Origin of the sequence: Prevotella bivia DSM 20514 (assembly GCF_000262545.1) — a bacterium.
GTDB lineage: Bacteria > Bacteroidota > Bacteroidia > Bacteroidales > Bacteroidaceae > Prevotella > Prevotella bivia.
Genome location: NZ_JH660660.1, coordinates 1319715 through 1377385, shown reverse-complemented (window position 1 = coordinate 1377385; position 57671 = coordinate 1319715). Strand labels below are relative to the sequence as shown.

Sequence of the window (57671 nt, the reverse complement as noted above, 5' to 3'; positions counted from 1 at the left end):
TTGCCTTTTTCATCGTTCGTGCCAGTACTATGCTGCACGGCTTTCCAGCCCAAGGAGATACTTCGGCACGCCTTCCAAATGTAGGTGTTTGTACCGTCTGTCAGTTCCGCCTGCATCCTCTCCTCCTCTGAATCGGGAGAAAAGGCTTCGATGAAACGATGGACTACCATTTGGTAGATGGTCGTTTCATCTGTCGATAGTCCCGATGTTGTTTCACCCGTAGGGATAATGGCGTGGTGATCAGTTACCTTGCCGTTGTCCACCGAGTGGCGGTTAAGTGGTGTCGGAAGTGCAGTGCCTATCTTGCCAAGTAAAGTGGGTACTTCCTCGAAAACGTCTTCACTGATGTATCGACTGCCGGTGCGGGGATAGGTCGTGATTTTCTTCTCATAGAGGCTTTGTGCGATTGAGAGGGTCTTATCTGCTGAAAAGCCGTGCTTTCGGTTGGCTTCCTTCTGTAGGGAGGTAAGGTCGAACAAGAGGGGTGGCGACGTATGTCCCACCTTTTTTGCGACCGAAGTCACGGTAAGCCGGCTCTGTTCGCGAAGCATGGCGAGAGCGGACTGTGCATCGGCTTCATTGTCAAATGCACTACTGCTCACAGCTTTCAGCGATACGCCCTCTTTCTCTGCTGCTACGGAGAGTTTCCAATAGGGGACGGAAGAAAAATCACGATTTTCTATGTACCGACGGCAGACCATAGCAAGAGCTGGGGTTTGTACCCGTCCCAAGGAATAGCCGCCTTTGCGGACGATGGACAATGCACGGCTGGCATTGATACCCACCAACCAGTCGGCTTCGCTTCTTGCTTTGGCGGAATAATAGAGATTGTCGTAACTGCTTCCTGGTTTGAGGTTGGAAAGTCCCTCACGGATGGCTTTATCGGTGAGGGAGGAAATCCACAAGCGGTCGAAAGGCTTATGGCAATTGAGATAGGAATAGATGTATCTGAAGATGAGTTCACCTTCACGTCCTGCATCGGTAGCAACGATGATGCGGTCTGCTTTGTCAAAGCTGGAGCGTATCACCTTGAGCTGTTTTAGTGCTGCTGGGTCTGATACATACTCCTTATCCTTACGTACTTGTCGTACCACTAACTGAAATGGATTGGGACGAATGGGCAGGTCTTCAGCTTTATAGGCAGAAAAACCGTAGGCTTCGGGCATGGCAAGGGCAATGAGGTGTCCCATTGCCCAAGTAACCATATAGCCGTTACCTTCTAAATATCCGTCTTGTCTGGTATTAGCCCCTACGATACGGGCTATATCTCTGGCTACCGAGGGTTTCTCGGCAATAATACAAGTAATCATAGTTGATAATAGAATTAAAGGTTACATCTTACGTCCACGGGACTTCTTCTGTTTGTTCTCGTCCTGCTTTTGCTTCTGCTCAGCAGTAGGCTGTGTCTGTCCCGTTTTGAGTGGTTCTTTCACATTTTTGGTGGCTTCGTTGGTCTTGCCGTGGTTATTGACCGCAACCTGTGTCTTGTGTTCCTCTGCTACGGCAACCACCTTTTCTTTGCCGGTTTCTTGCTTTTTGTCAGGATTCCACTTGTAAAAACGTGGGCGATTCTGTTCCTTGTCCATGCGAACATAGGCATTGAATGATTGTCCCTGTTTGTCCACCATATTCTTTAGATATAGTGTACGACCGCTATCCAATGCTTCACGCTGTTTATCTGATAACTCTAAACCGCAAAGCTTATGTGGGACACCTTGCTGCTGTGTCTGCTGCTGGCGTTCCTTAAAACCACGGTTATTGTCAAAGATGAACTCAATGCCTTTTCGCTCGGCATTAACCTGCAGGGTGGCGTTGAAAGACTTGCCGCTCTTGGCGGTCATACCCTCCACTTTCACGGCTTTGCCTTCCACAAGATCTTTGTACTGGACATCAGAGAGCGTTACACCCTTGATCTCCTTGGGAATGTTCACACGGTCGGCACGTAAGGCAACAATTTCGTTGGTCTGTGGATCGATGGAGACATAGGCAGAAAAAGGATTGCCGTTCTTGGGCGTTACTTCGATTGTCTTGCCAAGGTTGCCCGTAGCAAGGAGTTGCTCCTTTTCTTCGGGAGAGAACTTGTAACCCATATAGGGGAAGTCGAGCTGTGGCTCCTTGCGTAACGGGTGGATAGCCAAGCCGACATTGCCATTATCATCCGTGCGGAATGCAAGACGTGCTTCGGTGTAGATGGTCGTGTCACCAATAGGTACGGCAATAGTAATAAGGTTACTCTTCTGCCAAGAAAGCATCTTTTCTAACTCTCCACTTTGTTCCAGTCGTTCACGGGTAAGACCGAGGTCACCAAGTTGCTTCCAATCAATCTTCGACTCATCAATGGCTGTGGCGTTCTTCTTTTTCGGCAGATAATCGTCAAAGGATACTCCAATCTCTGTCAGTTGCTGTTTGCTTTCTGGCTTTTCACGACTTTGCAACATGGTGCGAAGATTGTCCACACCTTGTTCTACATTGTTTGCCAAAACCTTGTACAGTCCGAAACGAGTCGGGTTATTGAACTGTTTGAGGAAATTGGACATGAAGTTCTTTAGAAGTCCGTCCTTGTTGTTGAATTTCAAGAACGCAGCCTGATTGGCAGCGGCAGCCTCTGTGGTCTTGAGGTTGCCCTTGTCGTCGATACCCGATACTACGGAGATTTTTCCCGCTTCTTGCTCATTCTTCACTTCCGTGCGGTCTTCCAAGACCAGCACATAGTTGTCATTGTTGTTTGGTTCCATAAATATTACATTTTGATGAATATATAATGTTATATATTGGCAAAATTAAACGGATAAAACCAAACGTTCACACTGTGAGGAAATAGTGGGAAAAAGTGGGAAACAAAATGAGAGGAAGATTTGATGTACCAACAAAAAAAAACTTCCCCTACAAGAGAAAGTCTATGGATGAGAAAGCACATCAACGATAAGTTTTTTGGTTTGCAGCTCGAATGTCAGCTACCAATAACCGTGACCGACGTCGGTCAGCGTCGTGAGTGACGACATCTGGAAGAATATTGGATGAAACACACAGGGGGGGAGTTTTTTCTGAAAAGAAAAACTCCTCCCCCCTTGATGCCTCACGGCTGTCTGTGATTGCTGTCCTGTTTATAAAAGTTATCCTGATGATAGGTAGTATTTTATAAAGTTTATCGACGTCGGTCACGATCGTTACGATAGCAGGTGTCGCATGGCTCTTTCCTCTTGACGGATGCGAACTATTAGCAGGTAGCCGTAGAGGGGCAGACCTACGCATAACGTTGTCCAAGCATGGCAGAGTAGCGCCACACCTATCAGTTCTGGTATGATGTTGAGGAAATAGTTTGGGTGTCGCACCGTACGAAACAAGAAACTACGATTGATGCGATGGTTGGGTACGATGTAGAGTTTCACTGTCCAAACGTCACTCAGCTTGTAGATGACGTAAAACAGCATGATGTAGGCGAATGCCATGACTGCCACGCCGATGACAGAGGTCCTGTCAAACTCCATATTGCTGGTATATCCCTCATAGAGGGCACCAAAGTAGTAGGCTATATGGGCAAGCGTCAGCAGTAGGGAGTTGCGTTTTCCGTACTGTGTAGCTCCACATTTGATGAGACGTTTCTCGTTCCTTATTGAGAAAGCGAGGGAGAACAAGCGTAATACAAAGAAACTTGCGAAGATGATAATTGCATATAGCATGACTGTAATATGTTTTATGATGTTTAATAATCCGCTATGAAGCCGTGCCGACACGCGGGGGGGGGATTACGCACGGCTCGGCTGGTGTGTTGACTTGCCCCAACTTGTTACCACTGCTTGAGCGGCGGTGTGGCAGTATCGTTGAATTTGATGGCGATGTTGGTGAGTCCGTTGTCCCACCAGCCTGCAAAGTTGAAAAGCAGTATACCCGTTGTACGCAACTGATGGTCTCCCTTAAGAATATTTATCACATGCGGATCAACGTATCCTGTGACGGCATTGGGTGTGCCTATGCCGTTTGGACCCGTGTACGAGCAGAAGGTGATGAACCAGTCGGGTGCCGCACCACCGTACGCCTCACTGGCTTTTAGCAGGTTCTGGCGCACGAGATTCACCTTGTCGCCAGCAGCGCATCTGTAAGTGTCCTCCACATTCAGCGTGGTACGACTGTGATTGGTGGAGTAGATATTGGTAGAGAATTGTTTGTTATCATACCAGCGGTCTATCCACCCCGAGTTGGTGGAGTACCAGCCCTCACGGCTCAAGATGAGCATCTTGCCTCGTAGTTCTCCCATTGTAAGTGTCGGACTGAACGATCCTGCAATGTATGGTGTAACGTAGGGATCAGCCCTTAACACGTTACCCACTGCCGTACGGTACTTGTTACCTCCATCTTTGTCGTAGTCGTGGTCACGCTTGATGGTCATGATAACCGTTTCCGATGGGTGCTCCCGCAGAAAATCGGCGGTGGCACGCAATACATCCTTGTGGAACGTGCGGTCGAATACATTACTGGCGTGGCATAGCTTTAGCACACCATCTGCAAGCACCAAGCGTATGTCGAAGAAGCGTATGCCGCTCTCGAGCTGCCCCTTGATGTCCTTGTCTTGCGTCTTCACCCACCAGTTGCCTGACCATGCTCCTGTATCGTGTGTTCCGGGTATGGACATCTTGCACACCAGTCGGTCGTCCTCCATATCCTGCATCCAGTTGGCATAGGTAGTGGAGATTAGTTGCCGCAGTTTCAGTGAGAGCGTGTAGGTTCGACCTGCCACGGGGCCTTGCGCATTGCTTTTTCCTTCCAGTGGAGTGTGGTACAGCCACCATGGCGATCGATGTATCTTGGCTTCTTCTGCAGGTACGACGAAGTAATTGCCCGAATACCCTACGGATTTACCTATGGGCATACTCCAGAAGCCATACCAGGCTGATGTCTCGCCCGGTTTTAATGTGAGTGGTTGTGCGAGTGGACATTCGAAATCCTCTCCGCTTTTCTGCAAAACTGGAGAAACGACAGGCGCATCCCCTCGTTCATCAGTCTGCCACATTGCCTCCCACACGAATGGTGCTGCCTGCATGGAATCGTCAGTGGGGCGCATGCGCAGTGATGCCACGCTCATGTCATGTTTAGTATCATTTGTCAATCTCATGCGTATGAACGCTCCTTGCGGTTTGAAACTCACATGTGGCGAACGCAGGTGTAAACCGTCGCTCGTTTTCAAGGGCAACCAAGCTGACAGGTAAGGCATGTTCCATAGTTGCTCCTCATTTTGGCTTATGGGGCGTGCCAAACGCTCTACGCCCATTTTTATTTTGTGCGTCTTCTCATCGTAGGTTCCATGACCAAGTAGAAAACACGCCTGCCAATTACCAATTTTTTCATCGTGAGGAGCCTCCACGTCAGCATTGAGAGTGTCGCACCACAAGACACCATCATGCGTTTTCCATTTCACCTGTACTAATTTTATTGGTATCTTGGGGTTTTCGTTTCTGATAACACAAAGTCCCTCAGTTGTTTCGCCTTCTTTTAGCCGCATCTTCGGTGGGACCATATCTCCCTCAAAACCATAGGTGAAGGATCTTGTTGCTACCATCTTGGTGTTATCTACACCACCATTAGGGACTTCTATTGTAAGCCGTATCGTGGTTGATTGATGAGACGAACTTTCGCTATTCACTGTAGTGTCACCGTCGCATCCGTATAGAAGCATGGTGGATAACAGCGCATATATCACCGTCAAATTATAGATTGTTCTTTTACCCCATTGAAGGGCGATTTGTCCTGAAATCATAGTAAATCCTATGTATTTTTATTTTTTAAGGTGCAAAGATAGTGAATAATAGGCAACTTCCAAAACCTAACTATTGGCATTTATCGTACGCTTTGGAAAGAAATGGAATGATGTAACTTTGAGTTGCAGCGGTCTTCTTTTCAAAAGTCTATGTACACGCAAAATGCATCTCGTAGTCATCTATGGACTTCGAGATGCACAGCCTCGCAAAATTACATACCCAATCCGGGTTGTTAAATATTGTAAATAACGGGGGTAAGGAAGCTAAAAATATAAGTAGGGAAGCATAGAAGCCTACCACACACAGTGTTATGGATAAATTCACCAATAGGAACCAACATGTATTTGTTATTTTTAGCCATTCCTTAACATAAAATTATATACTATAGTGAGGGACACGCATTGTCCCTCACCTTAGATACTATTTGCGACGTATGAGTCGTTGCTCGTCCTTGTCTTTCTGCAACTGGCGTGGGGCGCGCTTGCCGAACTCGTCCACGTCTCTGTTTACCATGAGGCGAACGCCGTAGTGCAGGGTGGCATTATCGTTATGTCCACGGTCGAAGCCGTCTTTGGATAGCACACGGTAGCAGAATGTCTTGTTGCTGTGCTCGTTGTCCTTGTCGTAGGTGTCGTATTTCCAGCGTGTTCTTGACCAGTATGCCATGCGCCATGTAGCTCCGCCTTTTGGGAAGGGGTAGCCTACGCAGGGCAAAACACGATAACAGTCGGTACGATAGAGCGGGTTGCTGTCCGAACATTCTCCCCACCACTTGTCGTCCATGATGTCGCGCACGGTTACGTTGGCGTTGCCTATCCAACGGCTCTGTACCACGAGGCGCATGCCCTGTCCGTCGTTGGTGGCATCGGGACCGCCAGCGTCCATGAACCTCCAGCGATAGGCACAGCGATAGCGGTTGCCGTAGGGACGGCGGTCTTTGTGCGACTGTGCCTCCTTATTGTTGCCGTAGAAACGAATGGCGTAGAGTTCGAGCCGGCTCTTATCTTGCATAAAGTAGGAGTAGAAGATAGGTTTATTGTTCCAAAACCGCTCTTCTTGAATATCTGCCTTGTTGCTGTTGTGTGTTTCGCCAGCTGTGATGATGGGGCGCATGTCGTCTTCCTCTGGGTCGAACATTTCGAAGTAAGGGTTGGGAGCAGACTTGATGTTATTCCAGCCTGTAAGACCTATAGGCAAAGTACCATTATAGATGCTTGTAAGGATATTAGGCAAGGCGATTCCCCATTCTTCGCCAGTGGGAAGATGGTAATCTTGTGGCTTCATGGTGCCATTGTTAAGCGCAAAGCGCATTTTCATATCGGCACTTTTGAGCGACCAGTTGTTCACCCATCCGTAATCAGCCTCGTTGGGGTGTGGTGCGTTGGTGTCGTGGAAGCCCATCTCATCGGTCTTGCTGTTTGTTACCGCCAAGCGTTCCAAAGGGTTTGCCCACGGATAGGCAGGCTTACCGTCTCTCATCTCACTAAAACGTGGACGACACACACCTACTTCCGTGGAGAAGCCACAGCCTTTAACTTTTTTGCTTTTGAAATCGAGAACTTTGAACTCGCCCGACCATTCCTGAGGTTTTGACTGCCCAACCAACCATTCATCAGCGTACGGATAACGTGGGTTGCCTTTCTGTTTCCTACCCAGCATAAATCCTCCACGCTCGGCGGTAAGCATGGTTTGCCCGATGTAGTTGAGCTTAGGTATGGGCATACCCCACACGTAGAACTCGTCGTACTCGGCTTTCTCCTTTCCCTTGCGCATGGCAGAGGCATCGAAGGTGTAGCGATACTCGTAGAGTGGCGAACCGTAGTCTGCGCTCTCGTCGAGTGGGTTCACGTTGCCAGGATTGTTGAAATGTATCTGCCTGTCATTTTCGTACATCCAGTAGAAGTTGCTTTCAATGCTGTTCGTCCAAGGGCGCAACTCGCAATCGAGACCGAAAGAATGATCCATAGCAAGATCGGCATTGGAGCGGAACAGGCTGGGAGGCATCATCAGGAAACCGCCTCGGGCAGTGATTTGCGAGCTGGCAAAGGCATATTTATGTCCCTCTGGTTTTACCAAGTCGGTATTGCGCTTCACCTTGAAGCGTATCATTGTTCCCAATAACCTAAACTTCCATTTGTCAAAATTGATTTTTCCATCTTTCATCTGTAATTTCATCCAGCCTGTGGCATAAGGTACGGTAACTCGAATGTTTCCATTAGCATCAAGTTGGTTGTGGTATGGAGAGTGATTAGGGTCGAAGTCTACATAGAAATGATATAGCTTTTCTGCACGTCTCCTTGTCTTGTCGTCAAGACTCATATTTTTGCGTTCTCTGTCAAAGTCTGGGTTATATTCGCCTCCGATGATGCCACACACATACCATTCCTCATTTTGCTTTGGTGTAAATGCCTTGTCGTTGAGCCAATGAAACTCAACCATGTCGTTAGTTTTTACGTCAATAGAGCCATCGCTATTGTAGCTTACTTTGTCAAATTTTACCTCTCCAGCTCCAAGCACCACCTTGTTGCCGTCCATCGCCTCTTTGCCGTCAATCATCGTCTTGGCGTTTTTGTCTACACGTACGATAAAGATTCGTGCTTTGAGTTCGGTGCCTTCTATCACTGGAAGATACTTTGAATTTACAGAAACGGCACGTGTGGTTGTAGTATTTCCATCCAATGAGGAGGATACATCAGCCAGCTCTACACAGGCATTACCCGAAATGCCAATTCTTGAAGTTTCACCAATGTTTTTCTCTGTAGTCTGCTTAACATCTGTGCTATTAAGCATTGTTTCATCAGCGCATGAAACAAGAAATGAGAGCACTATCACGCAGGATAAGAGCCATTTCATCTTACTCGTTTTTGGTGTAAAGAATGTATTCATTGCTATTGATAATATATTGTAGGTTAGTCTTCTATTAAATTATCCCCGTCGCCAGCGTCACCTGCACCAATATTTATATTTTGGCCGCTTGCAGCCAGCAGCGTACACTCTGCCTGCATGGGTATCATCGTGATTTCTGGACGAACGTACTGTTTTTTCTCTCTCGTTGTTTCTTGAGTGTCAATTATCTCTGTCATAATTCTTAAAATTTATGTTATTAATACTAATTGGTTAAAATCTCGTGTATTGTTGCCTGCCCAAGTTTGTTTGTGAGTGACGTCGGTCAGTGTTGTGAGTGACCTTTTATTGCACTTCGTTTTGGAACTTGCAGACCTTTTCGCTCTTTTCCTCCATAAGCGTGTTCGTTTTTCGGTTACATAGTCTTTTATTGTCTTAATCTCTATCAGTGCTACACGACTATAGGTTGTTTTCATAGTTTTTTGTTGTAGCGTTTCCTGCTTTTGCTATTTCGTACATACGAGTACTGTGCGCAAGTCACACGACACTCATGGGTATGGCGATACTCCTCTCATACCTTTTCTTGCGATGTATTTATAACCATAGAACAACCAAAACTAATCAGAAATATCCGAGTGTAAATCTTTAATTACCAGCATATTCTAAAATTTAACACTTTTCGGTTGCCATTTGTCGCTTCCCAAATTTCCACATATTTTTGAGACGTATTTCTGACGTGGAGAATTTGCGGGGCTTGTTTTTTGTCACACCGTGCAGACAGTTGACAAGGGTTTACAACCGTTTACGACAAGCGACAATAACCGCCCCGATATGCGGAAACAGTCACACTGTGTAGAAAAGCGACAATGGTTGACTTCCGTTCACATCCGTTTACCATTTCAGAGATATAGGATTGAAGAAATGAACCATTAAACGATAAAACGGTATGAAAGCAACCAGAAAATGCAGTTTTTGCGGCAAGTCCTTTGTAACCCGAAGCGGTATGCAAAGATATTGCAGTGAGGCTTGTCAGGCAGAAGCCAAACGAGCCAGAGTGATGCAGAAGAACAACCTCTTCAAAGTCGCCCAACCCTTGATGGAGATACAGCATCAGGAGTATCTCACCTTTTCCAAAGCAGCCATCCTCATGGGCTGTTCCCGACAGTACATTTACAAACTTGTAGCCATCGGCAAGCTGAAAGCCTCACGCATCAGCAACCGCATGGCATTCATCCGCAGAGCCGACATCGAGCAGATGTTGGAGGGCAATCCCTATCACCGCATCCTGCCCGGCAACACCTCCACACCAAGGAAATCATCTTCATCTTCCTTACCTGCCAAAAGAGAAAAAAGGGAAAAGGAAAGCGAAGAAGTGTTGGACTTCTATTCGGGCGAGGAGGTGATGTCCCTTTTTAAGGTAAAGCAGTCATGGCTTTACACTTCCGCCAAGCGTAACCATATCCCCATCTGCCGTATCGCAGGAAAGAACTATTACAGCAAGAAGCATATTGACGAGTTTTTCGGTGTGGCAGTTGATATTAGCGAAATTACCGACTGGCTACTGACCGAGGAGGTGGAGGAACTGTTCGGCATGAAGCCGACCGCACTCCGTGCCTACACCTATCGCCATAAGATACCCACTAAAAGAGAGTACGGGCGTACCTATTACTCCAAATCACATTTGAACGAACTCCGCAGAACTGACCTTGTGAACGATGAACGCTACTATACCGTTGAGCAGGTGCAGCAAATCTATGGTCTTTCGTCAGCCAACATCTGCCATATCGTCAAGGTGAAGCACATCGAAAAGATAAAGGTGGGTGTGAAAAACCTGCTTTTGCGCTCAGATGTGGAGCGTGTCATGGCTGAAAGGAACAAATAACCGTGAAAAATCGGGATTATCGAAAATTATTTCAAAATGATGTATCGTGGAGGTATTCACGGATATTTCACGTTGTTCCTTTGCCATCGGAAACATGGATACAACTCCAAAATGTATACAACCAATTAAAACATAATTATTATGAGTAAATGCAAAACAGTTACCTTGCGTAAGCGCAAGATTAAGAACGGGACACAGTATTCACTATGCCTTGACTACTATCCCGGCTACCGTGACAATGTCACCATGAGAGTGATTACACGTGAAGCCTTAGGAATTTACATCTTCGCCAAACCTGCAAACCAGCAGGAACGGGACTTCAACGCACGCATGATGAAGAAAGCGGTCATCCTGCGCAACCAGCGCTACGAAGCCATTTTCAATGAAAACAACGGCTTTTTTGACAAGACCAAGATGAAGGGCGATTTCCTTGCCTATTTCAAAGGACTGGCTGACCGCAAGAATATCAAGTGGCAGCACGTATACAAGCATTTCCAGCGGTTCGTGAACGGCAAATGCACCTTTGAGGAGGTGGATGTGGATTTGTGCCGCAAGTTCATGGAATACCTGCTTGATGCACCCCAATCCATCCACACCAACCAAAAGCTGCACATCAACTCCGCAGCAGGCTATTGGTCAACTTTCCGTGCCGTGCTGCACACCGCCTACCGTGACAGGAAGATAAAGGAGAACCCAAACGGCTTCTTAGACCGCATCGAGTGCATTCCCACCATCAGGGAGCATTTGAGCCAAGAGGAACTGATACGGCTTGCCGAAACACCCTGTGAGGAGGAGGTCTTGAAAAAAGCTTTTCTTTTCGCCTGTCTTACGGGACTGAGAAAGAGCGACATCAGACAGCTCACGTGGCAGCAGATACAACCATACACCAACGGCAGGATGTTCGTTACCACCCGTATGCAGAAAACCAAAGAAATAGTGCATAACCCCATCAGTGATGAAGCCTATGGACTGCTGGGAGAACGGGGCGAGGGACTTATCTTTGAGGATTTCAAGGACAAGATGCTGCAAGGACCACTCCAACGGTGGCTCACGGCAGCAGGGATAACCAAGAAAATCACCTTTCACTGTACCCGCCACAGCTTCGGAAGCCTGCACGTGGAAATGGGAACGGACATGGCTGTCATCCAAGCCTATCTCGGACATAAGAACATTACCACCACACAAATCTATTCCAAGATAGCAGCGCAGCAGATGTGTCAGGTGGTGGACAAGATAACCTTGAAGCGCAAGGAGGCATAAATGTCTCACATTGACAGGTATTCAGAGGGGCGGTTATGGCTACAAGGCTATAATCGCCCCTCTATGTTTTTGGCTTGATGCCACCATTTATAAGCCCCTCAGAGTATGAAACAGAGTATGATATGATGACATTTCGTGAAATACATTGAAAAAGACCGTTCTAACCGCAAATAACGGGCAGTAATTGGGAAAAATAGCATTAACTTTGCACAAAATAATACAGGAACATTCAATCTCTCAACGAAATATGGAATCATCAATCAAGGACAAATACATCATCTTGGGCTTTGTCGGCTTCGCCATCGTCCTAATATCTTCCATTGCCACGCTGGTAATAGCGGACAGCTTCAACCAAGACAACTTTGTCAGGTGGATAGTATTCGTATGCTGTAACCTGTTGGGATGGTTGCTCTATCTCTCCTTTCAGACACTTATCTTTGATACATACGAAATCTACAAAATCAAGTTCGGCAAGAAAGAAACGATTGCCGAAGCCATAGAGGTGCAGGAAGAACTGTCACAAAATACACTTGAAGAAGCCACATCTGTGCCTGGACCTACATCAGTCCCTGAGCCTGTACCCGAATCATCCCCGACAAAAGAAGAGACACTTATCCAAACACAACCGATAGAGCTTACTATCGCCCCGGATCTTCACGAAAAGAACCGTGCCAATTACGCAAGCAGAGAGCAACGGGAAAAGGAAGAGCGCATCCGCATGGTCATGGAGTATTGCCATTATTACCTGCCTCGCATTGCCGACCAAGAAACCGTGAACCACATCTGTACTGAGGTGGACAAATGGATGAATCTTAACACTTATACCCCGAAGCCCATACAAAGACCGTTTACCAAAGACATCAACAACATTCCACTCCGTCACTTCGTATGGAATATCTCTGAGCGTTTCCTGTACAAGAGATACTACAATGGGGATAACCGTGCCAAGTTCATCAAAGCCCTTTTCCCGAAATCGTTTGCTGATACAGACTTATCAACCATCAAGAATTTCAAGGTAGAGCCGTTAAAGACGGAAATTCCCATTGATGAACCCGAAAACGGCAAACTTGATTTCCACTATCCCGAGGATTATGTGCGGAATTAGGATAATCACGACACCAACGACAACCATCCGGTAACTCATAACCGCCTGTTTTACATCGTTTCCCGAGTAATTTTACCCGTCATTTATGGCTGGGCTTAATTATTCGGGAATTATTTTGCAATGACGTGTCGTGGAGATATTCACGGATATATCATTTCAGTCCTTTGCGCCAAGTCTTACAAAAGAGACGAGTACGCGAATGGAAAAATCAATTCTTACCTTCAACGACCTCCCCGAGGTTGTCGCTCAGCTTCGAGACGAAGTGATGAGCCTGAAAAGCCTGCTCGCCGAGCAGCGCAGTGTGAACAATGCCAAAACGGTGGACACCCACGTGCCCATGTCTGTGGACGAGGCAGCAGAGTATTTAGGTATCCCTAAGGGTACGCTCTACATGAAACTGTCAGAAGGGACAATCCCTGCCACCAAGCCCGGCAAACGCTATTGCCTTTACCGTGACGAACTGGACAAGTGGCTGGAAACCGCCCGAAAGAATCCCATACCGTTGTCAGACGAGGAACTGAACAAGTCCTTATCCTCTTCCCACCGTCGCAAGCCCAACCCACGTAACTGGTGAATGATATGGAAGAGGATAAGAACTATATCAACCTGATACGTGGCGACCTCACAAAAGCATCCCAAGCGCATAACGGTATGCCCGACAGTGTAGGCATGATGAATATCAAGACGGCAAACCAAACCATTCTTGAAGCATCGTTATTGCCTACGCCCCGTGCGCTGTGGGACAGCTTTTGGTACGAGGGGGAACTCTCCTGCTTGTTTGCCGATTCCAACGTGGGCAAGTCCATCCTTGCCGTGCAGATAGCCGACCGCATCGCCCGAACCGACAATGTGCTGTATCTGGACTTTGAACTGTCCGAAAAGCAGTTCCAGCTCCGCTATACCAACGAGCATGGAGAGCTCTACACCTTTCCCGACAAAATCTATCGGGTGTCTATTGACTGCAACCAGCTTTTGGATGCCAACTTTGAGGAAGCTATCATAGGCGGCATTGAACAGATGGCTGTGCAGACCGACTGCAAGATTTTCATCATTGACAATCTTACCTACCTGTGTTGCGCCATGGAGAAAGGCGATGCCGCAGGACGGCTGATGATTCAGCTGAACAATCTCAAAAAGAGATATGCGCTCTCTATCCTTGTCCTGGCACATACGCCCAAACGCTCTTTGGATTGTCCCATCACATCCAACGACCTTGCCGGAAGCAAACGGCTCTACAATTTCTTTGACAGCGTGTTCACCATTGGAAAAAGTGCCCAAGACGGAGGGCTTCGCTATGTGAAGCAGCTTAAAGTGCGCTATGGCACGTTCTCTCATGATGCGGATAATGTAATCGTTTACGAGATTGACAAGGTGGATGCTTTCTTGCAGTTCGTGTTCAGGGGCTATTCCACGGAAAAGGAACACTTGAAAAAATTGGGCGACAATGAATCAAGCCAAAGGGATTGCCAAATTCTGCAACTCTCCCAATCGGGCAAGTCCGTCAGGGAGATAGCCTCACAGGTGAATTGTGGCAAGTCCACCGTAAACCGTATCATCCAGCGCAGCAAAGAGAGTAAAAACGCAGGTGTCCCAAGTGTCCCACTGTCCCAACCCTTAGAGTGTGGGACAATGGGACAGGATGGGACAGCCGACAATCAACCATCAAAAACGGACTAAGCTATGGGCAATTATTCATTACAGAAGTATAAAGGAACGGCAACACGGCATACCTGCCCCAAATGCGGAGACAGGCATTCTTTCGTCTATTACGTGGACGAAAATAATGTGCCGTTGCATCCATCGGTCGGCAGATGTAACCACGAAAGCGGTTGTGGGTATCACTACACTCCGAAAGAGTATTTTCAAGAGCATCCTGAACACAGAACTACCAATGATTTCTCTTTTGACAGGCAAAGAGCAGAGCAGAAGAAAGTGAAGCAGCAAAGTAAGCCGACAGCCATCGGCTATATTCCCCCTCACTATGTGGAGAAGTCGCAAAGCGAGCGTAGCAATTTCTTCCGTTTCCTCTTCACACTCCTTACTTCCTACTATGGCGACAAGGCGAAAGAGGTGTTGAAGCGGTTGTTGGAGGAATACCGTTTGGGGGCTACCCGTGACGGCTCTGTTATCTTTTGGCAGATAGACAGGACGGGCAAGGTACGCACGGGAAAGGTGATGCAGTACAATCCCGAAGACGGACACCGTATCAAGGGAGGACAGACATCGGCAGTGAACTGGATACACAGCATATTGAAAAAGCAGCGTGTGTTGGCAGAGGATTGGCAACTATCCCAATGCCTTTTCGGGGAACACTTGTTGAAAACGCATCCCGACAAGGTGGTGGTCTTGGTGGAATCCGAGAAGAGTGCCGTTATCGGTTCTGCTATCTTCCCCGATTATGTATGGCTGGCTACGGGTGGTAAGAGTCAGATGAGAGAAGAGAAACTCCGTGTACTGTCAGGGCGAACCGTGCTTCTCTTTCCCGATGCCGATGCTTATGCCGAGTGGAAACAGCGAGCCGAGAGCATGTACTTTTGTAAGGTGGTGGTTTCGGACATCATCGAAAGGAATGCCACCCCGAAACAAAAAGAAGCCCATATCGACATAGCCGATTGGATTATCTTTCAGATACGGGAGGGCAAGGTGATGAGTACAGCCAACCACTTGGTCGAGGCTGAGAGAATCCTCCAGCGGATGATAGAGAAGAATCCCGTCCTGCAAAAACTGATAGACGATTTAGACCTTGTGCTGGTCGGTGCATCTCCAATCGGCAACGATGATGAAAAACCTCCCTGACGGAGGAGAGCGGAAGCCGTAGGCTGGAGTTTGCAGACAATGGCTTGCCATTGATATAGCCCACTATAACTACACGCTCCGCTTACGTAGTTGTGGGCTCTCCCGAGGGGATTAGGGTTTTACCCTAATGACCCACTCAGGGCGTTTCTCCCCTGAGAACCCAGAGCAAAGAGTGACCCTCTCTTTGCAATCTCCGCTTATGGGTTGCACCCCTAAGAACCCCATGCGTTTACGGACAGCGGAAAAGCAAACAATAAAGTACAAACCCAAAAAACAAGTATCTATGGCAACAAAATCAAGCATACATATCAAGCCCTGCAATATCGCATCGAGTGAGGCTCACAACAGGAGGACTGCCGAATACATGCGCCACATCGGAGAGTCCAGAACCTATGTGGTTCCAGAACTCTCCACCGATAATGAGCAGTGGATAAATCCCGACTTCGGCAGTCCGGATTTGCGGATGCATTATGACAATATCAGACAGATGGTAAAGGAAAAGACCGGACGTGCCATGCAGGAAAAGGAGCGTGAACGCAAAGGCAAGAACGGTAAAATAGTCAAGATTGCGGGATGCTCCCCCATACGTGAAGGAGTGCTGCTTGTCAGGTCGGACACCACACTGGCAGACGTGCGTAAATTCGGTGAGGAGTGTCAAAGACGCTGGGGAATCACACCGCTGCAAATCTTCCTGCACAAGGATGAAGGGCATTGGCTGAACGGTCAGCCGGAAGCGGAAGACAGGGAAAGCTTCAAAGTCGGGGACAGATGGTTCAAGCCGAACTATCATGCCCATATCGTTTTCGACTGGATGAACCACGAAACAGGAAAGAGCCGAAAGCTCAATGACGATGACATGATGCAGATGCAGACCCTTGCATCCGACATCCTGCTGATGGAACGCGGGCAGTCAAAGGCTGTCACTGGTAAGGAGCATCTGGAACGGAACGACTTTATCATTGAGAAGCAGAAAGCTGAACTGCAACGCATGGATGCAGCCAAACGGCACAAAGAAGAACAGATAAATCTTGCCGAGCAGGAACTGAAACAGGTGAAATCAGAAATACGCACTGACAAGTTAAAGAAGACAGCCACCACGGCAGCGACAGCCATAACTAGTGGAGTTGCTTCTCTTTTCGGGAGTGGAAAACTGAAAGAACTGGAACGTGCCAACGAAAAACTGCAAGACGAGGTTTCAAAACGGAACACCAATATTGAAAAATTGCAGAGCCAAGTACAGCAGATGCAGAAACAGCATGATACGCAAATCCACAATCTCAGAGAAATGCACAGGCAGGAACTTGACATGAAAGAAAAAGAACTGTCACGGCTCGCCAGAATCATAGACAAGGCTTTCAGGTGGTTTCCGATGTTCAGGGAAATGCTGCGCATGGAAAAGTTTTGTGCCATGCTGGGATTCTCTAAAGAAATGACTGAAAGTCTTATAGTCAAAAAAGAAGCCCTGAAATGTAGCGGTAAAATCTATTCCGAGCAACACAGGCGGAACTTTGATATAAAGGATGATATTTTAAGGGTGGAAAATGACCCTGACGATGAAAGCAGGCTGAACCTGACAATAAACAGGAAGCCGATTGCCGACTGGTTCAGGGAGCAATGGCACAGGCTTAGATATGGAGCAAGAGTGCCGCAACAGGAAGAAAGAAAAAGTAGAGGATTCAAATTATAATAGAAGCAATTTGATTAGTAATCTAAAAGCACTCCGATAACGATTAGAGTGCTTTTAGATTGTTTATCATTAATTATCAAAGCAAGTGCAGTTTAAGATTTTACTGAAGTTTGCATTAATAAAGAATATACTACAGCTGATATATGCGCAACATATTGTGACGCTTGTGATTCATTTCCCTTGAAATCCTTAACAAATACCGCTAAGGTATAACTGATATTATTAGGCAGACATATATAGGCAACATCATTGTGAGCTGCAAGAACACCATTTTCATTAACATAACCTGAACCTGTCTTATGCGCTATAACAACCCCTTCTTTATCAAGAAGTGGAGCTGCTATCCTATCTACACCTGTTTTGCATTCTTTTAACGTATTCTTAATGAAACTTTGTTTCTCATCATCGATAAGACCTTCAGTAAACAAACGATTCATCAACATTGCAGCACCAAGAGGAGATGTATAGTTAGAGTAAGCCTTGTTATGGTCAGCCGACATTTCCTCTTCCGTATAAGCTATCTGAAAACTTGAACGAGGAATGAGTGTGGCTATAAAACTATCTGTTTGAGCGACATTAACCATATCCTTAAACATAAGGTTGCTTGCATTGTTGTCACTCTGAGTAAGAGTATAACGCAGCAAATCTCTCACTGTCAATGATATGACTGGCCCTGAATAATCTTTCAGCATAGGACTCCAAGTCTTTGGGTCAAGTTTATCCCTATTTATATTTACTAAGGTATCAAGTGAAATTCCTTTATTGTCAAAGTCATTACAAAGAGCTAATGCCTGATGAACCTTAAACACACTCATCATAGGATAAACACTCTTATTATTGACCTTAACCGTATCTCTGTTATTAACAATAACCGCCACACCAATTTCGCCAGGACAAGCTGAGACAATTTGAGAAATGCTATCAGTCAAAACATTTGTTAAAGGAGGATTTGCGCTATCTTTTGTCGCTGATTTATGGAACAATGAAAATACCAAGATGAAAATGCAAACTAAAGCTATACTCAAAACTACGATTTGTTTTTTTCTGTTTTTTTCCATGTTTATATTATTTATATTTGTTTGACGAGAATATCTTTATTTGCCGACAAAGGTACATAACTTTACGGAAAAATATGTTTCCTATTTTGAAAATATGATGCAAATTTAAGTATTTTTCCCCAAAATTACAAGCAATTTCCGGAAAAATAATGAAAAATACAGAATGCAAACGTTTGCTCATATTTATACGGCAGTATTAGAATAAGGCTGCTAATCTTTTACTAAATGGGCAAGGCTTGGCGTGTGCTTTATCCGTTGAATTTCTGAATCGACAAGCGATCGAATTTCTTGCTTCACTTTACGATAGTTGGCTTCAATGGTTTCTTTGAGCGTGTCGCAGCTTTCTTTGTCAGTAAAATCAGTTATATTGGGGATGGGTTTATAGGTTTTCATATCCGCAGATACCTTGGCACTATCTACCACTATCTCCGCATGGAAAATTTTCTGGTCGATACGCTCGTCAAAGTTGTCGGACACAGCACCGACAAACATTCCCTGTGTGAGATTACTGATTTTGCTTGCAGGGATAAGGCTATCCATTTGTGTGGAGATAGAGGTGGATTTGTCATTACGGTTAATGGTCATAGACTGTCGCTGTTGAAGCACCTTGCCAAAGCGTTCCGAGAGTGTTTTGGCAGTTTCTCCAACCACCTGCCCTGAGAACACATTACCCACCGTATTCTGGATTACCTTGCTCTCCTTGTCGCCATAATCACGGGTGAGTTGCGAAAAGTCTTGAAAACCCAAACAAACTGCCACTTTATTGCTTCGTGCTGTGGCTATGAGATTATCCAATCCACGGAAGTAAATCGTTGGCAACTCGTCGATAATTACCGAGCTTTTAAGTTGCTTCTTCTTGTTGATGAGCTTTACGATACGGCTATTGTAAAGTCCGAGTGCTGCCGAGTAGATATTCTGGCGGTCGGGATTATTGCCCACAACAAGTACTTTCGGCTCGTTGGGATTGTTGATGTCAAGCGAGAAATCATCACCTGTCATCACCCAATAGAGGGCAGGAGAAATCATGCGTGAAAGCGGTATCTTGGCACTCGCAATCTGTCCCTGTAGCTGTTCCTGCGCTCCTCCCTCCCAAGCATCCATAAAGGGAGAAAGGTAGTTGGCAAGCTCATCGTAGGAAGTAAGTATCGGAAATATCTGTGCGTAGGGACGGTTCAGGAATTCGATGGCATGGGGAAAGGTACAATATTTGCCGTTCTCATATATCTTCAGAAACCAGATAATGGCGGCAAGCAAGATAATCGGTGATTCGACGAAAAAATCTCCCTGCTTCTGAATCCACGAGCGGTTGAGATTGAGCATAATGGTGTAGGCACTCTCATAGGCATCGGATATATCTGTCATAAAGGCAGGATTGATGGGATTACAGCGATGTGATTTGCGAGGGTCGTCGAAGTTAATCACATAGAATTGCGGTTTGACTTTATAAGCATCTAAATGATGGAGCAGGTGATTGTAGGCTATCTCCGACAAATCGGGAAACTTATAATCATAGATATACATGGCAAAGCCTTTCTCTATCTGCTGCTTGATGTAGTTGTTCACGATAGCATACGACTTACCAGAGCCGGGGGTGCCGAGTACCATTGATGCACGGAAGGGATTAACTACATTGATCCAGCCCTTGTTCCACTTCTTCTTATAGTAGAATCGTGTAGGAAGGTTTACCGAGTATTCGTTCTCCATCAACCGAGTTTCCTGCATAAAGCTCTCATTCTCGGTATTGAACACATCGTCCATCAAGTTGTTTTTGAGCAGTCGGCTCATCCACACACCGCCCATTAGCAGACAGATATAGCCCAAAGAAAGCGTGAAGATATAGAGCGAAGCAGCACCCACCTTACCTATGGGCAATGCCAACAGCCACCAATTCAGAAAGAAGAGCACAAAACCAGCGAAAAGCACCGTCCAAATCTTTGGCCATGTGATTTTCTCCTCCTTCACGCCTTTTGTCCCCAAGCAGGATAAGGCGAGAAATATCACACAAAACAGCTTCGTCCAAAGGATTGATGAAAACAATCCCGTGGAGCGTTGAAAGTTCATCAGTATCTTGTTGATGATGCCGAGTGTGAAGTGCCACGACTGAAATGCCTCGTAGCAGAACCAATAACAGTTAATCAGGAGGAAAATCACTGAAATTCCCCGCATAAAGTCCATAACCTTACCCAATGCCCTTAAATCGTCTTCTTGTGCCATAATGCTATTTTATTGTTGTTAGAATATCGTTTGAATACTATTTGAAAAATCTTTGATTACCATTTGAATGGTGCCATTAACGCTTCCTGCGTTTAAGTTTTACCTTACTTTGCTTACGAAGTTTGCGTTGCCATGCCGCTTCTTTCCAATCATCATTGCCCGATGAAGAGAAGGATTCTCCTACCATATTGTCGATAAATTCATCGACAAGATTGTCGCTTTCCTGCTCATCAGACTGTATTGTCTGCATCTGTTGTTGAAAGGTGGTATCAATCTTTCCATAAAGCGATTCATCCAAGAATGGATTATTCTCCGGGTTAGAGAAGTACTCGTTAAACTTATTGGCAGCATATCCTTTACCCAATCGAGAGCCATTGAGCGCAATACCTTTTTCATCATCAATGAATGTAATTCCATAGATGCGTCCATTATCATTCTTTCGGATTACCACTTGCAAGCCTTGTTTCTCCAATCTTTGTCGAAGTCTTTCCTCTGTGTGGGGAGAAGTACGCATTACTTCTAATACCTTTCTTCTGACAGTTGGTATCAATGGCTTAACCATCTGTTTTGACTTCAGCATCTTGTTCTGAACGGCAGTATAGCCCACACCTCTGCCTATGTCCGAGGCGTGAATGGGCGTGCTCACCTTATTGCCCTTGTCATCGGTAGGTACATAGACCAGCCCGTCATATTGCTTGCCCCTATACTCGGTCTTTACCTCCTCTACTGCAAGGTTGTATTTACGCAGAACGGCATTTAGTTCACCTAAGGAGCAGAAGGTATAATGCTTCATCGCAGAACGAACAGTATTTGCCACTTGTTCCTTGATATTCCCTTGCACAACATTGACCTTTGGTGTTTCTGTTGTTGTTCTCTCACTGACCTTTGAACTTGGAATGAGGTTATATTTCTTTTCCAAAGCATTAGTAATCTTCTTGCTTCGCCTGCCCTCAAACTTGTCATTGATTTTATTACCATCGAAATCCACTCGAAGCGAAACGATGTGAATATGCTCACGGGCAATGTCATTATGCTTAAAGACGATGTAGGGTTGATTGCCATAGCCGAGTGCCTCCATATACTCCTTCGCAATCTGCGTGAGCCTTTCATCAGATAGTTTCTCATCCGGGTGCGGATTGAGTGAGCAATGAAAAACCGTTTTCTTTGTCCTGCATTGCTCTGGTATCGCCTTTTGCATATCGGCAAGTACCTTATCCATTTGAAAAGTGCCATCGAAGCCTTTCCGAAGTTCGTTCACGCAGAGGACTGCCGCTTCGTTGTGCTGCACCTTTTTGAAGTTATATCCCAATGCTCCCCCAAGGTTCTCGGTAGAAGAAATCTTTGCAATCATATTCCTTTATCGACTATCAAATTGTTCCGTCAGTTGGATGGCTTTCTGTTGTAGCGTGATGATTTGACCAGAGATTTTTTCCAATTTTTCAAGTAAAATCTGTGCAGTTTTCACGCTGTGATAAGAGTTTATTGCGCGTACTGTTTGGTTGTAGAGTACGCCTATCCGATGATTTTCGGCAATCAATTCCGAGAGTTTACGATAATAGTCCACAGCGGATTTATCCACTGTTATCACCTTGAACTTCCCTCCAAGAATACATCCACGCACAAAATCAGACTTCGATTTTGCACCGGATTTATGGAAAAGTTCAATGACTTTTTGCTGGTCTTTGGGGTTGGGCAACCGCACGTGCCAATTGTCCCAGCGTGGCTTTTCCGCTTTTTTTCTCTCTGAACGAGATTTCTCTTCCTTATCCATAGCTTTACTTTTCTTTAATCACGACTTTGGAGTGATTTAATCCCCTTTGGGGCAAGGGTCTTTGTGGTACAACTGTAAGTTTGTGTTACAAAGACACACCTTGCCAATATCAAGAAATGATACGATTGAAGTATCCACCCTCGTGGGGTGTCTGCTTCGGGATATTACCTCCATGTATTATTCTCGCCTGCAAAGTTACGGCGAGTTTTCAAATAACTCATTATCAATGATATTCACTCTTTTTCCTCGCATTTCCCTGCACTTCATCGGTGTCATATAATCAGCCAAAATATCATTTATTTTGCAGTCAGAACGAGCGAACAATGGCATGATGATACAAGTAAAAGATACATCGTATTACCGTTGGCTTACACCAAAGATGACAAGAACGAACGAAACATATTCATAACAATTTGTTGTCATGACAAACTATTGTCAGTACAACAGATTGTAAGAACTATAAATCGTCCTTTCAGACTATCGCACGAACCATACGCAGCCAGAACAAACTGTCTGCTGATACTTCTCAAAAATGAGAGAACATCCAAACATCAAATAGACAAGTAATATGAACTAAGAAATTATCATTATGGAGAACAAACAACAACGCCCCATCTTTCTGGGGTTCTCCTCGCAAAAGGGAGGAGTCGGAAAAAGCACGCTTGCCGAAATCGTAAGCAGCATATTGTACTACGAACAGGATATCAACCTCTTCGTGGTGGACTGCGACCTGTCGCAGGATTCCTTTTACAAGCTGAGAGAACGTGAGAAAAGCGTCATTCAGGGAAGCGAGGAACTTTCCAAGTCTATGCAGGCATTCTTTCAGCACCTCGGCAAAAAGGCATACAGAATTTACAAGTCTAGTCCCAAGGAAGCCGTCAAGACAGCACAAAGTAAGATTGACGCTATCAGCAATGAGAAGTACCAGTTGGTTGTGTTCGACTTTCCCGGTCATGCAGGAACAACGGAGTTGATGGAACTGTCCCTTCAAATGGACTATATCCTGTCTCCACTTGAAGCCGACATACAGTCGCTCGTCTCTTGTATGGCATACGCCAAGACCATTACGGATATTGGTGTTTCTATGTCCGACTCACGGATAAAGGACATTATTCTGTTCTGGAACAAGGTGGACAGAAGGGTGAGGAACATCATCATTGACGAATACACGAAGCTCATCCAAGGACATGAGCTCACGCTCCTGCCCGGCTATGTATATGCCACGCACCGCTTCTCCCACGAACTCTCCACATACGGGCTGCGTGGTGTGTTCCGTTCCACCTATCAGCCTCCTGCAAAGGGACTGCGAACGGGTACGGGGCTGGATGAACTCGTCTCCGAGATAATTCAACGTTTCAAACTAAAAACAAAAACAGAACATGGCAACGATTGAGGAAAGAAAACAGCAACTGGAAAAGAAGCTAAAGAAAATGGCAGAGGACAATGTTGTGGTGAAACCTGTCACGGTCCCCAACCCCTTCGATCCATCCGAGGACACCGAGCCTTCCCTCGCAACATCACGAGAGGAAGACAAAGGTTCGGAAGAAATGAAGACGGCAAAAGAAGAACGAACAGACGAAACAGGAGGAGAGGAAATCGGGAACACGGAGCCGAAAAGAGAAAGGAAGCCAAGAATGGAAAAGTCCGGCAGGTCGTCCCTTTCCATAGAGGAATACCGTTCCCTATACTTTCATCCCGTACGTTCGCAAATGCGGACAGCTTTCTCCATCAATTTGGAGACATTACAGAACCTACGCAATGTGCTACAAGACTTAGGAGAAAGGGTATCTATTGCTTCCTATATTGATAATATCCTCCGGGAGCATCTGCGGGAACATCAGGAACTTCTCAATAATGCAGCAGCAAAGCAAAGACGTAAGACCACAATAACACTATGATGGAAACAATACTTTTCAGTTTTATACTGGTACTCATCATCATTTGGATGATGCTTGGTATCCTGTATTTCTATATGCGGTATGTATCTCCGTATGACTTCATTATCAAGAAAAAAGGAAAGAGCGATGAAGATAGCAAGAAGAAAGAAGCAACGAAGAAAAAAGACGGACAGAAAGGAAAAGGAACAATAGAGCAAGCCGAGTTTGTACTGATTGGAAAAAGCCGTTCCACTTCCCCGATTATCCCACAAATTCCCTCTGTTTCATCATCTGAAAATTCGGAGCAGAATAATAATAATTTTGCACCGCAGAACTCCGAAAAGGAGGAAGAAATGAAAGAGGACAACGAAATGGACATTGATTTCGAGATGGAGAGAGTGGACGAAGATGAGATTGTCCGTGAGGAATTAAACCTATCCATCGAGCCCACATCGGGCGAAGCCGAAATTTCGGAGCAGTCCGTCCTCGCACGTGACTTAGTCCGCCTGCAAAAGTGGGCAAAGAACAGTGAGGAGGCTGATGAGGAAGAAGTCAAAGAGACAGTTCGGCAGCTTCAAGACTCTGAGCTATTGGATAAGTACAAGGAGAACATCGCCAAGATGCAGGGAGAACAGTCTGCACTGTTGGAGAAAATCCGTAAGGCGGAAGAAAAGGAAGATCAGAGTGCTCAACCAGCAATGCCTTCATCACAAAACCCAACACCTCCTGTTTCTGGCATATCTGACACAGCAGTGGGCGATGCTGACGATAGACCGCTGTCCTATTATCTGTAAAAATGGTTTCTTGATTTTCATATTTCGGAGGAATGCAGGGGTTGCTCAAAAGTAAAATAATCAGCCAATATCTATCATACGATAAAACCGAGCCACCCCTGACACCTCCACAAGAAGACAATTCGTTTAACAACTTAAAATAAACAGCAAAATGAACAACAAAAAAATCACAATGATGCTGTTCCTGACGGCACTGACCACCGCAGGAGCGTATGCACAGGGAAATGGTATGGCAGGTATCAACGAAGCCACGAAGATGGTAACGTCCTACTTCGACCCGGGTACGAAACTCATCTATGCCATCGGTGCCGTAGTGGGTCTTATCGGAGGAATAAAAGTATACAACAAGTTCTCAAGTGGCGACCCCGATACGAGCAAGACAGCCGCTTCTTGGTTCGGTGCGTGTATCTTCCTGATTGTGGCTGCCACCATCTTACGTTCCTTCTTCCTGTAAACGATGGCACAGTGGGAAATCAATAAAGGTGTAGGTCGGACGGTGGAGTTCAAGGGTTTGAAGGCGCAATATCTCTTCCTATTTGCGGGAGGACTGTTGGCGGTCTTCTTTCTCGTGGTGGTGCTCTATCTCTGTGGCATCGACCAGATAGTCTGCCTCGGTCTTGGCTTAGTGGGTGCAACACTCGTCGTGTGGCAAACGTTTGCCATGAACCGCAAATATGGCAGATACGGACTGATGAAGCAGGGAGCCATTAAGATGCACCCGCGCTACCTCTTGAACCGCCGTACCGTCTTTCACCTTATCCGTAACCTCAAACCAAAACGCAAGGCATAATGAGAAACAACAGTAAAATCACGACCTTGGAAGCGAAGTTTCCGCTGCTCTCCATCGAGCAGGGTTGTATGGTGAGCAAGGATGCCGATATCACGGTGGCTTTCCGTGTGGAGCTGCCCGAACTCTTCACCGTCACCTCCACCGAATACGAGGCGATGCACTCCGCATGGCACAAGGCAATCAAGGTGCTACCCAACTATACCATCGTGCATAAGCAGGACTGGTTTATCAAAGAGAACTACCAAGCCAAAATGAATAGTCAGCAAGGCTCCGGACTTAGCTTTCTTGCCAAAAGTTCAGAGCGGCACTTCAACGAGCGTCCTTTCCTGCACCACTCGGTCTATCTCTTTCTAACCAAGACCAACAAGCAGCGTATGCAGCGACAGAGCAACTTCTCGTCGCTCTGCCGTGGACACTTACTTCCCAAGGAGATTACCGACAAGGAGGAAGTCGTCAAGTTTATGGAAGCCGTAGACCAGTTCGAGCGCATTATTAACGACACGGAGCAAATTCGACTCAGCCGTATGACGGAGGAGGATTTGGTGGGTACAGCCGAGAAAGGCGGACTCTTAGACCGCTACTTCTCCCTTTCTGAAGAAGGACACGCTTCTTTGGAGGACATACGATTAGGAGCAGACCTTGTGCGTATAGGGGATAATCGCCTTTGCCTGCATACGCTGTCAGACACGGACGACCTGCCTACAAGTGTTTCCACAGACACACGCTATGAACGACTATCGACCGACCGCAGCGACTGCCGACTTTCCTTTGCCGCTCCCGTAGGTTTGATGCTGCCCTGCAACCATATCTATAATCAGTACATCTTCATCGAGGACAGCGATGACAACCTGCAAAGGTTTGAGAAGCAGGCACGCAACATGCACTCGCTTGCAAGATACAGCAGAAGCAATCAGATTAACGAAGAGTGGATACAGGAATATCTCAACGTCGCCCACTCACAGGGATTGACCTCCATTCGTGCCCACTTCAACGTGCTAGCATGGAGCGATGACAAGGAGGAACTCCGCAACATCAAGAATGATGTGGGCAGCGCGTTGGCACTTATGGAGTGCAAGCCACGACACAACACCATTGATACGGCAACCCTTTATTGGGCAGGTATTCCCGGCAATGCCGCCGACTTTCCAAGTGAGGAGAGTTTCTATACCTTTATCGAGCCGGCTCTCTGTTTCTTCACGGCTGAGACCAACTACAAGGACTCGCTCTCTCCCTTCGGTATCAAGATGGCTGACCGACTTTCGGGCAAGCCCATCCACTTGGACATTTCTGACCTACCAATGAAGAAAGGTATCATTACCAATCGCAACAAGTTCATTCTCGGTCCGTCGGGCAGTGGCAAGTCTTTCTTCACCAATCACATGGTACGCCAGTATTACGAGCAAGGGGCGCACGTACTCTTGGTCGATACGGGTAACAGCTATCAAGGCTTGTGCGAGCTTATCCACCGCAAGACCAAGGGCGAGGACGGTGTTTATTTCACCTATACCGATGAGCATCCTATCTCTTTTAATCCTTTCTTCACCGATGATTACTTCTTTGACGTGGAGAAAAGAGAAAGTATCTGCACCTTATTGCTTACGCTTTGGAAGAGTGCCGATGAACATATTACCAAGACAGAAGCGGGCGAACTTGGTTCTGCCGTCAACGCCTACATCGAACTTATCAGGACGGATCACACCATCGTTCCCTGCTTCAACACCTTCTATGAGTATCTTCGTGATGTGTATCGGGAGGATATGGAGCATCGGGACATTAAGGTAACGCTCTCTGACTTCAATATCAATAACCTCCTAACGACACTCAAGCAGTATTATAAAGGTGGCAGGTATGACTTCCTGCTGAACTCGGATAAGAATATCGACCTACTCTCGAAACGTTTCATCGTCTTTGAAATTGATCAAGTGAAGGACAACAAGGATTTGTTTCCTGTCGTAACGATTATCATCATGGAAGCTTTCATTAACAAGATGCGCCGATTAAAAGGCATCCGCAAGATGATTCTCATCGAGGAAGCATGGAAGGCGATTGCATCCGCTAATATGGCAGACTATATAAAATATTTATATAAGACGGTCAGAAAGTATTTCGGGGAGGCTATTGTCGTAACGCAGGAGGTGGACGACATTATACAATCTCCCATTGTCAAGGAAAGCATCATCAACAACTCCGACTGCAAAATCCTGCTTGACCAGCGCAAGTACATGACCAAGTTCGACGGCATACAAGCCATGCTCGGACTCTCCGAAAAGGAGAAGAGTCAGATACTTTCCATCAACCAGAACAACGACCCCAACCGACTATATAAAGAAGTATGGATAGGTCTCGGCGGTATGCAGAGTGCTGTCTATGCCACGGAGGTAAGTATGGAGGAATACCTTACCTATACTACCGAGGAAACAGAAAAAGTCGAAGTGATGCAGCGTGCGGAGCAACTCGGTGGCGACATCGAAACGGCTATCAGGCAGTTGGCAAGTGAAAAACGAGAGAAAAGAAAGTAATTTTTCAACAACTTAAATATGACAACAACAATGAAAAAACAAGTTTTTATGCTACTTACCGCTTTGACTTTATTCTGCGGTGGTCAGGCACACGCACAATGGGTAGTAACCGACCCGGGCAACTTTGCGGGTAACATCGCCAATTCTGTCAAGGAAATCGCCACCGCCTCGAAGACGGTGAAGAACACCTTGGACGGCTTCAAAGAGGTAGAGAAACTCTACAACGACACGAAGAAGTATTACGACGATTTGCGTAAAATCAAGAACTTAATCGGTGATGCCTATAAAGTAAAAGAATGTATCCTGATGGTGGGCGACATCTCGGAGATTTACGTTACCTCGTACAAGAAGATGCTCTCAGACAAGAACTTCCGTCCTTCGGAACTTGCTGCTATGGCTTCCGGCTATACCAAGTTATTGGAATTGAGCGGAGAGAGTCTGAAGGAGTTGAAGTCCGTTGCCAAATCGGGGGTGTTCTCCATGAACGACCACGAGCGTATGCAGCAGATAGACCATATCTATACCACGCTGCGTGAATATCGCTCGCTGGTATCTTACTACACCCGTAAGAACATATCGGTGAGCTTCGTGCGTGCCAGAGAGAAGGGAGAACTGAGCGAGGTAAAATCTCTCTACGGTAATATGGCAAGCCGCTATTGGTAATCAAGTAAGGAAAGGACAAACTTATGGATTTTGCCAGTTTACACGATTTGCTCCGCTCGACCTATGACGAGATGATGCCGCTTTGTTCGGATATGACAGGTGTGGCAAAGGGGATTGCGGGCTTGGGCGCGCTCTTCTATATTGCACTGAGGGTATGGGCTTCGCTTGCCCGTGCCGAGGCAATCGACGTGTTTCCGCTCCTACGTCCCTTTGTGATTGGTTTTTGCATTATGTTTTTCCCTACGATAGTGCTTGGCACAATGAATGGCGTACTCTCCCCAATCGTCAAGGGTACGGAAATGATGGTGGACAAGCAGGAGGGGACGCTTGCCAAACTTATAGCACAAAGGGATAAGTTGCAGGAGGAAGCCTATCTGCGCAACCCCGAAACGGCATTTTTGGTATCGAATGAAGCCTTTGACCAAAAGATAGAAGAGATGGGCATCGTCGGTCCGGAGGATGCCATAACCATTGCGGGAATGTATGCGGAACGCTCTGCCTACCAAATGAAACAATGGATTTTGAAGTGTGTTCACGATATTATGGAGATACTCTTCCACGCTGCGGGATTGATTATTGACACGCTGCGCACTTTCATTCTGATTGTGCTCTCCATTCTTGGACCCGTCGTTTTCGGCATTGCCGTATGGGACGGACTGTTTGGGTCGATGACGGCTTGGTTTTCTCGCTATATATCGGTGTATCTATGGCTACCGGTGAGCAGCATCTTGACCGCCCTTCTGACAAAGATACAAGTGCTGATGGTGCAGAAAGATATTGAAACCCTTAGCGACCCGAATTTCCTCCCCGATGCGGGCAGTTGGTATCACATCGTCTTCTTCCTCATCGGTATCGTGGGCTACTTCTGTGTGCCTACGGTGGCAGGCTGGATTATCGAAGCAGGTGGCGGCATCGGCTCATACGGTCGTAACGTCAATCAGACGGCTCAGCGTGGAGCGCAGGGCGCATACACCGGAGGCAAGTATTTGGCAGGTGGAGCAGGAGCCGTTGCAGGCAACGCCATCGGACGTATCAAGGGTGCATTACTCAAAGGTAAATAACAAAAAACGAAAAAACAATGGAATTCAAATCACTCACCAATATCGAGACCTCATTCCGTCAGATAAGGCTCTATGCCTTTATCTTTGCCATCGTATGCGTGGCGGTCAGCGGATACGCCGTCTATGCCTCTTACAGCTTTGCCAAAGAGCAGCGAGAGAAAATCTATGTGCTTGACCAAGGAAAGTCCTTGATGCTCGCACTGAGTCAGGATGCAAGCAAGAACCGACCTGTGGAAGCGAGGGAACACGTCCGCCGTTTCCATGAACTGTTCTTCACCATCGCACCCGATAAGGATGCCATCGAGAAGAACATGGAGCGTGCCTTCCTGCTCTGCGATAAGTCGGCTTTCAATTATTACAAGGACTTGGCGGAAAAGGGTTATTACAACCGTGCCATTTCGGGCAATGTCAATCAGCGTATCGAGGTGGACTCTATCCGCTGCAACTTTGAGGTCTATCCCTACGAGGTAACGACCTACGCCCGTCAGTTCATCGTGCGACCGAGTAACATCACGGAGCGTAACCTGATTACGACCTGCACCTTGCAGAACTCCGTCCGCTCGGACAACAATCCGCAGGGTTTCCTGATGGAACAGTTTATGGTGCGACAGAATCAAGACCTCCAAACCTATAAGCGATAGCATGATGAAAAGGACAAGGGGATTTTCATTCGCACGGCACTATCTGAGGGCGCACTTGTGGCTTCGCCATCGGTGCGACAGGCTCACGGCAAGGCAGCGCAAGCTGATTGTATTCGGATTAAGTTTTGTCTATCTCGTCTGTTCCTTAGTGATGATAGCGCAGTTTTTCCTGCCTCACGAGGAGGAAAGGCTGCCTATCCCCAAAGGGAAAATAATAGACAGCGACATCCATACAGATAGCGTATTTATACGACTTTATCAACAATATTCAACTAACAGTAATGAAAATGGATAATAAACAGAAAGAACAACTGGAAAAAGGACTGGTCTTCGGTGGGCTGGGACTGCTTTTCGCCCTCTCGATGTGGTTCATCTTTGCCCCGTCGGGCAAGGAGAAGAGCGCAGCGCAGCAGGGACTGAACGACAGCATACCGCAGGCGACTACCGAACAGCTGACGGGAAACAAACTTAAAGCCTACGAATTGGGCGACAAGAGCCGTCAAGACGAACAGACACGCGAGGAGATGGGCAGACTTTCGGATTACTTTGATAGTAATACCGCCCCCTCGGAAAGCGAGCGTGCGGAAGCAGCCGCTTCGACGGCAAAGATTGAAAGCTCGATGCACCGCTATGAGGAGAACAACCGCCTGTTGAACTCTTTTTATGCGCCCGACCCCAATGAGCAGGAGCGTGAGGCACTGCGCTCGGAGTTGGACAACCTCAAAAAGGAATTGGCATCAAAGAATGAGAATGAGGATGCGGAGGAGAAGCGACAGCTCGCCCTGATGGAAAAGAGTTACCAAATGGCGGCGAAATATCTGCCACAATCTTCTTCGACTACCAATGCTGCCCACGCTTTTACACCCGCAAAGGAAAAGGGAGTTTTGGAAACATCGGCAACAAAACAAGTATCGGTAGCCGGTTCTCTTCCTGCAATGGAGGTATTGACAGAACGTAAGCAGGTGGTATCTTCGCTCAACCAACCGATGACAGATGCCGACTTTGTTCAGCAATACGGCACGAAGCCACGCAATATGGGCTTTCATTCGCTCACGAGTGCGGTTGCTGCCGTGTCCCGCAACACGCTCAGCGTGGTGGTGGACAGGACAGCGACACTCAAGGAGGGCGACAATGTGGTGTTGCGCCTGCTCGAAACTGCCAAAGTGCAGGGACTGCGCATTCCACGGCAGAGCCGACTCATAGCCGTCGCCAAGATAGAAGGCAACCGTATGCACCTGCTTATCAAAAGCATTGAGGTGGACGGACATATCATAGCCGTCAAACTCTCGGCATACGACATGGATGGACAGGAGGGTGTGTATATACCAGGTTCGGAGGACATCAATGCGCTTAAGGAAGTCGGGGCGAACATCGGCGGTTCAATGGGAACATCCTTTACCTTTGCTTCCTCTGCCAAAGACCAGATTATTTCAGAGGCTGCCCGTGGGGTGATGCAGGGTGCAAGTCAGCTACTTCAGAAGAAGCTGCGCACCGTCAAGGTAACGCTCAAAGGGGGTTACCGCCTTTTCTTGGTTCAGTCCAAATAAAACAATCGAAAATGATAAGTAAAAATAACATCAAATCAAAAGGAACAATGAAGAAAATTATTTTATCAATGGCTATGCTTACCTTGGTGGGAGCAACAGCCACAGCACAGGAAAACAATGATGGTCTGACACCGAGCCGTCCGCTTACTTCGGGCGAACTCTTTCAAGGTATGAGCCGTGCTATTCCAACAGGGCGTGTCGTACTGCCGTATGGTCTTGACGTTACTTTTGACAAGACCGTGCATCTTATCTTCCCTTCTGCCATTCGTTATGTAGACTTAGGTTCACAGAACATCATTGCAGGGAAGGCGGAGGATGCCGAGAACGTACTGCGTGTAAAGGCTTCAGTGAAGGACTTTGAAACGGAGACCAATATGAGTGTCATCTGTGAGGACGGCTCTTTCTATGCTTTCAATGTAAAGTATGCCGATGAACCAGAGAAGTTAAGTATCGAGATGAAAGACTTTCTCTCCACGACAGAAGGCAGGCTGCCAAGCAACCGCTCTGACATTTATTTTAAGGAACTCGGCAATGAGTCGCCTATATTAATCAAACTGATGATGCAGACTATCTATCAGAACGACAAGCGTACCATCAAACATATCGGTATACAGCAGTTTGGTATGAAGTTCCTGCTTCGTGGCTTGTATGCCCATAACGGCTTGCTGTATTTCCACACTCGTATGGAAAACGGCACGAATATGCCGTACTCGGTAGATTTCATCACCTTTAAGGTGGTTGATAAGAAGATGGCAAAGCGTACTGCTATACAGGAACAGGTGTTGCAGCCACTTCGTGCCTATCATCAGGTGATGCAGGTGCGTGGCATGGGTAGTGAACACACTGTGTTTGCGCTCGAACAGTTCTCTCTTGCAGAAGACAAGCAGCTTGAAGTGACGCTCTATGAAAGAAATGGCGGTCGTACGCTGACTTTTTATGTAACGGCAGAGGACCTGCAGATAGCAAAGAAGATTGATAACCTCAAACTTAAATGGTAATGAAGAAGTATCTTTTCCTTCTTATGTGTGCGGTGGCCATTGCGCTGCCCACACAGGCACAACGGCTGATTCCAAAGCAAAAAGGCTTGGAAATAGTAGGTAACGTGCCAATTATCAAAGGCGAGAATTTGTTTGCCAAAGACAATTTTGGCATAGGTATTTTGCTCACTCGCTATCTGAAGCGTGAGAATTATTCATTTCTTACGGTAGAATATGAGCAACAAAATATGCCGTATCGCAGCTATGATGTGAAACTCAAAGATGCCTTCGTGCATTTGGGTTATATGCAGCCTATTGTTTCTGACAATGGTAAAAATGTATTTGCCTATGCTGGAATATCCGCTTTGGGTGGCTATGAGGAACTTAACGAAGATAAGAAACTACTTCTTGATGGCGCAAAACTACTCGATGACTCTCACTTCGTCTATGGTGGAGCGGTGCATCTATCCATAGAATGTTTCTTATCGGACAATGTGCTGTTGCTACTCAAAGGACAGGGACGCATACTCTTTGGTACGGATGTTCATCATTTTCGCCCTGCTGTATCGGCAGGAATCAGGTTTAATCTATAAATGTAGGGAACAATGAAAAAGAAAATTTTTAATAGTATATGGGTAATGGGAGTGCTAACCCTTGCCGTGTTTTGTTTATCTGCTTGTGATAGGGAGTTGGATGTTCAGCAGTGTTATCCGTTCACTGTCGAGACGATGCCTGTCCAGAAGGACATCGTCAAGGGACAGACGGCAGAAATCAGGTGTACACTCAAACGTGAAGGCGACTTTGCCGACACTCGCTACACCATCAGATATTTCCAACCGGACGGGAAAGGAACGCTAAGAATGGACAATGGGACGGTATTCAAGCCCAACGACCGCTATCCGCTCACCAAGGATGTTTTCCGACTTTACTACACCTCACTCTCATCTGACCGCCAGACGATTGATGTATATGTGGAGGATAGTTTCGGCAGGGTTCAGCAGCTAACCTTTAGTTTTAACAACGAGCGGGAAGAGGGCAAGGACAAGCCTGCATCTTCACGCCACTAAGAACATAATGGATGCGAACGATACATTCTTTCATTTTACTTTGTGTATTCTGCCTGTTCTGTCAGCCGACCCTTGCTCAGCGGAGGGTGCGGTTGGCAGACTTGCCACCTTTTGAACGTGCGGTAGTCGTTGTAAAATACTTTGAGGGTATGCACAGCTGGAAGAATTATCCGTATGTTGGATATGGGCATCAGCTGCAACCAGGAGAGCGTTTCACAGCGGATATGACGGAATGGCAGGCAGACTCCCTGCTTCGTGCAGACCTTTGGAAATGCATTGAATGCTTCAAAGAATATGGCAAAGATGCCCTATTGCTTGCCGTCTTATCCTACAATGTTGGAGTAGGTCGGTTGTTGGGGTATGGCAAACATCCCAAGAGCAAATTACTCAAAAAAATAGAAGGTGGAGATAGGAGTATCTATCGAGAGTATGTTTCCTTCTGTCGATACAAAGGAAAGGTTTTGCGTGGGCTTGTCAAGCGAAGACAGGTGGAGTTTGCTCTATTCTTCATCTTGTAATTACTGAACACCTTTTTACCTAAAAACTCTTTAAATTTTATGGAAAAGCATTTATGGCATTGCAAAATTAAATATTTAATATTACTTTTGCAAACAAAAAGTATATATAATTACCAAACAATATGTATACGTCAACAAAATTGACAGAATATAGAAGTAAATATAATGTTTCGTGGGCTAAACAGTTGCCAGCCAACACTCCTCCTGAAGATGTCGTAGTTGCATACGACAATGAACCTTTATTTCGTCTAATTCAAGAAGATAGCGTCATGACAGAGGATGATTTAAAACCTCATACTGAGCTGTATCCACAGAAAAAATTTGGAAACAAACTATGGCAAGCATCTGGGTTATCTTCACTATGCACATTGGAAGATGCACGTTCTATGGCGAAACTTCCTTACTTGAAACATTTGCATGGAATTGCAGAAATAATAATGTGCCCAGAATATGGTGTAATGCTAAAAACTCCAAGTAATAACTGTGCAAATCATTATACTTGGTGGCATACAACTTTATTTGATTTAAACAAAGCTGAAATCCAATATAGAGAAATAACTCTTTAACCGAAAGCAATATGATTCAACTAAAATTTATAGAGGTTATTGTTTTCTATGAGATACCACAAGTTTTTGTAGCGACAGATATTTTTGGCGCAAATTATTTGTGCCTATTATATCCGTATGATGATGAAACGTGTTATAAATATCTCGCTGTAAGGATTAGTGAAAAACGTTTGAACTTATTTAAAGGTCAGAAAATAGATTTATTGTCTATATATAAAAAACCAGAAGATAATAGTTATCTTGATGTAATTGTAAGAGGTGCAAATGATATATTAGCCATACCCCTTGAATCTATTAAGGTACAGCCTTTTATGCTACCAGATGAAGGCTTTTTCTGTAATTATGAAGCAATTGATAATGAAGAATTAATTTCAGGTTCATTACAAAATGGTAAAATAATGTCTTGTATAGCATTTAGTGACATTGATAATTCTCATAGCATTGATATTAATGTATTAACAAATGCTTTAGACAGATACCAAGCTATGATACGTAACTGTCACATTAAAAGCTTTGGTAAACAACATGCCTCTGAAGCAAATATGAGAGCTTGTGCATTAAAGGCCGCATCTTTTGATGTACACTTTATTCTAAATGAAACATTTGATATGTTTGGTGAAGCATCAAGGATATCATCTACTTTACAGAAAATTGATGAAATATTTACAATAGACTCTGTAGATGGATTGAAAGAAAAAATTGAAGATTTACAGGGACATACATTAAGCAGTATGCGCTCTTTTTTGCAAGTCTTAGAAACTAATAAATTGTCTTTTAAACATAAATGGGTTACATCAACATTAGAAAAAAGTATCTCTGGTTCTACTATATCATTAAATGCAATTTCAAGAGTATATGATTATTTAAATGCACACATAGAATTAGAGGAAGTCATAACCGAATTTGTTGGTTATTTTGCTTCTGGTACAGTTCTATGTAATGGGAAATGGACTTTTATTTACGATAAAAAGAAAATAACAGGTACAACAGCTGAGGCTAATATCCTTAATGGAGTTACATTAGGGGAATTACATCAATATAAAATAAAATGTATTGAATATCAGAATGCAAATAATATATCTACAAAGCCAAAAACAACATATAAGCTTATAGAATGTACAAAAATATAAAAACAAAGGGGAAGATGGCACTTTGCCATCCCTCTCTTGCTCTTCTACCTCTTTATAAAGATCCTCAAGATCATCCTATAATTTAAGCTTTTGATAATTAGCGACTTTCTTTTGCTTCTTTTCTTTGGTCGCCTGCTCGTTCAAAGAAAAAGAAAAGAAGCCACGCATTTTTTAAGGTTGCGTGGCTCATTGTGTTAGGGATTTTCGGTTGTTTCAATTATCCGCTCTTCGGGGTGGGTATCGAAAGCCCAATTGATTTGTTCATCGGGCAGTGTGCTGTGTATTCCTCTGCCCATCACCATTCCACAATCTTCAAGGATTTTCCGCTCGGCTTCCTCTCGGTCTGTGGCTACAACCTCAAACACACCTTCAAAAACGTATTGGGTGCGTACTCTGTAAACTTTCCTTTCCATATTTTCAAAACTCAGCGATTAGTAATCTGTGTTCCATTGGTTCACCATTCGATAGCCAACGGTGGGTTAGCCAAAAATGATGTGCGCCGTAACCATAGACAAAAAACTTGTCAAGTTCCGTTTCTTGGGAGATTTGAAGGAGTGCGGTCTGCAACTCCTCCTTGTTCTCGGCTATGCTTATGGCATTGATAACTCTCACGATGATGTTGGGTATTTCATCTGCCCACGAGTTGTTGAGAGCTTTGCTCGAAAAATTATGAATAATGCCTTCTACTTGTACTTTCATATTGTTGTCGTTTATAGGTTGATGTTTTTATTTACTCTCTGCAAATAAGGGTGCAGTCCTCTACCTCGGTGGGTAGTCCAAAGGCTGGAACGTGGGTAAAATAAGGTTGCATATTCCCCTCTATGTCTGTGTGGGGCGATATAACCTCCGCTTTGGTGTCCTTACTCCATTGGTCTGCGAGTGCGATTTCTTCGTCTGTCAGTCCTGTACTATCTCCATTGATAAGGTAGCCTAAACTCCACGTTGGAATTTTCTCTATTGTCTTGTATGTCGCCATAATCGTTGTTATTATAGGATTGTTATGCGGTTGCTCTCTGTGCTATCATTCTCATATTCTTCTGCATCAAGGCGAGTATCTGCTCGTGGTACTCGGTGTTCTTGTTGCACACTCCACGACTTTGTACCACTTTCATCGTTTCCAATGATACCTCGATGGTTTCGATGCGCTCTCCGTCCTTTGTGGCAGAGAAGATAAGCGACTGCGGTTTGCTGTAATAGCGTGCGTCATATACGCAATGGTGCATTGCCGTGCCTTCCTCCAAATGCTCCTGCACACTCTCCAAAACGTGGATACGGATAATGCCGTCAGTAAACTCTATGCCAAAGAATTTTGCTTTGAGTTGCTTGTACTCTTGTTCGGCTTCTATTGCTTCCTTACGCTTCTTGATAATGTTCTCACGCTCTTTCATCGCTCTGCTCTTGGCTTGGTAATGGTCGTGCGCTGCTCTTAGGTCGGTGGGGCAAACATACTTGGCATTGTGAATATCCTTGCCTAATTGATTGAGCATATCCACCATATCACACCATAGACTTCCGTCCTCTATATGGTAGCCGTTTCGCAAACAGATGCGGATAGATGCCCAATAGCTATCAATGCTTCTTCGACCATTGTGCATGAAGAATTTGAGTAGCGGGATTTGCCCCGACTTCAACAAGGTTTCCACACGGCTATCGGAAAGCAGTGCCGGTATAAGTTCAGTAGGCACTATATTGTGGAAGTTTCCCTCAAAACCATTTCTGCGGAGTGTGTCCGTAACCTTGAACTTGGGATATATCGGTGAGTACGATATATAGCGGTAGGCTTCGTTGTCGTTGCGTACTGCCATTGGCGAACAGAAAGAAAAGGTGTCAATGTATCTGCCTAATGTTCGTTGAACAGCAATAATCGTTTTTCTTCCTTGTGCGTTCCACCAATACTGACCGATTTCAAAGGTATATGAAGATGCCTTGCAACCTTTCTCCATTTCCACAGAAAGGAGGAACATTCTTAGTATTTGGTATTCTCCGTAAGTGGTAAGTATCGTGAAATATTGCTTTTGTCTTATCTTGCGTTGAAAGGTTTCCTTGACCTGCAACCTTGCCCCGCAATGGGGGCAGGTGCAAGTGTCCGTAGGCTTTTCTATTGTCCAACTATGCCCACAATCCATACACGTTGTGCGACCTTTGGGCAGTCGGTAGGCGAAATGGTCTATACATTCACGGAATGCCCATTTGCTCTGTGTCTTGGTTATCGGGCGAAGGTGCTTACTCTCGGCAAGGACTGCCTTCTCATATTTGTTTCTTGGTTTCATAGGCTTAAAAATCAAATAGTGACGGTTGTGTTTGGGGTGCTGCGCTTTCGGTTTTCTTCACTCGTGCGTTACGGCTCTGTATCTTGGCAAGTTCCTCACGTTGGTACTGCTTGATGGCTTCTTGCCTTGCTTCGGCTTTCTCCTCCTCTGTGAGTTCCACAATATGATTTACTGCCACTCTGCAAGTGATTTCCTTTCCTACTTCAATTTCATCCTCGTCATAGTAGTGTACCGCCATTGAGTAGATTTCATCGTCCTCAAAGCCATTGCAGCCATTCGCCTGCACTTGGTTCAAGATGTAGGTTACACACTCCTCGATGCTCTTGTTAGGCTTCATCAAGTTGGGTGCAAACAAAGGGTCTGTCGCTGCACGCTGATTGAGATACTCGGCTATTGCTCTCGTAAAATGTTCTGTTCCTTTCATAGTCGTTTAATGTTTGGGGATTTCTACTATTTGATTGACACTACCATACAAATAGGCTCTTAGGCTGGTGCGGTCGGGTGCGTAATACTCTGCCCAATGTCCGTATTGATTGACCAAATACTTCTTCAATACGTCCATAAAGTCAAACCGATAACCCATAAGGGGTACGGCTGTACGGAAGTAGGTGTTTGTGTTCACCGCTTCGGCAAGCCAATTCTTTTCCTCACGGCTCATTCGCTCACCACGATTGAGTTTCACACGGAGAAGATACACCTTGCTATTACAAAGGCTCTCCAACGGTTCAACTTCCCACTGCACAAACTTAGTTGCCAACACTTGCTCACTTTCATCAACCACCGAACTTATGCGGTAATGAGAGGAGGAGCTATATCCTTTTTTCTTCATCGAAGATGTGATATTTACTTTCTGCTGTTCCATAATGACATTTTTTTTATGCGTCCAAAGATCGGAGTATGCTGATTCCTTTTTGTAGCAAGAACAAGGTAGGGGGCGCAGCCGGCACAAGGTTTTGCAGGAAAATACTACCCGGAATGAAATGTAGGTGTGGAGATTTTCCGTACAAACCAAAGGCACAGACCTTGTGCAAGCCGTAGCCCCTTACTACCTTTGCGAATAAAAAGAAATCAGCACCGACTTATGGCACATCAAAGTGGAATAGATGGACTTAAGAAGCGAAAGTGCAACGCCGGTATGGAAAATGAAAAAGGTGGCTACCTCAACCGAGATAACCACCCATAAAGAAGAATGAATCGAAGAATATCTTTCCTTGTGCGCTCAGAGCACACAGAGCAGGATTGCCACGATGACGGCAAGCCAGAACAGCCAACGCAGGATTGTAAAGGTTACTTGCAGAATAACTTTAACAATGAAGCGTAGTATCAGGAAACCGAGAATAATCGAAACGGCGGTTACGACTTGCGGCGTAACTATCTTCGAGATAAGGTAAACTGCACCGATAACGATGGAAAGCAGAACGGCGAGTTCGATGAAGCGTGTCCAACCGAAGCGGCGGACTTGCTTGGGAGAAGTCGGCGGCTGCCTGTTCCTCTCGGTTTTATACGATGCGTCTGCCTTGATGAAGGCGGGCTGATGAATATCTTGATTCATGATGATTGTTTTCATAATCGGGGCTTTTAATAGTTCAAGAGCGATAACAAGATGCTCTAACGACCCAAAGACAAGTGTTTGGAAAACTCTTGACGTGTGGAGTGGAGCGTTTATCTTGGCTCTTGACACTACAAAAGCCCCCGATGGTGAAGTATCAAGCCATGTTCTCACCGCCTATCGTTGGCAGACCATTGACCTTAATGAGCAGCACGATTGTACCAGTCAGCTCGGTGTACAGTTTGTCGTATTCTGTACCTGCCGCAAAGTCGTCCGTGAGTTCGTACTTGGCAAATACCGCTTGAATTGCCTTGTTGTTCAGCAAAATTAGTGCTAACCTTTCGGGAAGCGGACTTGGCAGTTCCTTCTCAAACTCCTGCTCCAGTACGGAAACAAGGGTATCATACTTTGAGAAGTGTAGGTCGTGGTACAGCACCTCGCTTGCCATCGTCTCTGCTTCGGGATGTGAGAAACCTTGCGCCACGGCATCGCAGTAAGCCGTCAATGCCTCGTCTGCGCGAGCGGTTATAAACGCATTGTCATTCTCTCTCTCAGGGAAATGCTCTCCGAGATACGCTTCCAACTTCAGATGGAAGTAGGAAAGTTCTTTCTTTGTCGTTGTCATAAATTCAAAATATTAGGGTTATATACATTATTTTTTGGAAATGCCTAATGCCGTATTGAAAGTACCCAACTTGTCAGCCAGCTCATCCATATCGTGTTCTATCTTCTTATTGGTAATACGGGCATAGATTTGCGTTGTCTTGATGTTGGTGTGTCCTAACATCTTACTTACGGATTCGATGGGAACTCCCTTGGATAGGGACATCGTGGCAAATGTGTGCCGGGCGAGGTGGAATGTCAGGTTCTTCTTGATACCGCAAATATCGGCAATTTCTTTCAGATAACTGTTCAGTTTTTGATTCGTCAGCATGGGGAAAAGTTTGCCGTCACGATAGGTCTTGCCACTATATTTTGCAATGATGCTCTTGGGTATATCGAGTAAAAGAACGTTGGTCTCCACGCTCGTCTTCTGCCGCTTGGTCATTATCCACTGCTTGCCGTTGAGCGTGACGATGTTTTCCGGAGCGAGGTTGTACACGTCTATGTACGCAAGTCCCGTAAAGCACGAGAACACGAACACGTCCCTTACAAGTTCCAAACGACCGATGCCGAAATCTTTGTTGGCAATTTTAAGGATTTCCTCGTCTGTGAGGAATCCACGATTGACCGGTTCCATGTGAAAACGGATGTTGAGGAACGGATCATGGTGCAGGACACCAAGTTTCCTGCCCAGAATGGTAATCGTCTTGAAGGTTTTCATCATCCTCGTAGCGGTGTTGGGATTCTGCCCGACAACCGTTCGGAGATAAATGTCGAAGTCGTGTATCACGATATAGCCGAGTTCGGACAGGCGGATGTCAGACCGACCGTATTTATCACGAAGGAAATTTGAGAAGTGTTTCTTGCAGACGTTGTATTTCTGTAAGGTTGCAGCTTCGACCGACACGCCTACCTGCCGTGCAACGTCACTGTTGTGCTTGTTGAAGAGGCTCATTAGGGTGTCCACATCCTCCTTCTTACCAAGATACTCCGACTTGATACGCTCCAAGGACACCTCGTCCGTCATCTCGACTTTCTTGAAGATGGTCTGGAGTCCGCTCTGAATGTTGTCAAGTTCGAGGTTGGTGGAAAGTGCTTCAGTTGTCCTTCCCTTCAACCGTTCCTTCTCCCTGTCCCATTGGGACTGTTGGACAGCAATGCCCGTCGAGCCGATGGAAAGGCGTTCGTTGTTGAGATAGATTCTCAGCATGACGGGGGTCTTACCCTCCTTGTTCACATAATTGCTTCTGAGATAGAAGACTGCTCTGAAAATAGCTTTCATACATTTTACTGCTTTTAGTTGTAACCTGAACAGAAGTCTTGTCCTAACACCCGCCATCTGTAGCCGTGGCTTGTCGGACACATTGTTGCCCGAAGTAGTGTATGGTAACAAAAACACCTCTGTAATCACGCTGCAAAGTTCAACATATTTGTTTGAATAGCAATAATTTACGCATACTCCTTATGTACTCTGTATGTACTCTTGGCTACATTTTTATTTTGCCTTGAAAATGTGTAGCCTGATTGTAGCCTTTTTAGAGCATTTTGGGAGTTTCTGCCCCCTCCGTGCATACTCTGAAAATTAGGATGGGTATAAAAGAAAAGTATCATAACTACTTGTAGCTATGATACTTACGTTTTTCTTAGGTTTCTCTCTGATATTCATTTCAGAGTACCTAAAGCGGAGAGAGAGGCTTGTGAACCTTCGGATATTGTAATCTGTAAAATGGAGAAAACGGCATGAAGACAAACAACAATCCAAAAATAAGAACAAACACTTCCAATCAGCGTAGTTATTTTGATTGGGGCAGCAAAATGCAAGTCATTCGCAAAGGAAACGGAGAGATAGCCATGACAGAGAGTGAACTTGTGAAGTTCTTCGGGGTAACATGGAGGAAACTCAACCACAGGTTGCAAACGATAATAAAATCCTCCAACCTGCATCCTGAAGAAAGGAGTACAGTTGAGAGGGTAACAGTCAGAGATAAGGAGTTGGCAGGTTATGCATCGCTTTATCCACTCCCAATCATTATTGCCCTGTCTTTCCAATTGGATAGCACAGGAGCCCACTTCTTCAGAAAGTATATCATCAATGAACTACAGCGACCGACAACAACTTTAACACCGGTATTTCTTTTTGGAGATACACAGCATTAAATTATCTATATCTTTTTTCTTTCACCGATATTATCCTACTACATAACTACAAATAGGGTAAAACGGTGAAAGAGAAGATGTTGTGGGACCGTTATTATGTTGCGAATTATCTTACTACCAATCTACTACTAACTATGGTAAAATAGGACTGATTGTTCATTTTGGAAATATTTCAAAGACTTCTTTGCTGGTTAGCTAGATAAAATACCCACTATTGAGTATTTTGTGTATCTTTCTTTTTATGTAACTTTGGTGAAAAATTATAACCTATAAACATTTAACACATAAGGACATGAAAAAAATTTTATTATTACTATCTGTTATTGCTTTCTTCTCTTGCAGTAATGAGGAAATCTACAATGAAAAAGAGAATGTGAGTCAAAAATTGTCCGAAGAAAATTTCAATGTCACACAAAGTGATATTGAGAAGGTTGTCGTTGATTATTTTTATTCGACACGGACAAGGGCAAAAGGAATTTCTTGCGAAATTGCAGAAATTGACACTATTAGTAACGATGCTAACAGTGCAACCAGAGCAACAATTGACAGCCCACATAACTTGTTGTACATTGTGAGAATGTCAGACGGATCAACCGTGGTAGTAGGTGGCGACAAAAGAGCAGAGCCTGTTTATGCACATTTTGACAATCTCAATTTGAAAATAAATGAAAAGGGAGAATTTGTAGGTGATAGTATCCCTGAAATTATTGGTAATCTAATGGAAAATTATATAGTTGATGTAAAAAATAAAACAACAAATAATAACCAAGTAAACAGCTATTACAGTAATAGGCAACAATTAAATACCCGAGCTGGAGATTCCAATGACGAAGTTCTCCCTAAATTAGCCTATAGATTTACAGATGCATATAAATACAACGAGAACCACAAGAACTACAATACTTTTTCTTCACAAGATATAAGACCTTGGACTATTCATGCTCTTTGTATTGCAATACCTGATGGAAAAGAAATTAGAAGTTTTGACAAATACCAACTAAAGGCTTCATGGAAACGAGCAAAGAAATTAGATGTTACGCAATTAAAAGGAGATATGTATACAGATTTCGTTGAGATGTCTAATAGAATTCCACAATTTAAATTAATGCCGAACTCTGAAATATCAGGACTTATGGCTTTTGAAGCTGTAAAGAATTTCTTTTCGGGTGCAGATGGAATTCCAAGTTTGTCTTATGATACAGACTGGTTTAATATGCTTAATAACTTAAGATTGGAAACAGGCATTTCATATATATATGGGTATCGTGATAGAAAACATCCTACCTTTTTTAGGCACACTTCTTACTATAATTTTAGTTTCTTTTTAGCTGACGGATACAAAAAAATCAATGGAGATTATTATATCCATGTAGTAGGTCCCATTGGTAATTATGGAATTGTATCTGGTTATGTATTGGATTTTAACAGGAAAAATGCAGGTCGCTTCCAAGATACACATTGGACAGAATGGTATGGAGCCCCATATAAGACAAGAACTCTTAATATTCACACGACTAAATATTTACCGCAATGATGATAAAAAGGATTCTGCTATTCATAGCCGTTATTATAATGGTTTCCTGCTCTGACGAAGATAGGAATAGAATTCCAAATATTACCCCAAGTAAGATAGAACTATCCACTGCACATCCAGAAGGCTTTTTCCAGTTTATGGAAGGTGATTATGCGATGTATGAGTTTAGGATTGATTATGGGAAGAATGACACTGAAGTATCAAAAAGAATAACCAAAGAGATTTTATCAAAGGAACAGACTGTCGTAGAACTTTCTGATGGGAATAAAGCCACAATTTATTGTAAAAATGGCATACTCCAGAAAATAGAATTTGACTTTATGACAATAAGCAAGGTACAGACAGGAAAATATAAAGTCCAATTGAACAAAAATAGCATCCAGCAAGTACCTGTAGCAATTTCCTTTGGATTTAGTGTTCCTGATGGAATATCCACTATTGGAATAACTTTTAAATAGCAAAAGATATGAAAAAAATATTTTTATTTTTATCCTTAGCACTTCTTGTTTCATGCAATCAAGAAGAGCTTCCTCAAAAACAGACAACTCCGATTGTTAAAGAAAATAGTTTTAAGGTCGGGAAAAGTGATATAGAAAAAGTAGTTAATGGCTATTTACAAGCGGGTAACACAAGATCTACAAATAATGCTTGTATGATTGTTGGTATTGACTCTATTAATGCGCAAGATAATACGACAAGAGGAATACAGAAAGAGAGTAATCCACAGAACTTATTGTATTTTGTCAAAATCTCAGACGGCTCTACTATCGTTATTGCAGGTGACAAGAGAGCCGAACCTATTTATGCGCATTTTAATAACATCGAGTTAAAGTTTCTTCATGGAAAGTTGATAGAGCAAGAAAAATTACCAGAATCTTTTCTTTTTATGCTTGGGACGGCAGCTACATCAGTTTACAACCGAATGACTCCGGATGCGCCCATAAATTCTCATTGGGACCAGCCTGAAACAAGAAGCTCAAAAAGATATGAGGAATCCGTGCCCCAAAAATGTAATGTAAGGTGGGGACAGGGTAATCCTTTCAATTTACAGTCACCTTCATCAAATGGGAAATATGCTTCTAATGGACGAGCTGCTGCGGGCTGTGTACCTATTGCAGTTGTCCAAGCACTGACAGTGCTAAAGAATGATTTTGGTGTATTCAAAGGGTATGGATTAAAGACTTCTTGGAGCAAACTGAAGACAAAGGAGTATGGTTATTACTTTACTTCTCAAAGTGAAAAAGACGACATTTCAAATATTATAAAAAGAATAGCAGAAAATATTGGTACATCATACGATAAGGATGGCTCTGCGGGGACTGACACTAAAAAAGCTATGAAATTCTTAGGCGATTATTTAGGTGGAATGTTCAGCTATGATACTGATTGGAATAATATTAGTAACAATATGAAAAATAATTCCTATGGTCTTTCGTTCTTATCGGGCAAAAAGCGCAGTAATGGCTGGTTATGGAAAAAACTGGGAATTGATATGCCAAGTTCTGGACATTGCATGCTTTTGGATGGGTACAAAATAATGAATGGGCAGACCCTATACTATATAAATTTTGGCTGGAACGGATCTGCAAATGGCTATTATCTATATGATGATAAGACATGGAAAGAAGATTCTCCCAGGCAATATGACCTTATGATGAAAGTTTATAATTTCCATATAGATACGGATTATGATGATTTTTAAGTTGTAAAAATATTTATACTGTATTATCGAAAGATTAAGACATATAGTTTCTTATGTTACGACAAATATAGCTTCTTTGATAGATGAGGAAGGATATATCAAGATAAAAATCACCTCATAAATAGTTACAGGTAGTAATGCTAAATCTAACAGAGCCGTATCAAACTTTATAAAAAATATGATACGGCTCTGTTCCCATATTTTGGAGTACTCTCATTTAAGATTAGAGGATTATCCTTTTAAAAGTGGAGTTTTGGCATATATTTATATTATATAGTCATCGTGATATTCCATATAGTTATTTCCTTAATAATATTTTCTCCAAATCCGAAGACTTATAGAGTATCTTCCCAGCAAACTGCGTATAGGGGATAATCTTCCTGTCCCGATAGTCCTGCAAGGTGCGAGGGCTGATGTACAGCCGCTCACACACCTCCTTGCCTGTGAGGAAGTGTTCACCGCCAAACAAGGGTTTGTGTGTCTGTGCTACTTCCTTTATTCGTTTGTTCACACTTCTTATGGCGGACAGCACCACCTGCATCTCGTCCGCATCCATGTTCAAATCTCTTACTGATTCCATTGTCCTCTTATTTTATTTGTTGTTCTTTGATTTCTCCGATTTTGTCTGCAACAACCGCTCCACGTCCTCACGCCTGTAATAGCACTTGTGCCCGATTTGTGTAAACGGTAGCACGCCCGTATCACGGTAGTGCTGCAAGGTGCGCTTGCTGATGTTGAGTAGCTGACATACATCCCCATTGTGCAGCCAATCGGTGTGCTGACTCTGTTCTCCGAAAGCTTTGTGGCAGGTCTGAGCAAGATTGAGTATCTCATCCCTCAGTCTTGCCCAATTTGAATCCGTAATGATAAAATATCCCATAGTTTTATTATTGTTTTGTTTGTATTTCTGTCTTGTTGGTTTAATAAAACCTTTGTCCGTTTTGCGTTTCACCGCATATTTCTGCCTGCAAAAGTAGAGAGTGTTTGCCATACTTCAAAGCACGAGGGAACAGCAGGGAAATAGAGGGAAAAACATGGAAATGGCAAAAGGATTGTCGCTCTCTTTCTTTGTCTCTTTACTCCATTTTATCATATCCTTTTAGCCAACGCAATACGATGCGTATTGTAGCAAATTACCACCTGCCTTTCTTGCATTCTTTACACACTTGTCCTCTTGTTTGGGGCTTAAATCCATACTTTCCAACAGTTTCTTGTCAAAAATCCGTGAGAAATTCATTGCCAATTTGCGCAACATTATGCAAGCACTCTCCGAATGCTTGGAACTTTCCAGTTCTCTTCATAACTTCACTCTCGGAAACCAAACCAAGCATATAATGAAACGAAACGCAGATAAAGGCAATTCAGTGGACGAAAATAATACGCCCAAGCAAAGGAAGACTTCCTCCAAAAATGGTGAGATAGAAACTTATCTCTCCTCTTATTATGAGTTCAGATACAACACGGTGTTGGGGCGAACCGAATACCGAAGCAAGGAAGATGCTCACTTCTCAAAAGTGGGTCGCTATGAAATCAATACACTCCGCAGGGAACTTGACAACGATGTGGGGATTATCACATCTTCCGACAACCTCTATTCCATTATAGAGAGCAGTTTCTCTCCACGTGTCAATCCCATACAGGAATATTTCAATGGATTGCCCTTGGTGGATATTGGTAATAGCAGAGGTAATTATAGTGGCAATAGCGATAGTTGTATTCATGGCAGTAGTGGTAATGGTAATAATGAACACAATAACCATTGTGATACTTCTTCCTTTTCACTGAAAGTCATTCCCGAACTGGCAAGTTGCGTAGTTGTGCGCAACTCTGACAAGTGGCTGCCATACCTTACCAAATGGCTCGTGGCAGTGGTCGCCAACGCCATGGACGACCGTGAATGCCGTAACCATACCTGTCTTGTACTGACAGGCGAGCAGGGCAAGTTCAAGACAACTTTCCTTGACTTGCTCTGCCCACCTGCCCTGCATGGTTACAGCTACACGGGAAAGATATATCCGCAAGAGAAGGACACGCTTACTTATATAGGGCAAAACCTCATCGTAAACATTGACGACCAGCTCAAAGCCCTCAACAAGCGTGATGAGAACGAACTGAAAAACCTCATCACCTGTCCGATGGTCAAGTACCGTATGCCTTACGACAAGTATGTGGAGGAACACCCACACTTGGCGAGTTTCGTTGCATCGGTAAATGGTAACGATTTCCTTACCGACCCCACAGGCAGTAGGCGGTTTCTGCCCTTTGAAGTATTGTCTATTGACATAGAACGAGCAAAGGCAATCTCAATGGATAGTGTCTATACCGAAGCAAAAGCCCTGTTAAAATCTGGTTTCCGCTATTGGTTTGACGATAATGAGATAGTAGAGCTTTACAAAGAGAGTGAGGATTTCCAAGTGCAGACCGCAGAAATGGAACTACTGCTACGCTGCTTTGAGAAGCCAACGGAGGATGAAAACTATTCGTTAATGACCACTACGGAGATACTCACTTATTTGGGAATTTATACTCACCAGCCACTTGTTGCCAAGCGTATGGGTGAAGCCTTGAAGAAAGCAGGATACATAAAGGTGAGCAAACGAAGAAACGGTAGTAGCCCCATCTATGTCTATAAGATTAGGAAAATCTTGCCCTGCCCGCTCCTTCAAACTTGTAGTAGCCAAATGTAGTAGAATGTGTAGTATTGTCTTATACTACAAAGTAACACTGATTATCAATCACTTATCACAAAATAGTATGTAGTAAGAAGAAAGATGAAAAAGTTTGGAGGGGAAAAAGTTAGGAAAAGGGAAATTCATTCAAATGTAATCAAATATAATTCAGACAATCGATTATAACTCAATCACTTAAATTATTCAAGCAATGAAAGAAGAAGATTTATCACTCATCAAGCGATACTCCATCGTAGAGTATCTTGAAAGGAAAGGTATCAAACCCTTGCGCAGAACACCTTCCTATGCGCTGTACCGCTCACCACTCAGAGAGGAAACGCATCCGAGTTTTAAGGTGGACACACAGAAGAACCTCTGGATAGACTATGCCGAAGGTAGGGGCGGAAGTATCATTGACCTCTGTATGCGCTTGGAAGGCTGCACGCTATCGGAAGCCATTTGCCGTTTGGGACAAAACGCTACCGATAATATAACATATAGTTCTCACAAAGACTTCTCACAAAACAATCTCCAACCAACGATGGCTGCAAACGAGACAAGGAAGCTGATAAGTATATCAGACACCCTACTGCCACATTTGCAGGAGTATCTTACAAAGGTACGCTGCATTGATTTGGAAAAGGCAAAGCCTTTCCTCAAATGTATCAGCTATGAGGTAAGGGGCAGGCGCTATCAATCCATCGGCTTTGCCAATCAATCAGGAGGGCATGAACTTCGGGACAATGGCACGTTCAAGGGTACGATAGCACCGAAGGACATTACTCTCATATTCACAGACAAGCAAACAGAATACGCAACAGACAAGACACAGTCCGTATGCATATTTGAGGGCTTTATGGATTTTCTCTCCTTTCTTTCAATGAAAGATGAAATAACGAGTGTCTGTCTTGTGCTAAACTCGGTAAGCAATGTGGCAAGGGCTATTCGATATCTGAGTGACCACAACCTAACGCATATCCGTACCTTCCTTGACAATGACGATGCAGGGCGGAGAACCGTGCAAGAATTTGTAAAGGTAGGTTTCAAGGTGGAGGATATGTCCGTACATTACAAAGGCTTCAAAGACCTCAACGAGTTTCATGTTTACCGTGTCCGTGAGCGACAGAAGCATAAAGGGCAGATACAGATACGGATGTCGGTTACAGAACAAAATCAAAACATGAAATCAAAACAAGTCAAACATAAAATGAGATAAAAACATGGAAAAGCAAAAAGTCAGTAACGAGGGAATGAAGAATACAATCCATTCCGACAAGCAGTATTTTGGACTAAATCAGATAGAAAATTCGTCTGAACATATCATTGCCGAACTTCGGGCAAGGAAAGCAAGACTTATTCAAGAGCCTAACGAACAGGACACAGAGAACACTACGCACTCTGAACCTGCACAGCATACAGAGAATGCAACTGTTCAAAGGCGCATCAGTGCCAAAATGAGAAAGGAAACGCTCGAATCCTACAAGCAGGCCTACCTTGTTCCAACAAAACTAAGCAACCGAAAAGCGGTCTATCTGAGCCGAGAAACGCAGGAGCGTGCCGACTTCATCGTGCGCAGATTGGGCGACAGGGGCAGCAACCTTTCAAGTTTCGTGGAGAACATCGTGCGCATTCATTTGGAGGAGTATGGTGAGGACATAGAGAAGTGGAGAAAGCTGTGAGGCACAGGAAAAGGGGGCGAGGACTTTTGGGAAAAGAGGCTATTATTCCACTCAAAACCCTCAACCCTTTTTTAGAGAACATAACAACAGACATTTGTCAAACATACTGAATGATGGGAACACCACGAACGCAGTTAAACACAGAATGCACGGCATTCACTTTTCGGCAGCAAAACGCCTTGTGCGTAAACGTTTCGTTAGCTGATATTGCAAGACGTCAGTTTGTACCCACAAACTGCTCTTGCTCCCCTCGTCTATCTATCGGGGAGATAAGACCGTAATCACTCCGTTCTCATCGGTCAGTATTCAGGAATTAAGCAACAACAAATCATCTATAATGATAAACTTTCAAAGAAACTTATATGAGCAGATACAAGGGAAAAGCTGCCCGATGGCAGCAACAGGATAAGGAAGAACAGAAGATGAACAAGACAGAGTTCATCAAAGTAAGATGTACCTTAGAGGAAAAACAGCGTATCAAGTCAAGGGCGGAAAGCACGGGACGGAAATTCTCCGATTATTGTCGGGAAATACTCCTTAACGGAGAAGTAACAGCCGTTCCCAAGATGACAGACAATGAGAGGGAAGCCATTGCCATTCTCCAACATACAGGAAGGTACTATGGGCAGATTTCCAATCTCATCAAGCTCAAGGACGAGGATTGGCTACTAATCACCAAGAACCTTTCGCTATGTGCCAAAGAGGCATTTAAGCGGTTTTACGACCCGCATTTTCGGGTAGATGATGAAATATATAAGGTCTTAAATCTAACAAGAAATGATAGGTAAATGCAAGGCGATAGCGCACGGAAGCACAGCTTTGGACTATATTTTCAGGGAAGGCAAACTCGGTAGTCGGCTTGCATTCCACAATCTTTGCAGCAGAGATCCAAAGACTATCTATGAGGAAATGAAAGTGGTCAGTAACTACAACAGCCGTTGCAGGAACAAGTTTCTCCGTATCGAAATTGGCATCGCACCGCAGGACGAGAAAAAGCTGTCTGTGTCCGAATATATGTGGATAGCACATTTGTTTGCCAAACGAATAGGACTTGACAACCACCAATGGGTAGCAGTAACGCACAAGGACACCGACAACAGACACATTCACATCATCGCCAACCGCATCAGTCTGTATGGAGAAGTCTTTGATACCACCTTTGTGAGCAATAGGGCTGCAAGGGTGGCGGAGGAAATAAGCAGAGAGAAAGGCTTGACCATCGCAAAGGAGATTAAGGCGGAAAGGAAATACCAAAAGGCAAAAGTCAGCCAGACGAGAGAGCAAGCAAAGAAAGTGGTGCAACAAATCTGTTATTCCATGCTTGACAAGTACAGAGATACAGGCATCACAGGGCATTCCATGTTCCTTTATGAATTGAACAAAAACGGCATTACCATAGAGCGTATGAAGAATAAGCAGGGCAAGGTATATGGCTTGAAGTTCTCCTTCAATGGACAAAGCTTCAAAGCTTCCGAAATCGGCAGGGAGTTCGGCTACCATTCCTTGCAGAAGAACTTTGAAACAACTAACAAGGAAGAATCAAGGAAACCACATCTAACAGTACAAGAGCCTACAGAAAAGAAAGAACAATCTGATACAGGCTACCAACTTGTACCTCCAAGCCGCTCCTCTATCTCACGAGACAATGATACCTCACAAGTGCAGAATCCCATTGGTGCAGTGGCAGACACCATCGTTAGCGCAGCCGATGAAGCGGTGGAAGGGTTAGGCGATTTAATTACACCAAGTACACAAGGCAATGACTTAACCGAAGCTGCATGGCAGCGCAAACTCAGATACCAAGCTAACAGAAAGAAGAAACGTGGAAGGGGAATATAAACATAGCATACAAAAAGTGCATAATAAAGAATATCTCATCAAAAACGCTTGCTATTCGGTAACAAAGTATTATCTTTGCAAACAGAATAACAAGCGTTCTTTGTTAGGCAGAAAACAGCGAAGCCAGGTAGCTCGCTCGTTTCTAAATCGTTACCAGTTTAGTCTTATCAACAAGGTAACTTATTTATTTTCAATCAGTTGTAGTTTAAGAATTATCTTGCATCGCAAAAGGTTATGAATTGAGAAGCAAAAGCTCATTATTTGTATTGCTGTTATAAAAATATTTTACATACTATATAAAAGGACGAGTAATTCTCAACTCTCAATTCGTATGGTGCTAGCCTTTTGTTCTTATGTCGCTTATCGAATAGAGCGTTTCTTAGTCGTCTTAAAATAATTGTTCCCCCACCTTTTTCCTACTATCCTATATAATGTGATACACATGGTGTTCATATAGCTTCGTTATTCTAATCTATTTTTCTAGTTATATATTATTTTCTTAGTATCTTTGTGGCAAAAAATAGAAGCTATGTTATTAAACTTAGGACTTATCCTTATAGGAATAGTTTTAGTATTATGGGGAGCTGATAGGCTTACCGATGGAGCTGTGGCAGTGGCACAAAAGTTGAAAGTATCTCAGCTAGTAATAGGTTTGACCATAGTGGCAATGGGTACTAGTATGCCAGAATTTAGTGTTAGTATGGTATCAGCCTTAAAGGGTACTTCTGATCTTGCTGTGGGCAATGTTGTTGGTTCTAATATCTTTAACACCTTACTTATAGTGGGTGTTGCCGCCTTAGTTAGTCCTATTGTTATTACAAAAACCACTGTTCGGAAAGATATACCTTTTGCTTTGGTTGCTTCTGTTGTATTGATGATGCTCTGTTATGATGGCAAGATAGAGCGCATTGATGCGGGCATTATGTTTGCTATGTTCTTTATCTTTATGGCTATGACCTTGCAAAGTGCTAAGATTGAGAAGAATGTAGCACAAGTCGATACACAAGCAATAATTTCTGAAACAGTATCCGAGAAGAAAGCTATGGCAGGATGGCTAGCTATTACTTGGATAGTAGTAGGGTTATCTTCTCTTATCTTTGGTAGCAATATTTTTGTAGAAGGTGCTACGAAGGTTGCATCATCGCTAGGAGTATCCGATGCTATTATTGGTCTTACCATAGTAGCTGGTGGCACCTCTCTTCCTGAACTTGCCACAAGTGTAGTTTCTGCCCGTAAGGGTGATAGCGGTATTGCCATAGGCAATGTGATAGGTTCTAATATTTTCAATATTCTTGCTACTCTTGGTATAGCAGGTATTATTCATCCTATGGTGTTGGAAGGTATTACTATGTTCGATTTTTCTGCTATGGTTACAGCTATGATACTTGTATGGTTCTTCTCTTTTACTAAATACACCATTGAACGTTGGGAAGGCTTTGTTTTAACTCTTGTTTATGTAGGGTATATGGTGAAACTATTGATGAATATTTAACACAAAGAGAGCAGTGCAAACCAATTGCCCTGCTCTCTTTGTATATAGGCTAAAAGAATTGGCAATGAGATGATATTCTCATAAAACCTAAATTCTTATTACTTGTTTTACCCCTTTTACAGTGCTTATCTTCTTCACTAAAAGGTTAAGTCGCGAGTTATCATCTATCATAACTACAAGGTTTCCTGAGAAAAGACCGTCGTGCGAATCGATGTTGATAGAGCGCATCGTAATCTTCTCGTCCTTTGATACAATATTCATAATGTTGCTCACAATACCAATATCATCATTGCCAATAACGCGGAGCGTAATGGCGTATTGCGATGACCCCTTTCCGCTCCAGCGAGCTTTAACAATGCGATAACCAAAACGAGACCGCAAATCGGGTGCATTAGGGCAGTCCACACGGTGGATCTTGATACCACCGCTTACAGTAACAAAGCCAAAGACAGCATCACCATATATAGGATGACAGCATTTAGCTAAGGAAAAGTCGATACCTTTTAGGTTTTGATCAATTACCAAAACATCATCGTTTGTTTTAAGAATCTCCTCCGTATTGTCTTCAAACTCGTAGTTTTCTGCACTTTCAGCCTCCTTGGGAGGATTTAAGTTGTGAACACGATTATATACCTTTTGGTATTCTTCTATGACATAGTTAGGCTCAAGTTTTTCATCGGCAATTTGCTTGTAGAATTCTGAAACCTCTTTAAATCCCAGCTTTTTAAGCAACTGCATCATAGTAGACTCTTCTACATCAATCTTTTTATTCTTAAATCTTCTTTCTAGCAACTCCTTTGCTAGCAGTCCTTCTTTTGCTTGTGTTTCCTTGAGTGCTAAGCGGATTTTAGCTTTAGCCCTAGACGATCGAACCACAGAAAGCCATTCTTGACGCGGCTTCTGATTGGTACCAGTAAGAATCTCTACCGCATCACCACTATGAAGCTCGGTGCGGAAAGATACATTTTTGCCATTAATCTTACCTCCCACACATTGGTTTCCGATGCGGGAATGAATATGATAAGCAAAGTCGAGCACTGTAGCTCCTTTGGGAAATTTCAGTAGATCGCCTTTGGGAGTAAATACGTAGATCTCATTTTCATATAAGTCAGACTTAAACTGATCCATTACCTCTAGGTTATCGCCTGCTTCAAGAGCAGCACGAATAGAGGCCAACCAATCGTCTAAACCACCTTCAGCTTTTACCCCTTTATAACGCCAGTGAGCAGCCAAACCATGTTCGGCAATCTCGTCCATACGTTCGGTACGTATCTGTACCTCCACCCACTTAGCTTCTGGTCCTAGTACTGTGATATGCAAACTCTCATAACCATTTGATTTTGGCACAGAAAGCCAATCTCTCAATCGCTTAGGATTGGGTTGGTACATATCCGTAACGATAGAATACGCTTGCCAACATTGCATCTTTTCCCTTTCTAATGGGGCATCAAGAATAATCCGAATAGCAAAGAGATCATAAATACCTTCAAACTTACACTTTTGCTTCTTCATCTTTTGCCAGATGGAGTGTATCGACTTTGTACGTCCTTTGATATGGAAGCGTAGTCCAGCATTTTGCAAAGTCGTTTGCACTGGGTCAATAAAGCTTTTGATATATGCGTCTCGCGCTTGTTTCGTCGCATTTAGCTTCTCTTTTATATGATAGTAAGCATCATGTTCAAGATATTTCAGTGAAAGGTCTTCAAGTTCACGTTTTAGTTGATACAGTCCTAGCTTATGTGCTAAAGGAGCATACAAATAGCTAGCCTCTTCAGCCACTTTTCGCTGCGCCTCTAAGTTTTTTGTATCTCTAATTTGGCGCATTAAGTTTACCCTATCGGCAATCATTATCAAAATAACGCGCATATCTTCTGCAAACGAGAGCAAGAGATTACGGAAATTCTCACTTTCGATAATAGGATTCTTGGTATATAAGCGCTGAATTTTATTTAAACCATGGATGATTTTTGCAACTCCTTCACCATATTGCTTTTGTATATCTTCAAGTAGTGCAAAACCGTCTTGTACACTGTTATATAAGAGAATGGCTAGCAGGGAGTCGCTCTTTAGTCCAATGTCTCTTGTCGCTATAAGTGCAGTTTGCAAAGCACACAAAATAGGGTTAAGGTTAAAGATATTGCGTTTAACCTCATTGTTATATATGGAATTGTCTATATGTTCCTGAAGTTTTATCATTTCCTTTTCAGGAAAATCCTCTCCAAGAATGATACGCAAATCCTTTAGTGTTGCAGCAGCCTTTAGCTTTTCTTCTTCTGTAAATGTAAATTTATCCCCCATAATGTCTAGCATATAATCGTTTTCGCAAAGATACAAAATACTTATCTTTTCTGCCTTTATTTATACAAGCTTTAGTATCTAAATAATAAAACAAGGTAAATAAGAGTATATAAACTAGATAAACAAAAAAGATATATAAAAAATTTTGGAGTAATGATATAAATATTATAACTTTGCATCATTAAAAACATTTAATACTGTTTCTGTTATTGAGAAACAAACTCACGCTTTAAATGTATTTCCTATACATAGTTTATTTATGCTAAGCAAAGAAGAATTATCGGACAAAGATGTCCAAGAATTGCAGGGTATTGCACAAGAGAATGGTGTGTCATTCGGTAAAAACGCTGATAAAGAAACACTTATATATGCTATATTAGATAAGGTAGCAGAAGAAATAGGCAATGCTCATCCCTTAGAAGCAAAACGAAGACGAACTCGAATATCTCGTAAAGAAACCGATCATGTTTATACTGTTAAAGGCAAATCTGGCGAGAACTTCGATACAATGAAAAATAGTGCTACCTCACAGGTCAAACCTGAAGAAGATGTTGTAGTACCTACTTCAGAAGAACCTATATCTCCTGAGCAAATCCTTGCGTCTATTCCAAAGCATAGAGGACGTAAGTCGAAAGCAGAACTTGAGGCTATTGCTCGTGCAGAGGCAGCATTAAAGGAAACAAATGTTGCTCCTATAGAAGAACCTACAGAAAAGAAGCCACAGCCACAAACTACAGCATCTATGGTTACCGATTTGCAAGAAGTAGTACAAACCTTGCAACGTAATGAAACGTTTAAAGAAGAAACAACTTCCAATAATGGCGAATGGTCGGATGAAGAGACGAACTTGCTTGCAAAACTGCAAGAAAAAGTACAAGCTCATAATAATATGAATCAAGAGTTGAGCCCAGAGTTGCCTTTTAATGAGGGAGTATGGGAAGGCGATCCTAATGATGGCACTGACTTTATCACAGTTGTGGATATTCCTATCGAAGATCAAGGTGCTGTTCCTAGTTATGATATGTTCGATCAGCCAACGGCACCTCTTGCTTCAAGAAATGAGCCACTAGCGGTAGCGCATTCTGTTACTACTAGCATACCTAAATATGAGTTTAATGACATTGTTAAGGCAAATGGTGTGTTGGAAGTTCTTTCAGATGGTTATGGCTTTCTTCGTTCTAGTGATTACAACTACCTTTCATCTCCTGATGATGTATATATATCTGTTAACCAAGTTAAACAATATGGTTTGAAGACGGGTGATGTGGTAGAATGTCGTGTTCGTCCTCCACATGATGGTGAGAAGTATTTTCCACTTACAAGCATAGATAAGATCAATGGTCGTCAGCCATCAGAAGT

57 protein-coding genes (2 of these 57 cut by a window edge) are annotated in these 57671 nt (G+C 44.0%); 35 read left to right on the top strand and 22 right to left on the bottom strand.

The features are described 5' to 3' along the window. The 6 genes from PREBIDRAFT_RS08255 to PREBIDRAFT_RS11590 all read right to left on the bottom strand — a co-directional run. Positions 1 to 1310, bottom strand: the 5' portion of a protein-coding gene (locus PREBIDRAFT_RS08255; RefSeq protein ID WP_004338303.1) for a type IA DNA topoisomerase. The gene continues 775 nt to the left of window position 1, outside the view; the window shows 1310 of its 2085 coding nt (coding positions 1-1310); its start codon is at positions 1308 to 1310; the stop codon falls past the left edge of the window. Between the two features lie 21 nt (positions 1311 to 1331). Then, complete coding sequence (locus PREBIDRAFT_RS08250) at positions 1332 to 2735, bottom strand: DUF4099 domain-containing protein (RefSeq protein WP_004338306.1); 1404 nt, start codon at positions 2733 to 2735, stop codon at positions 1332 to 1334. Between the two features lie 432 nt (positions 2736 to 3167). After that, positions 3168 to 3680 (bottom strand): isoprenylcysteine carboxyl methyltransferase family protein, encoded by a 513-nt coding sequence (locus PREBIDRAFT_RS11200; protein ID WP_004338308.1) that lies wholly within the window; start codon positions 3678 to 3680, stop codon positions 3168 to 3170. Positions 3681 to 3787: 107 nt separating this feature from the next. Then, on the bottom strand, positions 3788 to 5752 hold the full coding sequence (locus PREBIDRAFT_RS08240; protein ID WP_004338310.1) for a phosphatidylinositol-specific phospholipase C: 1965 nt from the start codon (positions 5750 to 5752) through the stop codon (positions 3788 to 3790). 421 nt (positions 5753 to 6173) lie between these two features. Next, a complete protein-coding gene (locus PREBIDRAFT_RS08235) occupies positions 6174 to 8639 on the bottom strand; it encodes a hypothetical protein (RefSeq protein ID WP_004352700.1) in 2466 nt (821 codons plus the stop codon). A 23-nt stretch (positions 8640 to 8662) separates the two neighbouring features. Continuing rightward, complete coding sequence (locus PREBIDRAFT_RS11590) at positions 8663 to 8836, bottom strand: hypothetical protein (RefSeq protein WP_004339688.1); 174 nt, start codon at positions 8834 to 8836, stop codon at positions 8663 to 8665. A gap of 707 nt (positions 8837 to 9543) precedes the next feature. Between PREBIDRAFT_RS11590 and tnpA the strand changes: the two genes are divergently transcribed. The 7 genes from tnpA to PREBIDRAFT_RS08200 all read left to right on the top strand — a co-directional run bounded on the left by tnpA (position 9544) and on the right by PREBIDRAFT_RS08200 (position 17327). After that, positions 9544 to 10479 carry a transposon Tn4555 protein TnpA gene (gene tnpA, locus PREBIDRAFT_RS08230; RefSeq protein ID WP_004292844.1) on the top strand — a complete coding sequence of 312 codons (936 nt, stop codon included), beginning with the start codon at positions 9544 to 9546 and terminating at the stop codon, positions 10477 to 10479. 141 nt (positions 10480 to 10620) lie between these two features. Next, positions 10621 to 11739 (top strand): tyrosine-type recombinase/integrase, encoded by a 1119-nt coding sequence (locus PREBIDRAFT_RS08225; protein ID WP_004338318.1) that lies wholly within the window; start codon positions 10621 to 10623, stop codon positions 11737 to 11739. 247 nt (positions 11740 to 11986) lie between these two features. After that, positions 11987 to 12844: a transposon Tn4555 protein TnpC gene (gene tnpC / locus PREBIDRAFT_RS08220; RefSeq protein ID WP_004339687.1), complete on the top strand. Its 858-nt coding sequence runs from the start codon at positions 11987 to 11989 to the stop codon at positions 12842 to 12844. 199 nt (positions 12845 to 13043) lie between these two features. After that, positions 13044 to 13418, top strand: a complete 375-nt coding sequence (locus PREBIDRAFT_RS08215; protein ID WP_004338328.1) for an excisionase family DNA-binding protein — start codon at positions 13044 to 13046, stop codon at positions 13416 to 13418. Between the two features lie 5 nt (positions 13419 to 13423). After that, positions 13424 to 14521 carry an AAA family ATPase gene (locus PREBIDRAFT_RS08210; protein ID WP_004338330.1) on the top strand — a complete coding sequence of 366 codons (1098 nt, stop codon included), beginning with the start codon at positions 13424 to 13426 and terminating at the stop codon, positions 14519 to 14521. 3 nt (positions 14522 to 14524) lie between these two features. Next, on the top strand, positions 14525 to 15640 hold the full coding sequence (locus tag PREBIDRAFT_RS08205) for a DUF6371 domain-containing protein (protein WP_004292742.1): 1116 nt from the start codon (positions 14525 to 14527) through the stop codon (positions 15638 to 15640). A gap of 283 nt (positions 15641 to 15923) precedes the next feature. Then, positions 15924 to 17327, top strand: coding sequence for a hypothetical protein (locus PREBIDRAFT_RS08200; protein ID WP_004339684.1), 1404 nt, complete (start codon positions 15924 to 15926; stop codon positions 17325 to 17327). A 92-nt stretch (positions 17328 to 17419) separates the two neighbouring features. On the opposite strand, the gene PREBIDRAFT_RS08195 is transcribed toward PREBIDRAFT_RS08200, so the two are convergent. The 4 genes from PREBIDRAFT_RS08195 to PREBIDRAFT_RS08180 form a co-directional block, all read right to left on the bottom strand. Continuing rightward, entirely contained in the window at positions 17420 to 18385 is a 966-nt protein-coding gene (locus PREBIDRAFT_RS08195; RefSeq protein WP_004339683.1) for a CfxA family broad-spectrum class A beta-lactamase, read from the bottom strand. A 210-nt stretch (positions 18386 to 18595) separates the two neighbouring features. Then, entirely contained in the window at positions 18596 to 20599 is a 2004-nt protein-coding gene (mobC, locus tag PREBIDRAFT_RS08190; RefSeq protein WP_004338344.1) for a conjugal transfer protein MobC, read from the bottom strand. Between the two features lie 76 nt (positions 20600 to 20675). Then, positions 20676 to 21950: a conjugal transfer protein MobB gene (mobB, locus tag PREBIDRAFT_RS08185; protein WP_004338346.1), complete on the bottom strand. Its 1275-nt coding sequence runs from the start codon at positions 21948 to 21950 to the stop codon at positions 20676 to 20678. A 6-nt stretch (positions 21951 to 21956) separates the two neighbouring features. Continuing rightward, entirely contained in the window at positions 21957 to 22370 is a 414-nt protein-coding gene (locus PREBIDRAFT_RS08180) for a plasmid mobilization protein (RefSeq protein ID WP_004338348.1), read from the bottom strand. A 589-nt stretch (positions 22371 to 22959) separates the two neighbouring features. Here PREBIDRAFT_RS08180 and PREBIDRAFT_RS08175 point away from each other — a divergent pair. From PREBIDRAFT_RS08175 to PREBIDRAFT_RS08095, 17 genes are all read left to right on the top strand, one after another. Next, on the top strand, positions 22960 to 23763 hold the full coding sequence (locus PREBIDRAFT_RS08175) for a nucleotide-binding protein (RefSeq protein WP_004339679.1): 804 nt from the start codon (positions 22960 to 22962) through the stop codon (positions 23761 to 23763). Next, the gene (locus PREBIDRAFT_RS08170) at positions 23750 to 24268 is read left to right on the top strand and encodes a DUF3408 domain-containing protein (RefSeq protein ID WP_004338351.1); all 519 of its coding nucleotides are present in this window, start codon (positions 23750 to 23752) and stop codon (positions 24266 to 24268) included. The genes PREBIDRAFT_RS08175 and PREBIDRAFT_RS08170 overlap by 14 nt, the downstream gene beginning before the upstream one ends. Further along, a complete protein-coding gene (locus PREBIDRAFT_RS08165; RefSeq protein ID WP_004339677.1) occupies positions 24265 to 25041 on the top strand; it encodes a hypothetical protein in 777 nt (258 codons plus the stop codon). Before PREBIDRAFT_RS08170 ends, PREBIDRAFT_RS08165 begins: the two co-directional genes overlap by 4 nt. A gap of 151 nt (positions 25042 to 25192) precedes the next feature. After that, positions 25193 to 25495, top strand: a complete 303-nt coding sequence (locus PREBIDRAFT_RS08160; protein ID WP_004338354.1) for a DUF4134 domain-containing protein — start codon at positions 25193 to 25195, stop codon at positions 25493 to 25495. A 3-nt stretch (positions 25496 to 25498) separates the two neighbouring features. Then, a complete protein-coding gene (locus PREBIDRAFT_RS08155) occupies positions 25499 to 25831 on the top strand; it encodes a DUF4133 domain-containing protein (RefSeq protein ID WP_004338355.1) in 333 nt (110 codons plus the stop codon). Beyond that, positions 25831 to 28350 (top strand): TraG family conjugative transposon ATPase, encoded by a 2520-nt coding sequence (locus PREBIDRAFT_RS08150; RefSeq protein ID WP_004338356.1) that lies wholly within the window; start codon positions 25831 to 25833, stop codon positions 28348 to 28350. The genes PREBIDRAFT_RS08155 and PREBIDRAFT_RS08150 overlap by 1 nt, the downstream gene beginning before the upstream one ends. 30 nt (positions 28351 to 28380) lie before the next feature. Continuing rightward, positions 28381 to 29013 carry a DUF4141 domain-containing protein gene (locus PREBIDRAFT_RS08145; protein ID WP_004339676.1) on the top strand — a complete coding sequence of 211 codons (633 nt, stop codon included), beginning with the start codon at positions 28381 to 28383 and terminating at the stop codon, positions 29011 to 29013. 23 nt (positions 29014 to 29036) lie between these two features. After that, a complete protein-coding gene (gene traJ, locus PREBIDRAFT_RS08140) occupies positions 29037 to 30074 on the top strand; it encodes a conjugative transposon protein TraJ (RefSeq protein ID WP_004338358.1) in 1038 nt (345 codons plus the stop codon). 17 nt (positions 30075 to 30091) lie between these two features. Next, entirely contained in the window at positions 30092 to 30715 is a 624-nt protein-coding gene (traK, locus tag PREBIDRAFT_RS11190) for a conjugative transposon protein TraK (RefSeq protein ID WP_004339675.1), read from the top strand. A gap of 4 nt (positions 30716 to 30719) precedes the next feature. Then, the gene (locus tag PREBIDRAFT_RS11710) at positions 30720 to 31010 is read left to right on the top strand and encodes a hypothetical protein (protein ID WP_004339673.1); all 291 of its coding nucleotides are present in this window, start codon (positions 30720 to 30722) and stop codon (positions 31008 to 31010) included. Then, positions 31003 to 32262, top strand: coding sequence for a conjugative transposon protein TraM (traM, locus tag PREBIDRAFT_RS08125; RefSeq protein ID WP_004338361.1), 1260 nt, complete (start codon positions 31003 to 31005; stop codon positions 32260 to 32262). The genes PREBIDRAFT_RS11710 and traM overlap by 8 nt, the downstream gene beginning before the upstream one ends. 47 nt (positions 32263 to 32309) lie before the next feature. Then, positions 32310 to 33260, top strand: a complete 951-nt coding sequence (gene traN, locus PREBIDRAFT_RS08120; RefSeq protein WP_024992489.1) for a conjugative transposon protein TraN — start codon at positions 32310 to 32312, stop codon at positions 33258 to 33260. Beyond that, a complete protein-coding gene (locus tag PREBIDRAFT_RS08115; RefSeq protein WP_004339670.1) occupies positions 33254 to 33832 on the top strand; it encodes a conjugal transfer protein TraO in 579 nt (192 codons plus the stop codon). Before traN ends, PREBIDRAFT_RS08115 begins: the two co-directional genes overlap by 7 nt. 12 nt (positions 33833 to 33844) lie before the next feature. Further along, positions 33845 to 34306: a DUF3872 domain-containing protein gene (locus tag PREBIDRAFT_RS08110; RefSeq protein WP_004338364.1), complete on the top strand. Its 462-nt coding sequence runs from the start codon at positions 33845 to 33847 to the stop codon at positions 34304 to 34306. Between the two features lie 11 nt (positions 34307 to 34317). Beyond that, positions 34318 to 34824 carry a glycoside hydrolase family protein gene (locus PREBIDRAFT_RS08105; RefSeq protein ID WP_004338365.1) on the top strand — a complete coding sequence of 169 codons (507 nt, stop codon included), beginning with the start codon at positions 34318 to 34320 and terminating at the stop codon, positions 34822 to 34824. Positions 34825 to 34964: 140 nt separating this feature from the next. Continuing rightward, entirely contained in the window at positions 34965 to 35390 is a 426-nt protein-coding gene (locus tag PREBIDRAFT_RS08100) for a hypothetical protein (RefSeq protein ID WP_231551771.1), read from the top strand. A gap of 11 nt (positions 35391 to 35401) precedes the next feature. After that, positions 35402 to 36520, top strand: coding sequence for a DUF6575 domain-containing protein (locus PREBIDRAFT_RS08095; RefSeq protein WP_004338366.1), 1119 nt, complete (start codon positions 35402 to 35404; stop codon positions 36518 to 36520). 194 nt (positions 36521 to 36714) lie between these two features. On the opposite strand, the gene PREBIDRAFT_RS08090 is transcribed toward PREBIDRAFT_RS08095, so the two are convergent. From PREBIDRAFT_RS08090 to PREBIDRAFT_RS08050, 9 genes are all read right to left on the bottom strand, one after another. Further along, positions 36715 to 36933, bottom strand: a complete 219-nt coding sequence (locus PREBIDRAFT_RS08090; protein WP_004338368.1) for a hypothetical protein — start codon at positions 36931 to 36933, stop codon at positions 36715 to 36717. A 4-nt stretch (positions 36934 to 36937) separates the two neighbouring features. Further along, positions 36938 to 37219: a hypothetical protein gene (locus PREBIDRAFT_RS08085; protein ID WP_004338369.1), complete on the bottom strand. Its 282-nt coding sequence runs from the start codon at positions 37217 to 37219 to the stop codon at positions 36938 to 36940. Positions 37220 to 37250: 31 nt separating this feature from the next. Next, on the bottom strand, positions 37251 to 37496 hold the full coding sequence (locus PREBIDRAFT_RS08080) for a DUF6926 domain-containing protein (RefSeq protein ID WP_004338370.1): 246 nt from the start codon (positions 37494 to 37496) through the stop codon (positions 37251 to 37253). Between the two features lie 22 nt (positions 37497 to 37518). After that, positions 37519 to 38790, bottom strand: coding sequence for a PcfJ domain-containing protein (locus PREBIDRAFT_RS08075; RefSeq protein ID WP_004338371.1), 1272 nt, complete (start codon positions 38788 to 38790; stop codon positions 37519 to 37521). Positions 38791 to 38794: 4 nt separating this feature from the next. Continuing rightward, a complete protein-coding gene (locus PREBIDRAFT_RS08070; protein WP_004338372.1) occupies positions 38795 to 39214 on the bottom strand; it encodes a PcfK-like family protein in 420 nt (139 codons plus the stop codon). Positions 39215 to 39220: 6 nt separating this feature from the next. Beyond that, positions 39221 to 39652: a hypothetical protein gene (locus tag PREBIDRAFT_RS08065; protein ID WP_004338373.1), complete on the bottom strand. Its 432-nt coding sequence runs from the start codon at positions 39650 to 39652 to the stop codon at positions 39221 to 39223. Positions 39653 to 40009: 357 nt separating this feature from the next. Next, positions 40010 to 40357, bottom strand: a complete 348-nt coding sequence (locus tag PREBIDRAFT_RS08060; protein WP_004339665.1) for a hypothetical protein — start codon at positions 40355 to 40357, stop codon at positions 40010 to 40012. Between the two features lie 139 nt (positions 40358 to 40496). After that, complete coding sequence (locus PREBIDRAFT_RS08055) at positions 40497 to 40964, bottom strand: DUF1896 domain-containing protein (protein WP_004338375.1); 468 nt, start codon at positions 40962 to 40964, stop codon at positions 40497 to 40499. Between the two features lie 27 nt (positions 40965 to 40991). Further along, positions 40992 to 42224 (bottom strand): site-specific integrase, encoded by a 1233-nt coding sequence (locus tag PREBIDRAFT_RS08050; protein ID WP_004339662.1) that lies wholly within the window; start codon positions 42222 to 42224, stop codon positions 40992 to 40994. Between the two features lie 458 nt (positions 42225 to 42682). On the opposite strand from PREBIDRAFT_RS08050, the gene PREBIDRAFT_RS08045 reads away from it, so the two are divergent. The 4 genes from PREBIDRAFT_RS08045 (at position 42683) to PREBIDRAFT_RS08030 (ending at position 46335) form a co-directional block, all read left to right on the top strand. Continuing rightward, the gene (locus PREBIDRAFT_RS08045; RefSeq protein ID WP_004335668.1) at positions 42683 to 43099 is read left to right on the top strand and encodes a hypothetical protein; all 417 of its coding nucleotides are present in this window, start codon (positions 42683 to 42685) and stop codon (positions 43097 to 43099) included. Between the two features lie 292 nt (positions 43100 to 43391). After that, positions 43392 to 44633, top strand: coding sequence for a hypothetical protein (locus PREBIDRAFT_RS08040; RefSeq protein WP_004335666.1), 1242 nt, complete (start codon positions 43392 to 43394; stop codon positions 44631 to 44633). After that, on the top strand, positions 44630 to 45091 hold the full coding sequence (locus PREBIDRAFT_RS08035) for a hypothetical protein (protein WP_004339658.1): 462 nt from the start codon (positions 44630 to 44632) through the stop codon (positions 45089 to 45091). The genes PREBIDRAFT_RS08040 and PREBIDRAFT_RS08035 overlap by 4 nt, the downstream gene beginning before the upstream one ends. A gap of 8 nt (positions 45092 to 45099) precedes the next feature. Next, entirely contained in the window at positions 45100 to 46335 is a 1236-nt protein-coding gene (locus PREBIDRAFT_RS08030) for a C10 family peptidase (RefSeq protein ID WP_004335662.1), read from the top strand. Positions 46336 to 46633: 298 nt separating this feature from the next. Here PREBIDRAFT_RS08030 and PREBIDRAFT_RS08025 read toward each other — a convergent pair whose 3' ends face one another. Together PREBIDRAFT_RS08025 and PREBIDRAFT_RS08020 are read right to left on the bottom strand one after the other, a co-directional pair. Continuing rightward, complete coding sequence (locus PREBIDRAFT_RS08025; RefSeq protein WP_004339656.1) at positions 46634 to 46915, bottom strand: helix-turn-helix domain-containing protein; 282 nt, start codon at positions 46913 to 46915, stop codon at positions 46634 to 46636. Between the two features lie 12 nt (positions 46916 to 46927). Continuing rightward, positions 46928 to 47215, bottom strand: a complete 288-nt coding sequence (locus PREBIDRAFT_RS08020; RefSeq protein ID WP_004335658.1) for a helix-turn-helix domain-containing protein — start codon at positions 47213 to 47215, stop codon at positions 46928 to 46930. Between the two features lie 376 nt (positions 47216 to 47591). Here PREBIDRAFT_RS08020 and PREBIDRAFT_RS08015 point away from each other — a divergent pair, with 376 nt between their 5' ends. The 6 genes from PREBIDRAFT_RS08015 to PREBIDRAFT_RS07990 all read left to right on the top strand — a co-directional run bounded on the left by PREBIDRAFT_RS08015 (position 47592) and on the right by PREBIDRAFT_RS07990 (position 54014). Further along, positions 47592 to 49022: a virulence-associated E family protein gene (locus PREBIDRAFT_RS08015; RefSeq protein WP_036875542.1), complete on the top strand. Its 1431-nt coding sequence runs from the start codon at positions 47592 to 47594 to the stop codon at positions 49020 to 49022. A gap of 193 nt (positions 49023 to 49215) precedes the next feature. After that, positions 49216 to 50220, top strand: a complete 1005-nt coding sequence (locus tag PREBIDRAFT_RS08010; protein ID WP_004335654.1) for a toprim domain-containing protein — start codon at positions 49216 to 49218, stop codon at positions 50218 to 50220. A 4-nt stretch (positions 50221 to 50224) separates the two neighbouring features. Further along, positions 50225 to 50683, top strand: a complete 459-nt coding sequence (locus PREBIDRAFT_RS08005) for a DUF3408 domain-containing protein (protein WP_004335652.1) — start codon at positions 50225 to 50227, stop codon at positions 50681 to 50683. 362 nt (positions 50684 to 51045) lie between these two features. Further along, a complete protein-coding gene (locus PREBIDRAFT_RS08000) occupies positions 51046 to 51471 on the top strand; it encodes a plasmid mobilization protein (protein WP_004339651.1) in 426 nt (141 codons plus the stop codon). After that, the gene (locus tag PREBIDRAFT_RS07995; RefSeq protein ID WP_004335649.1) at positions 51461 to 52522 is read left to right on the top strand and encodes a relaxase/mobilization nuclease domain-containing protein; all 1062 of its coding nucleotides are present in this window, start codon (positions 51461 to 51463) and stop codon (positions 52520 to 52522) included. The genes PREBIDRAFT_RS08000 and PREBIDRAFT_RS07995 overlap by 11 nt, the downstream gene beginning before the upstream one ends. Before the next feature lie 529 nt (positions 52523 to 53051). Beyond that, positions 53052 to 54014, top strand: a complete 963-nt coding sequence (locus PREBIDRAFT_RS07990; protein WP_004339647.1) for a calcium/sodium antiporter — start codon at positions 53052 to 53054, stop codon at positions 54012 to 54014. Between the two features lie 87 nt (positions 54015 to 54101). Here PREBIDRAFT_RS07990 and PREBIDRAFT_RS07985 read toward each other — a convergent pair whose 3' ends face one another. Continuing rightward, complete coding sequence (locus tag PREBIDRAFT_RS07985; RefSeq protein ID WP_036875664.1) at positions 54102 to 56312, bottom strand: RelA/SpoT family protein; 2211 nt, start codon at positions 56310 to 56312, stop codon at positions 54102 to 54104. Positions 56313 to 56571: 259 nt separating this feature from the next. On the opposite strand from PREBIDRAFT_RS07985, the gene rho reads away from it, so the two are divergent. After that, positions 56572 to 57671, top strand: partial view of a transcription termination factor Rho gene (rho, locus tag PREBIDRAFT_RS07980; protein WP_004335640.1) — the 5' portion only. Its footprint extends 874 nt past the window's final position; only the first 1100 of its 1974 coding nucleotides appear in the window; the start codon lies at positions 56572 to 56574; its stop codon lies off the right edge, out of view.

Coding starts and splice junctions, on each gene's coding strand:
- traN (WP_024992489.1), top strand. CDS start 32,310: ATGAAGAAAATTATTTTATCAATGGCTATGCTTACCTTGGTGGGAGCA.
- PREBIDRAFT_RS11590 (WP_004339688.1), bottom strand. CDS start 8,836: ATGACAGAGATAATTGACACTCAAGAAACAACGAGAGAGAAAAAACAG.
- PREBIDRAFT_RS07985 (WP_036875664.1), bottom strand. CDS start 56,312: ATGGGGGATAAATTTACATTTACAGAAGAAGAAAAGCTAAAGGCTGCT.
- tnpC (WP_004339687.1), top strand. CDS start 11,987: ATGGAATCATCAATCAAGGACAAATACATCATCTTGGGCTTTGTCGGC.
- PREBIDRAFT_RS08050 (WP_004339662.1), bottom strand. CDS start 42,224: ATGAAAGCTATTTTCAGAGCAGTCTTCTATCTCAGAAGCAATTATGTG.
- PREBIDRAFT_RS08045 (WP_004335668.1), top strand. CDS start 42,683: ATGAAGACAAACAACAATCCAAAAATAAGAACAAACACTTCCAATCAG.
- PREBIDRAFT_RS08010 (WP_004335654.1), top strand. CDS start 49,216: ATGAAAGAAGAAGATTTATCACTCATCAAGCGATACTCCATCGTAGAG.
- PREBIDRAFT_RS08065 (WP_004338373.1), bottom strand. CDS start 39,652: ATGGAACAGCAGAAAGTAAATATCACATCTTCGATGAAGAAAAAAGGA.
- PREBIDRAFT_RS08015 (WP_036875542.1), top strand. CDS start 47,592: ATGCAAGCACTCTCCGAATGCTTGGAACTTTCCAGTTCTCTTCATAAC.
- PREBIDRAFT_RS08250 (WP_004338306.1), bottom strand. CDS start 2,735: ATGGAACCAAACAACAATGACAACTATGTGCTGGTCTTGGAAGACCGC.
- PREBIDRAFT_RS08080 (WP_004338370.1), bottom strand. CDS start 37,496: ATGGCGACATACAAGACAATAGAGAAAATTCCAACGTGGAGTTTAGGC.
- PREBIDRAFT_RS08060 (WP_004339665.1), bottom strand. CDS start 40,357: ATGAAAACAATCATCATGAATCAAGATATTCATCAGCCCGCCTTCATC.
- PREBIDRAFT_RS08235 (WP_004352700.1), bottom strand. CDS start 8,639: ATGAATACATTCTTTACACCAAAAACGAGTAAGATGAAATGGCTCTTA.
- PREBIDRAFT_RS08040 (WP_004335666.1), top strand. CDS start 43,392: ATGAAAAAAATTTTATTATTACTATCTGTTATTGCTTTCTTCTCTTGC.
- PREBIDRAFT_RS08090 (WP_004338368.1), bottom strand. CDS start 36,933: ATGGAAAGGAAAGTTTACAGAGTACGCACCCAATACGTTTTTGAAGGT.
- PREBIDRAFT_RS08165 (WP_004339677.1), top strand. CDS start 24,265: ATGATGGAAACAATACTTTTCAGTTTTATACTGGTACTCATCATCATT.
- PREBIDRAFT_RS08070 (WP_004338372.1), bottom strand. CDS start 39,214: ATGAAAGGAACAGAACATTTTACGAGAGCAATAGCCGAGTATCTCAAT.
- PREBIDRAFT_RS08205 (WP_004292742.1), top strand. CDS start 14,525: ATGGGCAATTATTCATTACAGAAGTATAAAGGAACGGCAACACGGCAT.
- PREBIDRAFT_RS08195 (WP_004339683.1), bottom strand. CDS start 18,385: ATGGAAAAAAACAGAAAAAAACAAATCGTAGTTTTGAGTATAGCTTTA.
- PREBIDRAFT_RS08155 (WP_004338355.1), top strand. CDS start 25,499: ATGGCACAGTGGGAAATCAATAAAGGTGTAGGTCGGACGGTGGAGTTC.
- PREBIDRAFT_RS08095 (WP_004338366.1), top strand. CDS start 35,402: ATGATTCAACTAAAATTTATAGAGGTTATTGTTTTCTATGAGATACCA.
- PREBIDRAFT_RS07995 (WP_004335649.1), top strand. CDS start 51,461: ATGATAGGTAAATGCAAGGCGATAGCGCACGGAAGCACAGCTTTGGAC.
- PREBIDRAFT_RS08055 (WP_004338375.1), bottom strand. CDS start 40,964: ATGACAACGACAAAGAAAGAACTTTCCTACTTCCATCTGAAGTTGGAA.
- PREBIDRAFT_RS11200 (WP_004338308.1), bottom strand. CDS start 3,680: ATGCTATATGCAATTATCATCTTCGCAAGTTTCTTTGTATTACGCTTG.
- PREBIDRAFT_RS08225 (WP_004338318.1), top strand. CDS start 10,621: ATGAGTAAATGCAAAACAGTTACCTTGCGTAAGCGCAAGATTAAGAAC.
- PREBIDRAFT_RS08240 (WP_004338310.1), bottom strand. CDS start 5,752: ATGATTTCAGGACAAATCGCCCTTCAATGGGGTAAAAGAACAATCTAT.
- PREBIDRAFT_RS08210 (WP_004338330.1), top strand. CDS start 13,424: ATGGAAGAGGATAAGAACTATATCAACCTGATACGTGGCGACCTCACA.
- PREBIDRAFT_RS08035 (WP_004339658.1), top strand. CDS start 44,630: ATGATGATAAAAAGGATTCTGCTATTCATAGCCGTTATTATAATGGTT.
- PREBIDRAFT_RS08085 (WP_004338369.1), bottom strand. CDS start 37,219: ATGAAAGTACAAGTAGAAGGCATTATTCATAATTTTTCGAGCAAAGCT.
- PREBIDRAFT_RS08025 (WP_004339656.1), bottom strand. CDS start 46,915: ATGGAATCAGTAAGAGATTTGAACATGGATGCGGACGAGATGCAGGTG.
- PREBIDRAFT_RS08170 (WP_004338351.1), top strand. CDS start 23,750: ATGGCAACGATTGAGGAAAGAAAACAGCAACTGGAAAAGAAGCTAAAG.
- PREBIDRAFT_RS08110 (WP_004338364.1), top strand. CDS start 33,845: ATGAAAAAGAAAATTTTTAATAGTATATGGGTAATGGGAGTGCTAACC.
- PREBIDRAFT_RS11710 (WP_004339673.1), top strand. CDS start 30,720: ATGAAAAGGACAAGGGGATTTTCATTCGCACGGCACTATCTGAGGGCG.
- PREBIDRAFT_RS08200 (WP_004339684.1), top strand. CDS start 15,924: ATGGCAACAAAATCAAGCATACATATCAAGCCCTGCAATATCGCATCG.
- mobB (WP_004338346.1), bottom strand. CDS start 21,950: ATGATTGCAAAGATTTCTTCTACCGAGAACCTTGGGGGAGCATTGGGA.
- PREBIDRAFT_RS08030 (WP_004335662.1), top strand. CDS start 45,100: ATGAAAAAAATATTTTTATTTTTATCCTTAGCACTTCTTGTTTCATGC.
- PREBIDRAFT_RS08150 (WP_004338356.1), top strand. CDS start 25,831: ATGAGAAACAACAGTAAAATCACGACCTTGGAAGCGAAGTTTCCGCTG.
- traM (WP_004338361.1), top strand. CDS start 31,003: ATGGATAATAAACAGAAAGAACAACTGGAAAAAGGACTGGTCTTCGGT.
- PREBIDRAFT_RS08000 (WP_004339651.1), top strand. CDS start 51,046: ATGAGCAGATACAAGGGAAAAGCTGCCCGATGGCAGCAACAGGATAAG.
- PREBIDRAFT_RS07990 (WP_004339647.1), top strand. CDS start 53,052: ATGTTATTAAACTTAGGACTTATCCTTATAGGAATAGTTTTAGTATTA.
- mobC (WP_004338344.1), bottom strand. CDS start 20,599: ATGGCACAAGAAGACGATTTAAGGGCATTGGGTAAGGTTATGGACTTT.
- PREBIDRAFT_RS08020 (WP_004335658.1), bottom strand. CDS start 47,215: ATGGGATATTTTATCATTACGGATTCAAATTGGGCAAGACTGAGGGAT.
- PREBIDRAFT_RS08175 (WP_004339679.1), top strand. CDS start 22,960: ATGGAGAACAAACAACAACGCCCCATCTTTCTGGGGTTCTCCTCGCAA.
- PREBIDRAFT_RS08005 (WP_004335652.1), top strand. CDS start 50,225: ATGGAAAAGCAAAAAGTCAGTAACGAGGGAATGAAGAATACAATCCAT.
- tnpA (WP_004292844.1), top strand. CDS start 9,544: ATGAAAGCAACCAGAAAATGCAGTTTTTGCGGCAAGTCCTTTGTAACC.
- PREBIDRAFT_RS08115 (WP_004339670.1), top strand. CDS start 33,254: ATGGTAATGAAGAAGTATCTTTTCCTTCTTATGTGTGCGGTGGCCATT.
- PREBIDRAFT_RS08180 (WP_004338348.1), bottom strand. CDS start 22,370: ATGGATAAGGAAGAGAAATCTCGTTCAGAGAGAAAAAAAGCGGAAAAG.
- PREBIDRAFT_RS08145 (WP_004339676.1), top strand. CDS start 28,381: ATGAAAAAACAAGTTTTTATGCTACTTACCGCTTTGACTTTATTCTGC.
- traK (WP_004339675.1), top strand. CDS start 30,092: ATGGAATTCAAATCACTCACCAATATCGAGACCTCATTCCGTCAGATA.
- PREBIDRAFT_RS08105 (WP_004338365.1), top strand. CDS start 34,318: ATGCGAACGATACATTCTTTCATTTTACTTTGTGTATTCTGCCTGTTC.
- PREBIDRAFT_RS08215 (WP_004338328.1), top strand. CDS start 13,044: ATGGAAAAATCAATTCTTACCTTCAACGACCTCCCCGAGGTTGTCGCT.
- PREBIDRAFT_RS08160 (WP_004338354.1), top strand. CDS start 25,193: ATGAACAACAAAAAAATCACAATGATGCTGTTCCTGACGGCACTGACC.
- PREBIDRAFT_RS08075 (WP_004338371.1), bottom strand. CDS start 38,790: ATGAAACCAAGAAACAAATATGAGAAGGCAGTCCTTGCCGAGAGTAAG.
- traJ (WP_004338358.1), top strand. CDS start 29,037: ATGGATTTTGCCAGTTTACACGATTTGCTCCGCTCGACCTATGACGAG.